This window comes from Winogradskyella litorisediminis (assembly GCF_042675765.1).
In the GTDB taxonomy this organism is placed as follows: Bacteria; Bacteroidota; Bacteroidia; order Flavobacteriales; family Flavobacteriaceae; genus Winogradskyella; species Winogradskyella litorisediminis.
This window is the reverse complement of record NZ_JBHTJL010000009.1, coordinates 58,232-115,902: the sequence shown is the minus strand read 5'-3', so window position 1 is coordinate 115,902 and position 57,671 is coordinate 58,232. Positions and strand designations below refer to the sequence as shown.

Genomic DNA, 57,671 nt, shown 5'->3' with positions numbered 1-57,671 from the left:
CCCAACTTACGGATAATGTATTAGTGCACATTACGTTTTCTACAGCTGCCGGATTATAAGCTTCAACCAAACTGTACATATAGTCTTCGTAATTTTCTGAAGCAATGAGATAATCTAAAAATCGTGCAATTGGTAAATTGGTAATGGCAAATAAATTGTGGAACTGTATGCCGAAATCCTCCATTAACGCGTTTTTGAAATCTTTTTCCATCGATGTTTGGTCTCCAGGTAAAAAAGCACCAGACGGATTGTAAACCAAGTCGAGTTTTAAGTCGCTTCCTGGCATACCATAACCAACGGCATTGAGTTCTTGTAAGGCTTTTATGGACATATCAAAGACGCCTTCGCCACGTTGTTTGTCAGTTTTACCACGCGTCCAATGTGGCATAGAACTGACGACGTGTACATTGTGTTTTTTAAAGAATTCTGGTAAATCGTAATATTTTTTATTCGCTCTAATAATGGTGAGGTTAGAACGAACTATAAAATCTTTTACTCCAATTTTGGATGCTTCCTCTACAAACCATCTAAAATGGGGATTCATTTCTGGTGCACCACCAGTCAAATCTAATGTGTGCGCACCTGTATTTTTTAGAACATCTAAAATTTGTTGCATGGTCTCACGCGTCATAATTTCTTTACGGTCTGGACCAGCATCTACGTGGCAATGCTCACAAACTTGGTTGCACATATAACCAACGTTAACTTGTAAGATTTCTAAAGGTTTTGCCTTTAAAGGAAATTGATTAGTTTCTGAAATCTTAGATTTAAATGTCGGTAACTCGCCATTGGCAAAAATGCCATTAGATAAAATTTCTAGTTGTTTGTTTGTATTTGCTAAATCGCTATGTCTTTTTTGTAGCGATTGTATTTTAAGTTTACCCATTAAAAAATTGTAATGTAATTATCTTTAAAAAATGCTAACATTTTACTTACGTAAAAACTAGCCATCCAGTTTGTTTACCTTATTCATCATTTGCACACCATGTACTAAAGTTGCACCACTTTTTATAGCTGCACCTACATGTATGGCTTCCATCATTTCCTCTTTAGTTACGCCACGTTGTAATCCATCTTTCGTATAAGCATCGATGCAATACGGGCATTGCTCGGTGTGTGCAACAGCTAACGCAATAAGTGATTTTTCTCTTGCGGTAAGTGCACCTTCTTCAAAAACTTTTCCGTAATATTCAAAAAATTTATTGCCAAGTTCTTCACTCCATTCCGTGATTTTTCCAAATTTTCTTAAATCTGACGGGTCGTAATATGTTTTAGACATAATGTTAATTTATAAATAAGGCTTCAAGATAAAGGTTTAGGTCGAAAATTGAATAATGCCTTACATTATTTTTAAATTATTTTCGCGAAATCAGTTAATATTAAATTCCATAGAATTATTTAGATTTTTAGACTTAAATTAGATTGCGAATTAAATCAAATCAATCAGATATGTTAGACATATTTCAAAAAGCAGCCGATTACGTCGAGAATTTTTATAAATCTCGCGGTGTCACAAATCTTACGTATCACAACTATCATCATACTTTAACCCTTTTAAAACGTGCTAATAGTGTTTTTGAAGCTGAAAATTTTTCGCCAAAAGATAGTGCTGTAGTAAAGTTAGCATTACTATTTAGTAATACGGGTTACGTTACTAATTATGAGAATCCGTTTGAAGGAAGTGCTCAATCGCTTGATGATTTTTCTAAAATTGAAGAAATAGACGTCGCTACTATAGATAAGGCAAAAGACTGTATTAAAGCGATTTGTTATAATTCTCCCGAAAATCAATTAGAAGAAATTACCTCTGATATTTATTATTCTGATTACGGAAAAAAAAGCTACAGCAAAAACAGTTTGCTTTTAAAAAATGAGATTTCTGCTGTAAGTGGTGAAACGCTCTCGCAAGAGAATTGGACAGACATGCAAATTGATAGTTTTACAAAGCATGCATACTATTCTAAATTTGCAAAATTAGAATGGGAAAGTAGAAAACGAAAAAATCTTGCAAGTCTTTTAAAAGACCAAGATAAACTTGTGGCCACTGGAAATAAAGAAAAACTTAAGGCAAAGTATAAGCAAAAATTTAAAAACGAAAGTCCGGAACGAGGTATACAAACCTTATATAGAGTTGCGCTCAGAAACCATATAAAACTAAGTGATATTGCAGACACAAAGGCTAATATTTTACTTTCTGTAAATGCAATTATTATTTCATTGGTTTTAGCTAATTTAATATCAAAACTTAACCAGCCCGAAAATAGATTTATGATTTTGCCAACTATTGTGTTTTTAGTTTGCTCGGTTGTTTCTATGATAATGTCTATAAAAGCAACACAACCAAATATTACCGAGGCTAATTTTTCTCAACAAGATTTAGAGGACAGAAAAGTAAATTTGGCATTTTTTGGTAATTTTCATCAAATGGAGCTAGAGAAGTACCAAAATGCTTTTAAACATTTAATAGAGAGTAGAGAAGATGTATACAATGTATTGACCAAGGATTTGTACTTTTTAGGTGCAGTTTTAAGTACAAAATATAAACTACTGCGCTATACGTATTACGTATTTATGGCAGGCATAGTATTGTCTATTGTAGCCTTTACACTATCATTTATTTATAGAGACACAATTACGCTTTAGCTAATGGGTTAATGAATTGTTTAATGCCATTAAAATCAACATAGACTCTAGGTTACTTTTGTAAAAAAAAGTAATTATGTCTATACTAACTATAATTTTAAATATTGTATTTCCACCTTTATCTGTAGGTCTAAAACATGGATTTGGAGGTACATTTTTAGTAAACGTTATTCTTACCTTATTAGCATGGTTACCAGGAGTTATACATGCATTTATGGTTAATGATTAATTAATTTTGAATGAATTTAAAGAACATATTATACAGTTTTCTGATATTGATAGGTGTAATTATTGTTCTCGTATATGCAAAATTAGCTACTGAAAATACTGACCAGAACGTTTGCGAAATTCAGAATATATCTGATTTAGAAAATATAAATTTTAAAGATTTTCAATTCGTAAAAATTAAGGCAAGCGATGCTTATCAAAGTGATGCTTTAAAAGATTTACTTCAAGGCGAAAACTATAGAAAGGCTTGGCAAACGGTTGTCGAAGTTCCTATTTTATTTTTAGATACACTTTACGGAGGTGTAGAAATTGAAAAAATTGGTGGTGGAAAACAAACACAATCTTTAAAATTACTAAGCAATAATGGACTTATGCTTACTTTGAGAAGCGTAAACAAAAATCCAGATGCTTTAGTTCCTGAAACTTTAAGAAAATTAAAACTAGATAACATAGTAAAGGATGGTGTTTCTGCACAACATCCTTACGCTGCATTACCTGTAGCTAAATTAGCTGATGCAGTTGGCGTAATACATACAAATCCTCAACTTGTTTTTCTTCCGAAGCAGAAAATCTTAGGTAACACATATAATTCTGAGTTTGGTAATAAACTATATTTACTAGAATACGAAAACAAGGGCACTATTAATTGGTCTAATTATCCCAACATAGAATTTGTTACAGATAATGATAATTTGCAAGAGCTTAAAGCAACTGGCGATTTAAAAATTGATATCGATAAAAGACAGCTTGTAAAGTCGCGTCTTTTTGATATTGTTATTGGAGATTGGGATAGACACGCTAAACAATGGGGTTGGCTTATGCAAAAACAAGATAGTAGCTATAACGCAATTCCGTTTCCAATGGATAGAGACAATGCTTTTTTTAACGTCCAAGGATTGATACCAACAATTATTTCGTCTGAAGAAATTACGCCACATTTACAATCATTTCATTCAGATATTGATATGGAAGGTTTAGTTTATGATTTTGATGTTTACTTTTTACAGAATACATCATTGGAGATGTTTCTAGAAGAAGCAAAGTACATTAAAAAACATCTTACAGATGATGTTTTAGAAAACGCTTTTAAAACTTGGAATGAGTCTTTATATAATCTAGATGCAAGAACTATCATTGCTACAATAAAAACGCGGCGAGATCGCTTAGTCAATATTGCAATAAATTTTAAAAAAACATTAGACAAACAACCTCTTTTAAATGAGTCATTGAAAGGATCTTTGTTAAAAGATACTCCAGGCTCGAGCTTAAAATGCTTTGAGTGTTAAACATTAGATGGCGTAAATGCTTTTATATTTTTATTTTGTTTAACACTTATACATAAAATATTCACTCTTCATATCTTAAAATAGTATATCTTCACTATGTTTTTTTATACGAGAAGTTATGCCATTACATTCTAAAATTAATGACGAAGAGCCAGGAAGTATTCTTAATTCAATGGCAAAAGCTTTAAACGCTAAGATTAAACAAAATCTTAATGAATGCGTTTTAGAAATACCTGAAAATCATGGTAAAGGTGAAATTCGTTTAATGTCTTTTTCTCAAGGCATTTCGATAATGTCTATACATTTAAATCTAAAAAATAGTTTTGAGCTTGTATATAATGACGGTATAGTTCACCCATTAAAAATTATTCTTTTAAAGAATGGAAGTATAAAACACGCTTTTAAAAACACAAATAAGGAGACTAAAATTAACAAGTTTGAGTGTGTCATCATTGCAAGTACTCCAGATAATAATCATTACTTTAAAATTTCAAGAAATAAGGATGTTACGATGTTAAGCATTCAAATAAACAGAAAGTTATTTGAAAATAAAATTGAAGATTTTATTCCGTCGATGCACAGAAATTTATCCAAAATATTTAGAGATGTTAATGGAATACAAGAGTTCTTCTACAAAAATTTTTACAACCAAGAGTCGTTAAAAATTATAGATGATATTTTGACTAATACAGGAAAAGATTTCATAGAATCCATCATTGTTGAAGGTCAAACATATCAGTTAATGATGCTACAATTAAAGCAGTATTTGGTAAATCAGAAATCGCCAGAAGTCTCAACAACTCTTGCTTCTAAATCGAGATTAAAATTATCTCAAGCTATAGATTTTATAGAGAATAATATTGAAGATTATACGACGGTAAAAGATTTAGCCAAACAAATTGATATTAATGAAAAAACGCTTCAGTCTGCATTTAAACAATTTTATAATTGTACTGTAAATACTTATGTAAGAAATTTTAGAGCGCATCATGCCAGAATGTTGGTAGAAACTACGGATTTATCAATTTCTGAAATTGCATATAAAGTTGGTTTAAGCTCACCAAACCACCTTACAAAACTCTTTAAGTTGTACTACGGTGTTTCACCAACAGAGCATAAACGTAAAACAAAGGAAGCTAAAAATATCTAAAAATGGATTTTTTAGATTGTTCTTTAGCGTTAGTGGATTGATTTTCGTCGCTTAAAGCACTAATCCAAGGTGCATTTCATCATTAATTTTGCTGGAAATTAATAACAAAAGATGACTGATATTATTATTGATGAAACCCAAGGTGGGTTTTTAATCAAGAAGCTGAAGGATATCTTTAAACCTTTAGTGATTTCTGAAGATATTGAAACCGATTTGGTATTTGATAATGACTTGGGTCAAGGAAAATTTAAAATACTTAAGTTAGATAGAGATATTTTAAGTCTTTATTTTACAGGAGTGATGCATCAAGAATTGAAGTTTAAATTTTTGAATACCAAATTACCCGTACTAAATCTTATTTATTTAAATAAAGGAAAATTAAGTATAGAGTTTAACGAAGCAGTTTATAAACTCAAAGAAAACGAAACGCAACAGTTTATCTACAATTCTGACATAAAAGAATACGAAATTCTAACTTGGCCAGCTAATACGCAAATTGAATTTAGTTTTACCAAATTGTTTGATTTTTCATATTTAAATTCCAAGGGATTGCAAGAGAGATTTAAAAATTCATTTGAAAATTCTAAATCTTTAAGAATCACGGCTCCAAAAAATATTTCAGTAAAATCAGACAGTAAACTTATCGACTCCAAAATGGTTGGAAAGCCACGAATGAAAGATTTAGAATGCCAGGTCTACAGTTTATTAAACATACAATTAGAAGAAATTCTAAGAAAGTAATAGCTAATCTATTCCCCCAAGATTAATAGCTATTGTATTATAATTTTAAAATATTATAATACACTTAAGAGAAAGCCCATAACTTAATGTTATGGGCTTTCCTACTAACTAAACTAACTTACTATACGTAAATTTAATATACTATGCTGTGGCAGCTAACTTATTTTGAGCTTTATACTGACTTGGTGAACAGTTATATTTTTCTTTAAAAATCTTAGAGAAATAACTTCTACTAGAAAATCCTAATGTGTATAAGATTTGAGAAATGTTCATATCCGTAGTTTTAATTAATTCTTCAGATTTTGTGACGCGCACGTCTCTGATATAATCGTTAACTGTTCTGCTATGCATTAGTTTAAACCCTTCTTGAAGTTTTGATGGTGTTAAACCAATTTTATGTGCAAGTTCTGTAACTGTTAAGTTTGTTTCTGGGAAGTTGTTGATATATTCCGATAAATCTTTTACAGCTGACATTTCTTTGCTTGTTAATGAGCCAGTATTTTGGTTTCTTTTTACTTTATCTATGCTGTGCTGCTCAATTTCTAAAGCTAGTATTACGTGTACTAAACCTTCTACTAAAAGTGTACGCACAACACCTTCTTGTTTTATTGCTTTTAGTTGTTTTATTTTTTCTGCAATTTTAAGATTGTAAGAACTTACGTAAGCTAAATCTTCCGTTCTGTCAGTAATAAACAATTGTCTCAATTGTTCATTAATCATGTTAATATCATTAGTGTCAGAAGCTGTATTTACACCAATTATAGATGCAGTAGTTGTCAGCTCTCTTGAAAAATATAAACAATTTGTCTCTTCATTTATATTTGAAAGTATACCAGTTTGAAATGTTTCTAGCTCTGTGCGATTTTCTCTATTATTAAAAGAGTGCTCAATTTTACCCTCTGAACAGTATGCAAAATTCACTAATGTTTGTTTTGGAGTCGTGAAAACTAATTTTACGTCAGTTGCAAAGGTCACATTAAACTGAATAAATGATATTGCACCTTTAAGTTTCATGCCTTTGATAGTACCATATCCTAAATCTGAATCGAATTTTAAGGTATGTTCTTTAAAATCTACACTGTACTCTGCTGCAAAAATATTTTGTAGTTGGTTAAAGGTTTCTTCTAAGTTTGGAGCTGTAATTTGTATAGTTTTCATAATGTGGCTGATTTATTTGTTAATTTGATATCACAAAGTTGCAACCAAACAGCTCATTTTCTGTTACACAATTTTCTTATTTTGTTGCATAATTTTACAAAAACTCTAAACAATTTGTTAAAATGAGGAAATTAGAAAATTTTACTAACTGTCTAAACACTTAATAATTAGGGGAATATTAATGATAATTAAATTGTAGGAAAATAAATTACAAATTCTGCACCTTCGTTTTTTACGCCTTTAGCAGAAATATGGCCATTATGTTTAGACACAATTTTTTCGCAAATGGCTAAACCAAGGCCTGTTCCTTTATAATCACTTTTAGAATGTAGTCTGTGGAAAAGCGTAAATATCTTTTTGCTTTCTTTTTGGTCAAAACCAATTCCGTTATCTATAATTTTAAACTGATAATAACTTTTATGATTTTTTTCAAAATCTTCAGAAATGTTTTGCGCCTTTATTTTTGAGCATTCAATTTTAATTATTGTTTTTCTATCTAAAGCTCTGTATTTAATGGCATTTCCTATAATATTTGTAAATAGCTGTTCTATTAAAAATGGGATGGCAAAAATAGTTGGCAAATCGTTTTTATTGATTTGAATATCAATATCGGTATCTGATTCTGACGTTGACTCTGCAAAAGTTTCTAAGACATTATCAAAAATTTCTTTTAAGTCTACATTTTCAAATTCATGCTCTTTATTGTCAATTCTTGAGAAAGCAAGCAGATTGTCAATAAGTACTCGCATGCGCGTTGCTGCACTTTCAATTTTATTAAAAAATACTAAACTTCGTTTGTCAAAAGTATTATCATTAGAGTCGTTGATACGAGATATAAACATTTGTATTTTACGAAGCGGCTCTTGTAAATCATGACTGGCAACTCTATTAAAGGAGTCTAGCTCTGAGTTACGTCTTTTTAGTTCTGCATTTTGCTGTTTAAGCTGTAATTCATTTTCAATTCTATTACTTACATCTTGTAAAACACCTACCATAATTATCTCACCATCACGTTCACTAAAATCACATTTAGAGAAAATATGCTTAACGCTTTTACCCTTTGTAATTACTCTAAATAAAATTTCTATAGGTTTGTCTTTTTTATAGGCGTTATTTAAACTAGCATCGTACATTTCTAAATCTTCTGGATGCGTAAATTCTCGAAATTTAGCTGCTGACATTGGAAACTCTTGCGGTTTATAGCCAAGAATTCTATAAATATTATCCGACATAATAGTTATGTCTTCTTGCATGTACCATACAAAGCTACCGAGTTGAGCAACTTCTTCAGCCTCGTGAAAAATTCTATTGGTTAATGATAATTCACTATTTATTTCTTCGAGTTGATGCTGTTTTGTAAAAAGGCTTGTCAGTTCTGTAATCATCACTTGTATACCATTTTTTACAGGAACATATCTTGCCTTATAATAATGTGTTTTACCATTTATTGGCGCTTCAATTGTTTTTTCGAAATATTGTTGACTATTAAATGCAGAAACCAATTGGCTAAAAATTGCAGATGTTTTTAAAAAAGGGTATGCGACGGTGGCACGTTCTCCTACGAGTTTTTCGTAAGGTAGATGTGTTAATGAAGCATTGGTTTTACTTGCATATGTTATTTCAAAATCCTCAATAGTATTGTTGGCATCGTAAATGGGTTCGTAGAAATTGGCAATATCATTAGTGTTTTCTAAAATTGAATCCAGGATACTAGATTTTTCGATAATTGTAATTCTTGCCTCTACAATTTTTAATAGCGCCAATCCTAAAATAATAAAGCCGATGATAGTTGAGGCAATAAATATTTGAGCAAAAAACGAATTATCTTCACTAAAGCGTTGAGTACTTTTTTCTACCTCTTGACTATACCAATCTAATAACTCCTTTTTTATTTGCTTTGTGCGTTTGGCTAACGGTAATGCTAATGTCGAGTTTAAACTATCTTTATCAAATAGGTTATACTCCATGACGTTGAAAAACTCCTCTTGATTTTTTTTGTAATTAACTAATTGCGATTTGTCAGATTCTAATCCATTGAATATTCGATTGTTTTCGTCTTTTATAGAATCTAAATATTTAGTATTTAGATTATTGTCGTCAAATTTTTCTTCAACCAAAAACAGATTTGATAGTAGCTTATTAATTTTTTTAGTTTCGTTGAGATTGGTTACAATCTCATTTCCAGAATTTTGAAGTTTCAAAATCTGAGATAAGACAAAAAGAAATAAAAATACTAATACTACTAAAGATATAATTAGAGATATCTTTACGTTGTTACTGCCACCAAATAAATAACGTTTATTTCTCATATTATATTCGGTATAAAAAAGTCTCGCGATTAAGGTTAGAAGTATGGTATTGCCAATTTAATTTTACCACTTTTGCTATTGCATTTTTTAAAGCGGCAAAATTAGTGGGTTTGTTAATGTAGATATTTGCACCATTTATAAATGTACGCTCAATGTCTTCTTCAGACGATGAGGTAGAGTAGATGGCTACGATAATATTTTTTAATCTTGGATTGGTTTTGATTTCCCTTAAACATTCCATTCCGTTTTTTATTGGCATATTTAAATCTAAAAAAATCAATTCTGGTAATGTGCTATCACTTTTATAAAGATAATCCATAACGTCTTGCCCATTATTATAAAGAGATAAGGTGACATCTACATTTACTTCTTCAATGGCTTCTTGAAAAAACAAACGATCGTCTTCATCGTCATCTACTAAAAATACGTTGAGCATAAATCGTCTTTTTTATATTAACTAAGCTTTTTTCTATGACTCATAATTCTTTGAAATGCGGAAGGTGTTAAGCCTGTTGTTTTTTTAAATTGTCTCGACAAATGTGCAACACTGCTATAATTTAGTTTGAAAGCAATTTCTGTAAGTGTCAACTGAGAATTAATAAGTAAATCTTTAACTATATCTACTTTACGTAAAATAACATAGCTCTCAATTGATGCATGTGTAGCCTCGGTAAAAGAAGTTGATAAATGCTTATAAGAATAATTTAATTTTTCTGCTAAATAGTCTGATGTATTATAGCGTAACACATCGTTACTTTCTAGAAAATTATCTATTGTTGCTTTTATTCTATAAACCAAATCTAGACTCTCATTACTTTTAATTGATATTCCATAGGGTTTTAAGACTGCGGAGATATCGTTTAGGTCTACATCAGCAAGTGCGTCTGTAATTGTAATTTCATTGGTGTTAGAAAAACTATAAGATACGTTTAACGCATTAAGTTTTTCTGTTACAATAGCTTGAAGCATCTTGTTATAATCTGATTTTAAAAATAGTTTCAAACTAATAAGTAATGGTTGTGAACAAATTTAATAAAATGAATTTACGTGAATTTGTTTTGTCTTACTTATAAATAAAAAAGCAGAAACTAAACGTTCTGCTTAAGGTTTTACTTTTTAGTAACTTCACTTTCTAATTTCAGCACTTTATCACCATCGTCTTGCTCGATGTATAATGCTTTATTACCGCTTTCGCCATCACGCGTTACGGTATTTCCTTTAATGGTTTTGGATACAGACTCAGTATAAGTTTCTATAACTTTCCCTGTTGCTGTTCCGTTTCCCCATTTCCATTGAACTTCTGTTCCTTCTCGTATCATATTAAAATATTTTTTTAGCCATTCTGTAAAGACCTAATTTGCCAAGTGTTTTTAATACCATTGGCACCCAATTTGCAACTGAAAAATCTTCTTTAAATTCTTGTTTAACCATTTTAAGTTCTTCAATAGAAATATCTCTTTGTAGTTTTAAAATTTGCAAATCTTTATTTATGTCTTCAATGTTGTTGTAAACTCTCATGACTTGGTTTCGTAAATTTTGGTTGATAGTTTTTTAACAATTAAATTTTCAATTGACTTTCTAAACACAAATATTAATAATCCTAAAAATATAAATATTCCAGCTGTTGCTAAGTAACCTTTAACTACGCTATCTAAAGCGTCTCCAATGGTATTTGCAATAGCTGCTGCTATAAATATAAAGGCTATTAAAAATAATGCGCCAAGTAAAGTAAACTTAATAATTAAACTAAGAGAAGACGAAAGCATTTGAAAAAGTTTTAGCTCATAATAAGCCTCAGAGCTTTTTAAAAATGCTTCAGTCCTATCTATTGCATGGTCTGTTGTTTCGTCTAACGAATCAAAAATTGCCATTATTTAGATTGTAAATTTTTATTTTTTGCTTTTAAAATCTTTAATCGACGCTCTAACGATGTAATGATGTCGTCTGCTTTATAAGATGCATCAGTTACAATAGTATCTAATTGAGAGTCTAAACTAGCTTTCTTTGTAGCGACTGTATCTGCAACTTTGTTTCTTAAGTTTTCTGCTCCTACAGCTACATTAGATTTTAATTTATCAGCTTCTGTTAAGATGGTATCTTTAGCTGCGTTTGCATTTTCTGCAATACGTTTTCTTGTTTCGCTACCTTTATCTGGTGCGAAAAGCATCCCGATTCCTACACCAACTGCTGTTCCTAATAATACTCCTAATATGTTGCTATTTTGGCTCATTTGTTATATTTTTTAAATGTTAATATTTATTTATTCAAATTTACATTTTAAGTACGCTAAGCCTTAACTAGATGGGATTTATCATTAACTCTAAAGCATAACAGAAATAACACAAAAAAAGGCACAATAAATTGTGCCCTTTCAATCAAATCAACCAAATAAACGGACTACTGAATTGCTTCTAAATAATCCGCTTTGTTGTAACTACTCTGTATAGTATTACGTTGTGTTCTTAATATATTTTCTGTAGTTGGAGGCAATTGATTATCTGCTAAAATATCATCATAATCATTTAATGCTGCTTTCTCGCCATTTCTTACTTCCTCTAAAATAGCTTCTTCATTTTCATTATAAAAAAGGGCTTTTGTGTCCATCCAAGTTCTATGTAAAGCACCTTTTATACTTCCACTATCTTCTTTAATATCACAGCCATTTGCTTTAAGTTCTTTTCTCAACTCGCTTCTAAAGGTTAAACGCTCTAAAGCTTTATTATTAAAAAACTCTTTAAGCTGACTGTTTTCAACATTCTCTGCCGCTTTTTTAAACCCTTTTTCAGAGTCGTATGTACGCTCTAATAATTCATTTAATTTGCTTTCTGTATTTTCTGAAAAAATTCCCATATTAATTTGTTTTAGTTATTTCACAATAATAGTTAATGCATACTGTGTTACATTGTTTTAATAATCAAATTTACATATCAAAATGCTATTCTATTAATGCTATCAATTGGGTTTTTAACTCTTTAACTAATTGATTTAAAATGATTTAAAAAATTAGTTTTTGCGTTAAATTATACTTTAAATGCATTAGCTTAATTAATTAAGTTTTGTTAAATAATATTATTTTTTGACGAGTTAAATGAATACGCATTTGAGTTAACTAAAAAAGAAACTTATCTATAATTTGCTCTAAAATTTTTAAATATGGGCTTTATATCTAAGGAAAATAAACAAATGATATACATTTTTTCTGACGACTCAAGATTAGGAAGAAAAGGATTAGAGATTGTAGAAGCTCTTGATTTACCAATACGTGTAGTAAATATAAATAAAGACAGTCTGTCTAATATCATTTGGTTAGAAATTGTTGCAATGCTTAATTGCGAACTAAAAACTATATTTAATATTGATAGTGAATTGAAAATTGAAGGATTGGATGCAGATAATTTTGTTAAGGCAGATTATCTGAATCTTGTAAAAGAAAATCCGTCAATTTTAAAAAATCCTATTGCAATTAAGGGTTCAGAGGTTTTAAGAATTTTTGATAAAAAAGAAATTTTTCAATTTTATAGCGAAATTAAATCTGAAGAAACTTTTTACAATGTATCTTTACAGCAAACTCAAAAAATAAATAAACCTTTAAGAGCTATTTAAATTTACCAAATATTATGAAACAAGGAAAAGAAGATTTTGATATCGTAAAAGACGATAATGACTCAAAAAGAAATTACATCTTTCAAAAAGACGGTCTTACAAAAAAGATTTTTGTTTTTGTTGCAATTGTTCTCGTTGTTTTAATTATTGCTGTTGCACTTACCTACGGTAATTTAGGTTAATTATAAAAGAGGATTTTTTTCGCTAAGATATTTCCAGTAGCGTTTAGGGACATGTTTTACATGAAGCTGAATATTTTTTCTTGATTTTATGTTAGTGCTATCAAAGTAGTCTTTCCAAAGTTTTTGAAATTCTTTTTCGCCTTCTGTAAAAAAGTCGGTTGATGTCTTTGTAAAATCAAAATCTTCACAAAACTCGAAGCTTATTATATCAAGCGTTTTTAAATCGTACTTAAGTCCATATTTCCTTTTTATATCATAAATAATCCATTTTTGGTCTGCATATCTATTTTTAAAATGTTTTGAGATGAGAGGCAGCACATCAAAATCAGGAGAAATACTTGCAAAGTAATATTCGTCTTTAGTAAGTCTAAATCTTACAAAGGCTTCCATCCGATGTTTCTCTCGTCCTACAGATTTAGCAGTTTTTGATAATTTTAAAACCGAAGGATTAGCAAAATCAGATTCGATATTTTTTGATGAAGAAAAGACTTGTTTTATATAATTTAAAATAACATTTTCAATTTGGGGTTGCTCGCTTAAAAAAGAATAATATATTGTACTTCGGCCTCTTGGAGAAAGCTTATTTTTAAGTCCTGTCCAAACTCTATTAGCTTGTGTCTCATCAGTAATTATTATAGTGTTGTCATTAAACAGAATTGACTGATTTTTTGATTGTTTCTGTATGTTGACATCAACAGCTTTTTCTTCATAAATTTTGAAAATACAGGTCAGTAAACCATCAAATGTTCCATCGTAAATAAAATTTTTCATCAGCCAAATAAATTGACTTGATTACTGGTTAATTTTCTAAATTTACTTTTAGAATTTTGAAGTATTAATCCTCTAATGCGTTCGGGTTCTAAGTCTCTTTTTTCAAACACATTACTATTACAAACCAAGAAATATTTAGCTCTATTTAGTGCTACACCGAGCTTTGCTAAATGCTCCCAATTAAGTTGTCGATGTTTTCGTGCATTTAAAATCTTATGTACAGATTTTAATCCTAAACCAGGTACACGTACTAACATTTGTTTTGATGCTAAATTTACATTTACAGGGAACTCATGCATGTTTCTAAGCGCCCAAGCTAGTTTTGGATCAATCTCTAGGTCTAACTGCGGAAAGTTTTCATTTACAATCTCATTAACATGAAATCCGTAAAACCGCATTAACCAGTCCGATTGGTACAATCTATTTTCTCTAAGCATTGGTACTTCTGTCCCGATTTTTGGTAACCGGTCATCAAAACTTATAGGCACATAACCAGAATAGTAAACACGCTTAAGATTAAATTTTTTGTAAAAAAAGTTTGAAGCCGTCATTATTTGATAATCGCTTTCATCACTTGCGCCAATAATCATTTGTGTGCTTTGTCCGCCAGGTGCATATTTGGGTGTGCTTTTTATAATTTTTTTCTCAGACTTATATTGTAAGATTTCATTTTTTACCTTTTTCATTGGTTTTATAAAATCCTCACGATTTTTATCTGGCGCTAATTTTTTTAATCCTTCTCGAGTAGGTATTTCAATATTTACACTTAACCTATCTGCATACAAACCAGCTTCGCGCATAAGTTCATCGGATGCGCCAGGTATGGATTTTAAATGTATGTAACCGTTAAAATTTTCTTCAAGTCTCAATTTTTTTGCAACAGCTACCAAACGTTCCATTGTATAGTCTGCATTTTTAAAAATTCCTGAACTTCAAAAAAGACCTTCTATATAATTTCGTCTGTAAAAATTAATGGTGAGTTTTACGACTTCATCAACCTTAAAAGCAGCACGCTTTATGTCATTACTTTTTCTAGTAACACAGTAGGCACAGTCAAAAATACAATGATTGGTTAGTAAGATTTTTAATAATGATACGCAGCGACCATCTTCGGTGTAACTATGGCAAATGCCCATACCGGTTGAGTTACCCAATCCATTATTTTTGTTTTTTCGAGTACTTCCACTAGAAGCACAGGAAACGTCGTATTTTGCGGCATCAGCTAAGATTTTTAGCTTTTCCTGAATACGTTCAAAAGACATAAAAATTTCCTCCTTAAATTTAAAAAATGAAGTTATGAGAGTTTTCAAATATACATTCAAAAACTGATTTTTATAGGTGGAAATCTGTTAATGTTTTGTCTTTTAAGAATTGCGTTTGAAACAAAAAATGGCGAAGAAAAATCTTCGCCATAAGTAATTTAAAAAATCAAATGTTTTTAAAGTGCAAACGAGAACCCGAATGAAAATCGTAAACCATCATCACTGTTGAAGAGGTTAAAAGTACCTGCAAGTGACTCTGCTGTAGATACCCAAAAACCGCCACCGTAAGAGTTATGCCATACATTAGAATCTTCGTTTGTTGCCCAAACTCGACCTACATCGTAACCTGCAAAAATTCCAATCTGAAGTGGTAGTGCTCTTGTTTTAAATTTATCAAAACTGTAACGCAAATCTGCATTACCCACTAATGAATTTTGACCTGTAAAACGTTGTAACCTATATCCACGCAAACCAGTTCTGCCACCAATGTTTGCTGCTTGGTAAAAAATAATATCTCCACCAAACCGTAATTGAGTTCTTAGGTCTGTTTTTAAAACTAATTTTTTGTTTTTAGAGATACTGTTGTAAAATCCTAGATGCGAATCTAAGAATCCAAAAGTTTGGTCAGCGTTTCCTAATTCTGTTTTAGCACCCAAATCTACATCAAACGTCATTCCACGAGATGGATTTACTTTATTGTCAAAACTTTCGTATTTAAAAATTGCCTCTAGACCAGCAAAAAATGTGCGGTCGTAAAATTCGCTATCTGTGTTTGGTTCTACTTGTGTAATAAATCTATTTGCAGTAGGGTCTAATTTTATGCCTTCAAATATTGCTCCGAACCCGTAATCGCTTCCAAAAGGCGCTTTTTTAAGAACACCTAATTTTAAGTCGTAAATACTAGTGCGTACACGATTAAAATCAAAGTCTAATTCGTCATCATTATTTACTGTTTCATTTCCAAAACCAAAGAAGTTTCTCGCAAAATTGTTTGAAGTATATCTTGCATTAACGTGTAAATTCCAGCTTTGAGCAACATTATACTCACCGTTATATTTTAAATCGAAACCACTTGTTGCAAAATAGTAGCCAAACTGAAAATTATGTCTAGTAGAAAACGGATTTCTTTCAAAACCATAAGTGGTATTTGTTACACTAACACCAGTTAAGATTCCGTCATCTGGATTAAATCCTAAAAGCGGTGTAAATGCACCAGCAGAAGAATTATATTTTTTATAATCGAAATTATTAAAATTGTAAAAATCGGTAAAATGTATATCGGCTCCATTCTTTGAAAGTACTGTGTTTGGTTTTGTCTTATGGTCATATACTTTAATTTTCCGACCTTCTTCAATGGAGTAAATATCGTTGTTTTGACCTCCAATTAATCTTATTTTTATTGGATTATTGGCTTTTTCTTTTACAAAAAACTGATCGTCATCATCTAGACTATAAACCCAAATTTCTTTTGTGATTGATTTGTCGAAAACTCGGTCCACAATGACTTCTCCACGTTTTCCGTCTTTATTTCTAGAAATTACAATTTTGGTTTTACCATTGTCAATTCTACTTATATCAATATAATCATCTTTATCCGTACCAGTTAAAATTACAAGTTCATTTAAAAACTTATAATAACGCTCAGCGATATCCGTTAAATTCTTTTTCCGTTCTACAAAATGCCCACGAATTTCTTGTAACGTTTTGTCTTGGACTTCTTCTGGTAAAGCTGAAAATGCTTTATCCATTATCTCTTGGTCAATATTTTTTTGAATGTATTCTGCTTGTACTATCCAATTTTCTAAAGTGGCATTTTGTATTAAGATGCGGTCTAATTTTACTCCGGCATTATTCATCCACTGTAAATCACCATCGTCAATATTGTCATCGTAAACTTGAAGTTGTTTAGAAGAACTCGATAAAAATCGCATAACATCTAAAAGTCCACCATCAAAATTTGAAAACACTTGGTCTCTATCTCTTGGTATTGGTCTATATAATTTATCACCGTTCGGTTGGTCAAATTGTGCCCAACGCCATTGGTCTTCGTGTCTGTCCCAGTCACCAATAAGCATATCGAAAAGGCGAGCCCTAATAAATGCATTTTCATCTATTTTATATTTCTCATCTTCTCTGATTTTTGCAATAATATCATGAGTGCTTTCAATATCGTCCGCGTAACCAAAAGTGCGTTCTTCGCTATAATTTTCTTCTGGGCGTTCTTCAATCATATATAATTCGCCGCCGTATTCATCATTATATTCACCTAATGCTTTATGTTTAGGTATGTAATACAACTTTGGTTTAGGATGAAGTAAATCTATAGCCTTAGAAAGCTCTGGTATGGCTAAAAAAGCATAAGGATGTGCAGATGTGTAAAAATCAAGTATTAGACCTTCAACATTAGTTTGTTCAAAATCGTCTTTTATTTGTTTATCTTTAAACAAAACAGTTTGTAAATACTGTGTGGCACTTTTTTTAAGCGCTCGCATGTTGTATTCATTTCCTTCTTTGGTTTTTAGCCTTAAAGAGCGAGTTTGGTGTCCACCACCTTTTCTTACAACTTCTAATCCACCATGCAATGTGTCTAATGTGGCAACAGGTACAGTTATTTTTTGGCTGTACATATCTCTGTAATGATCGCCCCAAATGGTTTCGAAAAAGTCAGTACGCTCAGTTTCTTCTTTAGTATAAACTGAAGCTTCGATAGTTTGAGGGAAACTTTCAGGTAAATTCGACACATCATATGTTTTGTATGGCGGAAATACTTCTTTCTGAAACATTAATTTTGGTGCATTATTTTCTAATATGAAAAATTGAACCCAAGCGCTACCGTCTTTATATATTGTTAGCTCAGCAAATCCTTGTTGACCTATGGAAAAAAGTCCGTTTTCGCTTAGTGCAGCTTCAGATTGTTTTGAAGCAGCTCCAGAAACTATCTGTTTTACAAATTCATCTTTTATGTATTGAAGAGAATGCTCGTGCCCACTAACAACAACTACATTATCGTAACCAATTAGTAAGGTTTCTAAGCGATTCATTAAATTATTATACCTTTCGTTATATCTATCTTGTATAGAAACGCCACCTTGAGAACGTATTTGTGTAATGAGAGATGCTAAACCTGGCATTGGTATTTTACCTTGAAATGGGTACAAATGTTTTTTAGCACTATAGAATCCTCCATGAATTCCGTTTGTAAACATTGGATGATGCATTGCAAAAAGAACTCTTTTATTTTGCGCTTTTTTAAGTGCACTTTCTATTTCGAGAAAAAATCTATCTCGTGTTTTTATTTCGCATTCATCGTTTATGGTTGGGTGATTATTCCAATCCTCTAGATACCATTGACTATCTATAATAATAATTTCGATGTTTTCTCCAATATCAATAGTTTCAAGCGGGCAACCATTTTCGGGCTGAAACGTGTTTTTTCCTAAAGCATCTTCAATGTATTTTTCTTGATTTTTTAATCCTCTTAAACCTTCAGCATACCAATCGTGGTTTCCTGGAATAAAAACCGTTTTACCATCATAATCTTTAACAGCATTAATTTGCATGTTTAAGCTCACTTCTGCCTGTTTTCTTCCTTCTTCTTTTTTATCTGGTAATCCATCAGGATATATATTATCACCTAAATATATAGTGTAATCTTTCTTTGTGTCTGGTTGACTTTGTAGGTATAGTTGAAACGCTTTTACACCATCTTCTGGTTGACCATTTTTGGCTCTTCCGCCGTCACCAACTAAAAATATTCTGTTTTCTACAGTTTTGTTTGGTAAGCTTGTAAATTGTGGAGTAGCATTATCCTCTTTGTATAATGGTTGTTTAGTTGCGCATGAAAATAACAAAGCAACACTTAATAAGTATAAATATTTTTTAGGAGTCATTTGGACTTTTTTAATTAAAATTTGGTTGAAAATTTTCGATGAGACTTAACAAGGCCAGTTCGTTAGGCTGCAATTCTGTTTCATCTTTTTTTTCTAGTTTATCTGCTTTGCTAAAATACGACTTAATACTACTATCTTCATAACTACTAAATATTTGCGGATGTATGTAATATTTTCTAGAAATATTGCGAGTATTATTTAATGCTTCTGCAGCTGCATCAACGGCTTTTAATATTTCTTTATTTTTAGTTTCACTTTTTATTTCTGGGTCATTTTGTTTTAAAGTTTCAAAAGCAATCAAGGAAGCTGACCAAGTTCTAAAATCTTTCGCAGAATATATCTCTCCGCATGTTTCGTGTATATAATCGTTAATCATTCCACTATCTATGGCTTGCTTTTTTCCGTCTTCATCGTAATATTGAAACAATTCCCAGCCAGGAATTTCTTCGCATTTATTTAGTAATCGTAATAATTTTTTATTTCGAAGAGTAACTTCGTGCTTTTTGCCTTTTTTTCCAATAAATTCAAGTTTAAATTTATTTTTAAAGAGGGTTAAATGTCGGGTGCGTAAGGTGGACAATCCATACGTTTTATTGCGTTTTTCGTAATAAGTATTTCCAATGCGAATATGAGATTCTTCGAGCAATCGGATAACGATAGCTAAAACTTTTTCTTTATTCCATGATGCGTTATCTATGTTTTCTAAAACACGCTTTCTTAATTTTGGTAATGCCTTGGCAAAACCTGCCATTTTGTAAAACTTGGTCTGGTTTTTAATTTTAGACCATTTAGGATGGTATCTGTATTGTTTTCTTTTTTTTGCATCATAACCCGTAGCTAAAAGGTGTGCGTTTTCGAGCTTTGCTATTTTTACATTTTCCCAAGCAGGTGGTATGGCGTAAGAGTCAATTCTTTTAGTGATCTTTTCATCATCTAACAAGGTTGAATTCATCTTATAAAGAAACTTTTTTGCTCTTTTTTCTCTAGATATACATAAAATTTTTGGCGTACTGTAAACGAGGTTATAATTGCTTATAACTGTTTTGGGATTGTTTTTTAATTTTTCAATTTGGAGTAATTTCATTTTGTTTTTCATCTACTTGTACAGCGCATCAGAATATACAAATTTACAGCAGTTTTAGACTTGGACTTTGCTCATTAGCTTGTGTTTTTAACTCATAAAATCGGTTTTAGAGTTAAAAGAGTTTTTGATGTAGCAACTACATTTTAATTACTTATGATTACTTTGTGGTCTATGTTGACAACATTAATAATAGTATATCTAGTTTTAGCGCTTTGGGCCATTTTCAGTATTTTTTTATACGGAAGTAGGCCTTCACGTTCTATAGCGTGGCTTTTTATAGTGGTGGCACTGCCTGTTTTTGGTGTATTCTTGTATGTGCTTTTTGGTATTAACAGAAAACGCTTTAAATTTTTTACGCTAAACCGATTATCTAAACGTCGTTTATATGATATAAATAATAAGGAAGAATTAATTGACGAATTTCAACATAATTTTAAAGGTAGTAAATACGAAGCATTAGGTAAGTTATTGCTTGAAAGTTCAGGGTTTCCTGCGGTCGATGGCAATGAAGTAGAATTATTACACGACGGAAAATCTGCTTTTGAAGCTATTTTTGAAGCTGTTAAAAATGCCAAATCCTTTATACATCTTCAATATTACATTATTGAAAAGGGTGAAGTTTTAGACGAGTTAGCCTCTTTGTTAGATGAAAAGTTGAAAGAAGGCGTTGAGGTAAGAATTATTTATGATGCCATAGGAAGCTACAGCTGGAAAAATGAAGCCATTTTTCAATTAAAAAAAAGTGGCGCAAAGGTATTTTCCATACTACCTATAAATATTAAGACCATCTTGTCAACCATCAATTATAGAAACCACAGAAAACTGGTGATTATTGATGGCGATGTTGCCTTTACTGGTGGTGTAAATATTACGGATAAATATATAAATGCTGATGAGTCAGCAATGGGTATTTGGGAAGATATCCATATGAAAATTGAAGGTCCGGCCGTAGATCATTTACACCGCATCTTTATAAAGGATTACTATTTTGCAAGCGATGAAAAATTGCTAGCAGATAAAAAGTTTTTACCACATCACAAAAATGAAGGTAATCATCTTGTACAAGTTGTAGCTGGTGGACCAGATTTAGAAAATTCTGCGATTTTACACCAATATGTTATGATGATTCATAGTGCTGAGAAAAAGATTCAAATACAAAATCCATACTTTATCCCTAACAAAAATCTTATAGAATCCTTAAAAATGGCAGCTCTAAGAGGTGTTGAGGTTTTTATAATGGTACCAAAGCAGAACGATAGTATTATTGCTAAATACAGTATGTATTCAAACTTTGAGGAGTTGCTCAAAGTTGGTGTTAAGATTTGTGTGGTAAGCGAGCATTTTTTTCATAGCAAACTTATAATTATAGATAATTGTATGGCTTCGGTAGGTTCAGGAAATTTTGACTATAGAAGTTTTGAGCATAATTATGAACTTAACGTGCTGTTGTATGATGAAAAAATATCTCAGGAACTATCCTCAAATTTTGAAGAACTGTGCGAAACTTCAAATCACCTTAAATATGAATCTTACAAAGATCGTCCTTTAAAGGATAAGATTCTTCAAGGAATGGCTAAAATCTTTAGTCCATTACTTTAGTTTGCTATAAAGTCAATCAATAAATCTTTTCAGCAAGCCATAAGTCTCAATACATTGTAGTTTTGTCAAGAACGCAAGATAATCTTGTGTTATTAATTAAAAATTCCAACTCATTATGAAAAAATTATTTATACCATTTGTAGCGCTTGCATTAGTATTTGCAACTAGCTGTAAAATGGACCAGACAAAAGAAGCAAAATTACCAGAAGTAGATGTAGATATTGATACAGAAGCAGGACAACTTCCTGCATTTGATGTAGATTGGGCAGATGTTAATGTCGGAACAAGAACTGAAATGGTCGAAATACCAAAAGTAGTTGTTGTTATGGAAGAGACTGAAATTGAAGTGCCATATTTAGATGTAGATATGCCAGACGAATATGGAGAAAAAATGGAACGCACCATCATGATTGAAGCTGAAGTAGATGAATTTGAGCATAATCTAGAAATTGAAAAAGTATATGCCAGCGGTAACAATTTAATTGTGGTCTCAAGATTAGAAAAAATGGAAACATCTTTAGGAGATAAAAAGGTAAGAATTTCTGACCAAATCAAATTAAATGCTCCAGACCTTAACGTAAAACATTACGTAGTAGGTGTAAAACCAAATAGAGTTTTTAATGATGCTTACATGTATGTAAATAACGAAAGTGACTTTAGTGATAAGGTTGCAGACTATAAAGTTATTTATTCAAAATAATAAACTAAAAATCGAAAAAGGTTTTAGCTTTTATAGCTAAAGCCTTTTTTTTAATTCAAGATTATGAAAATATTTGAAGCCATAAGAAAAGACCACGATATACAAAGACATTTACTAAATGTTTTAGTAGATACATCAGGCGATCACGTAAGAAGAAGAGATGTGTTTAAAAAGTTAAAACACGAACTATTAATCCATGAAGATGGCGAAGAACGTCATTTTTACAAACCATTAATAAGTAATGATATGATGCAAGAACATGCTAGACATGGTATTGCAGAACATCATGAAATTGACGAATTGGTTGAAAAGCTTGAAGAAACCGATATGGATTCGTCAGCATGGTTAAAATACGCCAAAGATTTAAAGCATAAGGTAGAGCATCATCTTGAAGACGAAGAGCATACTTTTTTTCAATTAGCCGGTAAAGTGCTTTCAGAAGACCAGAAAAACAGTTTAGCTACTAGCTACAATAATTATATTAACGAGGTTAGAAATCACTCCGTAGAAGAGGTTCTATCAACCAAATAAATAATAAATTACAATAAATGGATTCATTAAACGCATTAGAAAAAATAAGTGATAAACTACAAGGATGGCTAGATGCTATAATTAAAAATTTACCAAATTTTGGTGTTGCACTTTTAGTGCTCATTATAGCTTATATAGTGTCTCGTTATGTGTTTAAATTTAGTTTTAAAATAGCCCAGAAAAAAATTAGTCAAAGGTCAATTTCTTTGCTTGTTGCAAGATTTATGGCTGTTTTAGTAGTCCTTTTAGGGTTGTTCTTAGCTCTCGGCGCTTTAAACTTGGGTAAAACCCTTACAGGATTATTGACAGGAGCAGGAATATCTGGTTTGGTTATTGGTTTGGCGCTACAAGGCACACTTTCAAACACTATTTCGGGTATTGTTTTAGCTTTTAGAAAAAATATTCGAATTGGCGATTGGATAGAGACCAATAGTTTTGCAGGAGAAGTAATGGATATCAATCTCAATTACTTTGTTATGAAAGAAGCAGATAATAATTATGTAGTTATTCCTAACAAAGATATTTTAGAAAGTCCGTTTAAAAATTATTCGCTAACCACTAAAATGCGTATTACCATTGAATGTGGTGTGGCATATGACTCAGATTTAGAACGTGTAGAAGAAGTGACAGTTTCAACAATCCGTAAATTTTTTAACCAAAAAAATATTGGAGAAGAAGTCGAATTCTATTATACGGAATTTGGAGCGAGCTCAATAAACTTTATGTGTAGATTTTGGATTGATGCAGAACGAAGTTTAGAAAAACTACAAAGCAAGAGTAAAGCCATAAAAGAAATTAAGCGTGTGTTTGATGCGGAAGGCTTTAATATTCCTTTTCCAATTAGGACTCTTCAATTTGATAATAAATTATCTGTTGAAAATCACTCGGAAGATAATAACTCTTGATAATCATATTAAGTTATTGAGAATTTATTTAAAAAATATTAATTAAGATTTAGGTGAGTTTAAATCTTCAATTGGCGACATCGAGAGGTGTCGCTTTTTTAATTGGGGGTTTTAAAGTGATGTCTCAAGAAATTCTTAAAATCAAAATACAAACTTTGATTAATATTGTTAAATCAACTTCGCTTAAAAAACCCGAAGCTATATCAACATTGTATGCTTTTTGGAATAATAGATTAATTGAAAATTTAGAGATAACCACACAATTGCTAAAACAAGGTTTTATTACTGGAGTGCTAATAAGCGTTAGAAGTTTAAAGATACAGATATTACCAATGCAATGGATATTTTAAAACTAAATGATATTATACTTGATGGTTGGGGAAGTTACATTGGAAAATAGAAACAACTTAAAATTAGTGAAAAATGATTTTAAGCTAGAGGTAGTGAATTATAATAAATAATTGGGTTATAGTTTTAGAAGTAAAATAAGTGTTGGGAATTGTTGCGGACGGCACAAGTAGAAAAAATAAAAAGCAAGAAAATTCATTTCAATCAAGAACCAACTTACCAACGATGATTAGAGAGAAACAAGGTTAAAGGATATTTATTGAAATCAACTGATATTGTTTTATGTTGTAGAGAATAAGCTAAACCCACCTTGGAGTTTAGAAAACGGCAACTAATAATTTGTGACAAAAAGGATAGAAAAACAGATATATTTAAGATTTTAAAAAAAAAATTTTACCCTCGCATTTAGTACTGATTTTTTAAATCCATATAGCTTTGAAAAATGTACAAATCTATAGAGTGACAATTATTTTATATAATATTTCTGTTGTTCGCCTCTTCGATGGCACTTTCCCTGTCATGCACTTCTAGCTTATCATATATGTTTTTCACGTGGTATTTAATAGTATTAGGGCTGATTTTCATTTTTTGTGCAACACCTTTGTAGCTATTGCCTTTAGCCAAAAGTGTTAACACTTCTGTTTCTCTATCAGTTAGAACAGATGTCGGAGCTTTACGAAAAGAATCCACAACCATTTTTGCAATTTGTATGCTCATAGGTGCACCTCCATCGACTGCTTCTTTTAAGGCAAATTCAATTTTAGTTCCAGTTGCATTCTTAGTTAAATAACCACATGCACCTGCACAAAGTGCGTCAAAAACATATTTCGAATGCTCGAAAACTGTAACCATAATGATTAGCGTTTTTGGACGGATTTTTTTTATTTCTTTTGTTGCTTCAATGCCGTTCATATTTGGTAGCTCTATATCCATCAAAACAATATCAGGTTTATTGTTCTTGATATTTGTCAAAGCATCCTCAGCATTTAGATAACTTCCGCAAACTTTAAAACCGTCGATGTCATTCACTGTTCGGCTAAAGATATCGTTTAGGGTTTCGTTATCTTCTATAATTATTACACGTTTCATTAGAGGCTATTTCTTAGATAATTATAATTTAATATTTCACCTTCAAGCACGACAGTAGTCCCTTTTTTGGTTTCTGATTCTACACTTATTGAGCATCCAATTTTTCTTGCTCTCTGCTTCATGTGAGAAATGCCATTAATTTTATTAACCTTTGTAATGTCGAAGCCTCTTCCATTATCTACACATTTAACTAACAAAACATTTTCTCTACAATAAAAACTCAATTCGATTTTTTTTGCATGACTATGCTTAACAGCATTAGTAATTGCTTCTTTAAAGATTAATATTATTTGACGATTCCAATATTTAGGCAATAATTTTTCTTCTTCTAAATTGTGGTTTAACTCTAATTCAATATCGAAACTACTAACGTATTCTTGAGTAAAGTCCGCTAGATAGAAAAATGTAGACTCGGCAGCATCGCTATCAGATTTTAACGAAAACATGAAATCCCGTGTACCATTATATAAATCGTTTGCATCTCTTTTTATAATCTGGAAAGCATCTAACATATCTGTCTTGTTTTTTTCCTTATTTTTCTTTAATACATAATCCGAAAGAGTTGTAATTCGCGCTAGTTTATTACCTAAATCATCATGAAAATCTTTAGCAATATTGTCTCTAATAATGTCTAGCTCTTTCTGAAGTTTTACGGTTTGTTCTATTAATACTTTGAGCTTATAATTTTTGTTTTTGAACCTATATAATTGCCATAGTACCATCAACACTATTATGGACGCAGTAATAATAAAAAGTAATAATATTAGGTTGTTTTTTTTAGATATCGTTAAGTCTTTATTAAATGCTTCTGCTTTTAGTTCGGCATTTGCCTTCTCTTTTTTTTCAGTTTCATATTTTCTTTCTAGTTCAAGGATTTTTTCCTTTCTTCTTTCAAGATCAAAGCTATCTTTCAATTTAGTTACTTGTCGCTGTACATCTAGTGCAAGTTTGTAATTATTTTGCTTCTCAAAAATCTGACTCTTCAGATTAAGTGCGTCGAGTATGGCAGGGTCTTGTTTTTGAACGCTAGATAATGCAAGTGCTTTTTCAATTTCATTTAAAGCTCTACTAAAATTTCCTAACTCAAAATTTGCTTTTGCTTTATAGTAAATAGCATCATCTTTTTGATTTTCACGAAGATTATTCCACAACGAATCTTCGAGGATGTTAATTATTTCTATTGTACCTTTATAATTCTTTAGATCTAAATTGTTTTTAGCCATAAATTTTAAAATAGCTGCTTCTAATTCAACTAATTTTGAAATTCGACTCAGTTGCAAAGCTTTAGCTAACGCAACATTTGAGCTATCGATTTGTTTTAAAGTGCTGTAGGAAGACCCTAAATTTGAAAGTGTAGATATATAACCTACAGTATCTTCTTTAATACTTGACTCCTTTAATATCTCTTTGTAAGTCTTTTTTGCTTTTTCATATTCATCTAGTTTACTAAATATTGCACCAATATTATTCTGAAGATCAAAATACATTTTTCTATACCCAAGACTTTTAGCTATAGTTGATGCATCGTAAGCATATTTTACGGATTCATCATAATTACCTTCTAAAAAATGATAGAAAGCGAAACGCTCTAATACTATCATATTAAGAGAGTCTTTTTTGTTATTTTCAGTTTCTTTCTTTAAAAAATCTAATATTTGCTTTCCCTTTTCAGATTTATTATTTCTGATGTAATATGAAGCACTATCCAATAGCGTTGAATAATCAACTATTGTTTGTGCACCTCCAATAGATGTAGATAGACCAATAAAAACAATATAGAAAAGAAATGTTTTCATGCAAAAAAGATAAGCAATATTAAAAAAAAACCCACTCTGTAACGAGAGTAGGTTTTTTTACTATTAATTTTTAAATATAACCTAAAACTTATTATTAATTTTTTTGAGTAAGAGATTTTTTTATTTGTTATATATAGTTTTTTAAGCCTATAATTTTGAATTTGATTTAAATTAAAAATTGTTTAAATACTGATTACAAAATATGAATTTTTGGTCTAAAATAGCATTAATTATCACTTGTAATACTACCCAAAATGGGTAGTGTAGTAATGGCTCTTACCTACCTAAATTGGGTGGTTCTTTGAAAAGACCAATCGCTTAGATTTGATTAGTATTAAAATTATCAATCATGAAAAAAACTTCTCTAACCATTTTCTGTATTATCGCAACTTTGGGTTATATTAAAAACCTTGAAGCACAGGGCGTTTTAAAACGCTTAGAAAATAAGGTCACTAAATCGGTAAATGACAGTATTAAAAAGAAAGAAGAAAAATTAGAAAACAAGATTCTGGAAAAAGCGGATTATAAACAAAAACCGACCACGAAAGTACCCTTTCGTACCACAACTATAAACACTAAAGCAAATGGAGTAACAGATTGTGAAAATCCGGGCAATGAAACCATAGCTAAGGGTCACAAAGCCTACATGCAATATAGAAGTGTAGAAAAAAAATTGAAACTGCAGAACGCTACGCGAAAAGCAACAATTGGGATATGGTTAATAATCAGTTAGATATGGCTAAAAACTCAATGAAAGCTTTATTAAATAAAGCACCAAATGCAGATATTTCCAAACTTTGTGAAAGAATAGCAGGTTTAAAAGGCGAAAGTTACTCTGGTGCTTCAAAAACTCAAGATATTAATACGCTTATTAGCTTTTTTAATCGTTATCATGGGAAAAAAATGCCAGGTGGTCAGCATACTGCCAATCCAGACCGTTACAATTTTTTAAATAACGGCGGTGACTTTCTAAAAGTAGCTTCAAATTTTGATAGAAAAGCGCTTTTACAATCATTACAAAATTCTACCAACCCAAGAGCTAAACGCTTAGAGGAGATACTATTGGATTATCCAGATTTTATCAATCGAGAAAAAATACCTGCTTTTTTAATGAGCAAACTAGATAATGCCAATAACGATGCAGGTTTAGATTTATTAGCTACAGCAAAAAGTATTAAGGAAGTCGCAGAAGGCTTGCTTAATATTGCAGGAGCTAACCAAGCGCTTCAAGATGTTATAAATTTTAGTGACAAACAGTTAGCGAAGGCAGAGCTTTCTATGGCATCAATTTATACGTCAGACTTTCATAAAGAAAACCTTGGTAAAGTCATTTTTACAAAAAAAACATTCACTCCAGGTAATGAAAGTAGCGTTGAAATCAATCCACAATTTGTTGCCGGAGACCAAATTATCGGAACAATTTATTTACCCGTAAGTATAGAGGATGCTGTGGGCAGTTGGAACCTAAGTACGGGAAGTGGCAATCTTGAAATTGTTTTAGAAGACGAAGCTTATAATCGACTTCAAGGTTCTTACGATACTGGACTTATAGCGACTAATGCAGACTATACTGTAAAGGTCGCACCAGAAACTCCAAAGTCACAAAGCTGGGTTCAGTTCGTACTACTACCTAACATGACTTCAAACATTAAAAAGGATATTGACAATAAAAATATCACACCTATTTTTACAGCAGATTGGATGGCGTTGCAACCCGAGCGGAACAAGAAATGGAACGTAATTATAAAAGCCAAAGGACCAAAAACCAAAAGCCAGACTTATAAAGGGGAGTTTTATATAGATCTTAGCAAGAATGAAGGAGCAGATTACTATAAAAAAGCTGCCAACAAAATGATGGATAACTTTATTGCAGATACTCCACTTCCTAGTGTCGCATATCGTGATTCTGAATTAGAGTCGCAATTACTCAACATTATGAATGCAAAGAATTGGGAGGAAAAATTTAAAAAAGCGTATCTGCAAACCAAATGGCGCTGGGTAAGACCCGTTGGCGTCGAGCCTTGGCAGGAAATGGATGCCACGTTCACCTACAAAAAAGATGATGGCTCGTGTGGCTACCATACGTACACTTTTAGAAAATACGGCCTTAACCAGCCACAAAGTTGGGGTGCCGCCAAATCAAAAGTGCGCTTCAGCTGCAAAAAGATAGGATAGCCACCCATTTAAGGTAGTACAAATACTTATAAGCGCAACTACATTTGTATCAGTATTAATCAATAAAAATTATTTATTATGGTAGGAACAATTCTTTACGCACTTTATCTAATGATAGTAGGTGGTGCTTCAACAGTTGAGATGCATGACGCAGGTTTTAACGACCAACAAATTGAGGAGGTGCAAATGCAAGTTGATGTCGATAAAGGCATTAGAAGAGAACTCCAAGAGATTGGTAGTTAATAGCGGATTAATTAGTTTTTTTTAAAGTGTGCAGTGATTTTCACTGCACATTTTTTTTGTTAAAAACTGATAACCTACCCATTGTAGGTAGTCCAATTAGATTAAATAGATTGTTTATTTGAGAGGTACAATTTTAAAATTAGATGATTATGAAGGTTATTAAATTACTTATTTGTTTTTGTTTAGGCTTTTGTTCCATAATGGCTTATTCTCAGAAGTTTTATACTGGACTTCAGGGTGCAGTTATAGAGGATAACAACTCGCTTTTTTATGAGGGTTGGTTGAATTCTCAAGTACCTACAAACTATACCGTGCCTTTTCAAACCCCAGCAAATGCTTCCGGTATTAAGAAAGTAGCATTAGGTGCAGATTTTCACAATATCTTATATAACGATGGGACATTAATTTCAATAGGAAAAAATGATAAAGGACAACTAGGTTTAGGCTATACTACAAATAGCGGTGTTGCCATGACATCATATAGCGCACCTTTGTCACCTGTAAATTCAGGTGTATTAAATAATGTTATAGACATATCAAGCGATTATTATGGCAGTTTGGCGCTAACATCGAATGGCCATGTATTAATGTGGGGCGAAAAAAACGGAATGCCCTTAACATTACTGTCGCCAACTTTTGTAAAAATTGACAACACAACAAAACTTAGTGGAATCCAGAAAATTTACAATCCATTTGGGTCATATACGTTTTATGCCATTGATAATAACCAAGATGTTTGGGTTTGGGGAAATAACAGTAATGGTCAATTTGGTAATGGCACTACCACTGGTGTTAGTTATGTGGCTAGAAAAATTCCCAATTTAAGCGGTGTTGTGGATATCGCCGGAACACAGGTATCCACTCATTTTTTATTGTCAAACGGAATCGTTAAGTCATTGGGAAGTAATTTTAATGGTTTATTGGGCAACAATTCTACGGTAAATTCAAGCACATCGCCCGTTAATGTGTTACTGAAGGATGGTAATAAGACAGTTACGCTGTCTGATGTAATTGAGATTGAGGCTACCAATTATTCTGTCCAAGCACTTTTGCAGAATGGAAAAGTTGTTTCTTGGGGCTCGAATGCGTTTGGCGATTTGGGCATTGGAAATATGTCTCAAGCAAATTCTTCGGTAGGGCTAGAAGTTAGAAATCCAAACAATACTGGTCTTTTGACGGGTATTAGCGAATTGTACAGCTCAGGTTTTGGAATGATTTATGCAAAGCGTGGCGATTGCGACTATTTAGTTTGGGGTAGAAGTTTTGAACCTGCTAATTCTGTTTTTGATGATTTGCCAAGAACGAAAGACTACTCGATGTTGCCTTCATGTAACGTATCCTACAGCGCTTCCTCAACACGTATTTGCCCAAATACCTGTATAGACATTGAGGCCAGCTTAGGCAGTGGACTGTCGGGTGCTACAATTTCATGGTCATTCCCTGGAGCGGACACTACGACTGGAAGCGCAGTCACGGAAAATGTTTGTTACTCCAATCCTGGTACTTATGATATTTTAGCCAGTATCAATGGCGCACCACTGAACAATACAGGAATTTCAATTGAAGTATTACCACCAAATAATAGAGTCTGCCAAACCAACGGCAATACAGGTGGCGGTATTGGGAGTGCCAATAGAACGATAATCTATCCAAATCCTACAAAAACCAATTTTAAAATTAAAACAGAAAGAAATAAAAACATTAAAAACGTTAAAATCAAAGATCTACATGGTAAGGTTTTACGGGAATTTGATGGCCAAACTAAAGATTATTTTACAAAGGGACTTATTTCCGGTGTTTTTATGGTTGAAATAAGCTATGACAATAATGAAAAAGAACAATTAAGACTTCTAATAAAGTGAGTTTGTACTATAAATTGAGTAGGTTAAATGCTAATCATTATTTTAAAACATTGATTAGAATTTTATTGCCTAACTAAATAATTATCATATATGTTCTCTATTTAAATAAGATATTTTTTTGTTAATGGCGCGTACTCTGATTACAAGCTTTAGACTAAAAAATTCAAAAAATAATAGCTTTAGTATATAAATATTTCAACATTTCTAACTTTCATTTATTAACATATGAAATTATTAATTCCAGTATTAATCCTTTTTAACTTTTTAAAATGTCATGCTCAATATCAGCCAGAAAGTTTCGGCTTTAGACACTTTCAATATGTTATGGAAAATGACACGCTCGATGTTATAATCAAATCTAAGAAAGGTGAGGAGCATATCAAAAAACCATTATTGTTTTCTGTTCAGGGATCTAGGGCTGTTCCACTCATCATACACAATGGCACACAGCGCATATATGCGATTGCGATGGAAGAAGGCTTTTTTGAAGATGATTATCACATTGCCATCGTCAACAAGCCTGGAGTACCTTTAGTAAGTCATAGAGATAGTCTAGATAGAAGGAAAGAATATTTTGTTAATAAGGAAACTAAAACATATTCACGGGCATATATCGAGAATAATAATCTTGAATATTATGTAAAGACCAATAAATTTATTGTTGAGAAACTATTAAAAGAGTCATGGGTGGATTCAAATAAATTGGTTGTTTCCGGCCATTCACAAGGGAGTAGTATAGCCTTGGGTATGGCGAATGAAATCCCTGAAATTACTCACTTGATCTATTCAAGCGGATTGCCCTACTTTTCCACTATTCTATCCATTATTGCACGAAAGCGGATTCATGGAGAAAGCAACGAGGAAATTGAAAAAGACTTTGATTATTGGGAAGCTATTGTTAATGACCCTGTAAGTATTTCTAATAAAGGAAGGGATTCTTATCGCATGATGAGTTCGTTTTCTAAAAACGAAAATGAAATTTTAAAAAGTCTCAATATACCTGTTTTAATTTCTTATGGTACAAAGGATGAATCCAGCCCCTATCAAGATATGTTTAGGGTTGAATGTATAAAAGATAGCATTTCCCACATTACTTGGAAGGTATATCAAGATTTGGGACACAGTTACCGATTACAGAGAGAAACTACTTCAGAAAATGAAAAAAAAGATTATTTGGCAGAGGTAGTCAGCGATTGGATATCATGGTTGAAGGAAAATTAAAAAAGACTTTTTGCAAAAGGTTTGTTATTCTTCCTAGTCTAAGATTTAATAATACCTCTCCCTACCCATCTCGGGTAGTTCATCATTTTTGATATAGGCATAAATTTGTGTTTTAATTATAAACCCTTTATATCATGAAAAAAATTATTATGTTTTGCTGCTTTTTAATTACAGTTGCAGCTATTTCACAAAATTCCAAAACGGCTCGACTATTATTCGATTTTCATCCAGGAACTGCAAATGGTTCTCCGAGAAATTTTAAGGTTGCAAATGGTAGAGCTCTATTCAATGCAACAGAATTTTCTACGAGTAATTATCATCCTGTTTGTGTAACTGATGGTACCGTTTCAGGTACAGCTTACGTAGGTACTGGAAGCCGTGCATTCCCTGATACAGATCCAAACTTAAATCCCAATATTTTTGCAGTAACTGATACCAACATTCTTATTACCCCAAGAAGGTTCCCAACTACGACTGACATAATTGACTTTTTTGATTTGGGAACTAACACGTTCTTAAATAATACATCAACAGCAGGTTCAGGAAATTCTAATGAAGCGGGTGGTTTTATTGAGGTTGGTGGCCAAGTTATATTTCATTCCAAAGATAGTTCAGGCGATATGGAACTTTATATTTCTGATGGAACTACTGCTGGTACAGAATTGTTTCAAGATATTAATCCAAACGGTTCATCTAACCCAGGTTGGGAAATAAAACATACTAATGATACAGGTGGTGAGTTATATGTATTTACCGCTGCTACTGATAACAATAATACAAGACAAGTATTCGCTGCATTAGAAATTTTCTCAATAAAACTTTTGATACCTACAACAAACTTCTCCGCAGGAGCAGCACCTCAAAATTTAAAGCAGGTTGGTGACTTTGTATACTTTTCAGCAGTAACACCAACAGAAGGAAGAGAATTATGGCGTGTTGATTTATCAGATATTAATAACATACCGCCCGCAGAATTAGTTGCCGATGTTAATCCTGGTGCAGCATCAAGCAATCCAATTGATGTTGTAGAATATAATGGTGACATTTATTTTTCAGCTATTGGTGCAACTGGAGGCAGATCTCTTTTTCGTCATAATTTATCCTCTAGTTCTACGCAACAAATCCTAACAAATAATCCTACTGTAGAGGTACTGGGTGAGCCACAAAGTTTCTTGGTCGTAAATGGAAATTTATATTTTACAGCAATAACTTTTGGAGGAAGTTTTGGTGCTAGAAGACAACTTTGGGAAATCGACAACTTCGGCACTACCAATAAGTTGACCAACCTATCTGGTGAAGTGTTGGGTGAAAACTTTAGCCAGATGGTGGTAAAGAATGATGATATCTATTTTGTGGGTAGACGCTTATCCAATGCTGGGGCGGTTTTCGTATACGATACAACAAATAATAGCTTAGAAAGAGTTATATCTAATAACGATGCGGATGCATTTCCACTCAATTTACAAATAGTTAACAATAATGTAATTGCATCTTTGGATAGAGTTGATGTTGGTCAAGAACTTTTCGTTATTGAAGAATCTAACTGTATCAACCCCACTTTAAGTGGCTCAAATATTACATTTACACCGTCAGAAAACAGTGTTGATATTTCTTGGACTCCACCAAACGCTATGGTAAATAGTTATAAATGCTATGTGTTTACAGACAACGCTAATCCTGAAACAGATACACCAGTAGATAGTTTTATACTTTCTGTTGGAAATAATTTAGTTAATGGTCTTGATGCAAATACACCTTATGATGTTTATGTAAGATCTGTTTGTAACAACACCGAATCCACTTTCAGCAAAGTGTCTAATAAATTGGAATTTACCACAGATTCAGTTCTGAATTTGGAGGATATCACGCAATTAAATTCAGCGACTCTTCACCCAAATCCTGTAAAAGACAATTTCACAATCAGAGGCAATGATCTAAACATAGAAGCCATAAAAGTTTTTGGAATACTTGGAAATCGCGTGCTGACTTTGATGCCAAATGATTCAAATGTCTACAACGTTTACAACTTAGAAAAAGGCATCTATTTTGTAAGACTGCAAACCGCAGATGGTAAAACCTTTACAAAAAAGATTGTAAAAGAATAACCCACGATGTTAAATACTATCAGTCACACGAGAAAGGGTTTATGGTAGTATCTAGACCTCATGGTCGTTTGGTCATGAGGTTTTTTCATTCATTAAACTTATAATCATGAAGCAAAAAATATCACAACAGGAACAATTTATTTATCTCATTCTCTTATTCGTTTTAGTACTATTTCTATCATGGGTGACTGCATGCACCACGGACAAGGAGAAATTTGTTTTAACAGGCAAAACAAAGGGTATTGATGATGGAGATAAAATGTATCTTAGATATAATAATAAAACAATAGATTCTGCAATCATTGAAGATAATAATTTTATGTTTTCTACCAAACTGGACACAACGCCAGTACAGCTATTGGTCCACGACAAAACTTTGAAAAATTACAGGTTTTTTTGGGCAACGGACAATAGCATGACATTTGATGCATCTAAAACAGATTTTAAAACGGCTCCTATTACTGGCTCAGCGCCTGAGACTCTAACTATGTTTTTAAGGCAAAAAATTAAAGGATTAGAAAGGGAAGAACGTCTCGAAGTTGAAAAAGAATTTGTTAAAAACAACCCCAATAGTATTGTAAGTATCTCTATACTTGATGTCTATACTACTACTTGGGGAAAGCAACAAACACAAAAGTTGTTTGAGCCAATGTCCACGCAAAACAAAGAATCAGAGTTTGGGCGAAATGTGGCAAATTACTTGTCCTTAAACAAACAACCTAAAATTGGAGATAGCTATGTTGATTTTACCTCAAAAGATACAGATGGGAATGAAAAGAGCCTGTCTGATTTTGAGGGGAAAACAGTGCTGTTGGAGTTTTGGGCATCTTGGTGTTCACCTTGCCGTAAAGAAAACCCGAACTTGGTAAAAACTTACAAGAAGTATAAACCTCTCGGTTTTGAAATCTTTGCCGTCTCACAAGACGGTAAAAAGGATAGTTGGTTAAAGGCTATTGAACAAGATAGTCTTCCATGGTATCACGTATCAGATTTCAAAGGAGGAAAAGATGATGCCTCTATGATTTATGGTATCAATGGCATTCCTGATAATTTCTTGATTTCTAAGGATGGCAAAATCATAGGACGAAACCTGAGAGGAGAAGAATTGGATAAGAGACTTGAAGACATTTTAAATTGAGAAATGTAAATCCTATTAAGCTATGAGTTCAAGAAATAAAAGCTATCCTTCTGGATAGCTTTTATTTTATATTAATTAATCGTTCTAATTATTAATTAATAAATCAACATCCTGCGCACTTAGAGTTCTGTTGTAGATAAAAATGTCGTCGATAGCGCCGTCCAAGTAATTAGCAGATCCCCAGCCACCTATATGTAGTATTGTGTTTGTCCAAAGATTATCCTCATTCATGGTTGTCTCGTTGACAACAACACCGTTGACATAAGTCGTCCATTTTAGATTGGGATCTTTTGTGATGGTTACATGAGACCATTGATTTTTTGGTAATAATATTTCATCATACACTTGTAGAGTAGTTGTAGTCGTACTGCTATAAAATAGTTTTAATTCAACATTATTTGCATCAAATGAGGTGGTTTCAAGAAACAGATTTTGCGCGGCCGCTGTACCTTTTCCGATAATAAATCCATCATTCTTTGGATTTACCCAAAGGCCAATGCTAAAAGCACTGTTATTTTGAATTCCGTTCGAAGGGAAATTGATGTTGCTAATTGTATTTTCAAAATCATATGCGTTTCCAAATACACCAGTAATTATATTTGGTAAATCACCGTTTTGAAATGTGGCATCTATTCCATTTATAGACGAGTCTGAGCAAATATCGTTTATTGTGTTATCATTGCGGTAGTGGGCTACAAGTTCTTGTTCAGACGGTCTAATGTCGGTAAGGTTTACAGTTATCTGTACAGTACTGGACTGAGAACCATTACTTATTGTAACATCTGACGTTATCGTTGTGTTCAGTTCATAATCAAATGCACTGACATTATTAACAAATAGCTCACCAGATGCTTCACTAATTCGTATAGCGTTTACATTGCTTTGGTTGTTTAAAATAAAGGTAAGGTCTAAGTTTTGGGTATCTGTAGCCAAAACGGAACCTATACTTTGATTAGGTAGCGGATTCTCGACAATAGTGAACATTTGGTTTTCGGCGATAGGTGGATCAATTGGAATTAGGGTGTCGTCATCATTGCTACAGCCAATCAATAGTGCATAAATTAAAATCAATGCAATGCTGTGCTCAAGGTTAAGCTCATTTGAAAAATTAATAATTTTCATAATAAATATAATTTAGATTTAAGAGTTTAATATTAAAATTATATTTAAGTATTTGTACTACCTGAAATAGGTGGGATTCAATTAATCAAAGGTCAAAGTATTTATTAATTTTCAATTAATAGTTAGTTTTCATCTTTAATGGGCATCTATTGAAGTAATGTTTTCTGTAAATGAATTTTTTTTTTTTTCATGGATAGTAGGTTTTAGGTTTATATAATTCTTCATCTAGTTAAAAAGTATTTATAGGCAATAGTTCCGTAAATAATTCTATGGTCCTAAAGTATTTGTGTTATTTTAATTGGGGCATATCGAAGCTGTGAAAAACATGAGAAACTTGATTCTTATCGCTTGCATAAATTTCAAATCCAAATTGTAGTGATTTTATAATTTGAATATTTTAGTGTCTCTATAACTGTCTCTTAAAAACTAAAAAACCCTGTAAATCAAATGTTTACAGGGTTTAAAAGTGGTGCCTCCAGGAATCGAACCAGGGACACAAGGATTTTCAGTCCTTTGCTCTACCAACTGAGCTAAGGCACCAGTTTACTTCATTACTGAAGCGGGTGCAAATATAAATTCATTTTTAGTTTTACCAAAAAGATTTTTGTAAAATTTACTTTTATAAATTTGTGTTTTCCTAAATGCCTATGAATCTTATAATAGACGTTGGTAATACACGTGTAAAATTTGCTGTTTTCAGTGAGAATAATCTTATTTGGAAGCATAATTTTAGTTTAAATGACTTTAAAAAAGAATTTAAAACAACTAGAAAGCAATTTCCAGAATTAAAACAAGCCATTGTATCTTCCGTAGGTCGATTGCAAGAACAAGAGATATCCTCAGTTAAAAAGCACTTAAAGCTTTTACAATTAAACGCTTCAACCAAAATACCGTTTCAAAATAATTACGAAACACCTACTACATTAGGTGTAGACAGAATTGCACTTGTTAGTGCTTCAATATTAGGTTTTAGCAACTCAGATGTTTTAATCATAGATGCAGGTACTTGTATAACTTATGACTTTATAACTTCAAAGAATATCTATTTAGGTGGTGCTATATCTCCTGGTATTCGTCTAAGATATATGGCACTAAATAATTTAACAGCAAATTTACCGTTATTAGAAACTGAAGTTCCTACAGAAATTATAGGTACTTCTACAAAAGCATCAATTCACTCGGGTGTAATCTTTGGAACAGTCAATGAGATTGATGGTGTAATTGAAAAATACAGGGAAAAATATTCAGATTTAACAGTTATTTTAACAGGTGGAGATGCTAAAATGTTGTCTAAACAATTAAAAAGTAGCATATTTGCCAACTCGGATTTTCTGCTTGAAGGTCTAAATTATATTCTGGAATTTAATTCATTATAATGATTAAAAAATCTGTTGTAGTTCTTATAGCAATAGCTAGCTCATTTTCATATGCTCAGCAAGGAACAGCTTCCCCTTATTCTTTTTATGGAATAGGAAGTTTAAAATTTAAAGGCACAGTAGAGAGCCGCGGAATGGGAAGTATTGGTTCTTATATTGATAGTTTACACATTAACCTAAGAAATCCTGCATCTTACGCAGGCAAAAATTTAGAAGCTACACCTTATGATGGTGAGAGTAGACCAGTTAAATTTTCTGTTGCTGGAACATTTACAGACCTTACTTTAAAAAGTAATACAGAATCTCAAAGCACAAGTAGCTCAGGTTTTGATTATCTAGCAGTTTCTATTCCTTTAGGAAAATTTGGAGCAGGTTTTGGCTTAATACCTTTTACTTCTGTAGGCTACAAACTTCAAGACACAAACCCATTAGAAAATGATAGAGTAGATTATAGATATGAAGGTGAAGGTGGACTTAACAAAGCTTTTTTTAGTTTAGGTTATTTAGTTACCGACGAATTATCTGTTGGTATCGACGCCAATTATAATTTTGGTAACACGCAAAATGATGCTATTCAGTTTGTTTATGATACAAATGGTAATCTTGTGCAATTTGCAACGAGAGAAAATAACCGTTCAGATTTAAGTGGTCTAAATTTTAATTTTGGTGCAGCTTACAGAACTAAAATCACGAATAAATTAGAATTATCTGCAACAGCGACCTATGCACCAGAAAGTAAACTTAATTCTATTAACGAAAGGTCTATTTCTACAGTAATCGTTTCTGCACTAGGAGATGAGTTTGAACAAAATACAATTGATGTCGATTTAGGAAACCGAGAAGAAACAGAATTATCGTTACCCAACAGATTATCTTTAGGTCTTGGTTTAGGGCAAACATCAAAATGGTTTATTGGTGCAGAATATGTTTCTCAAAATACAAGTGTTTTTCAAAATCCATTATTAGATTCAACAATTAATAATACAACCTTTGAAAATGCATCTTCATTTGCAATTGGTGGTTTTTATTTACCTAACCATCGTTCGCTCTCAAGTTACTTCAAAAGAGTGGTTTATCGTGCTGGAGTCCGTTTCGAAAACACAGGTCTCGTAGTTAATAACGAGTCTATAAACGAGTTTGGCATATCTTTTGGACTAGGATTACCAATCGGACCACAAACAGGATTGTTTTCGGAAGTAAATCTTGGTTTTGAGTATGGACAAAGAGGCACAAAAGACCAAAATTTAATTCAAGAAGACTTTTTCAATTTCAACGTAAGTTTATCCTTAAGTGATAGATGGTTCAAAAAAAGAAAATATAACTAACAAAATTTAAAATGATGAAGACGAAAATTACATTACTACTTTTAGCTTTAGTTGTTGGCTTTAACACCAGTTACAGTCAGCAAAATGAGGAGTGTATGAACAATCTGTCTATATTTAGTTCTTACGCTAAAAACAAAAAGTTTGATGAAGCTTATGATGCTTGGAAAATAGTACGCACAAAATGTCCAGGTTTTAACCAATTGGTTTACGCTGATAGCAAAAAGAATGGTGGCGGACAGAATATTTTAGAGCATAAAATAGATAATTCTACGGGTGCAGAAAAAGTAGCATTTATTAAAGACTTATTGAAATTATACGAAGAGTATAATCAATATTACGCATCTAAATTTCCAAAGGGTGAAATGTTATCAGAAATGGGTAAGCTATCTTATAAATATAAAAAAGATTTAGGTGTATCTACTGCTGAAGTTTATAATATTTTCGACCGAGCATATAAGGAAGATTTAAAAAACTTCGATGACCCTAATGCATTATATACATACTTTACTTTAAAAGTTGAAATGTACGATGCAGGTGCTAAATCTATAGAAGATACACAATCACTTTTTGACAAGTATGATGATATCAATGAGAAAATTGAAGCTGAAGTAAATAAAGCAACTGAAAAGCTAAACAGCTATGTTAAAAAAGAGGAAGCTGGTACAGAATTGACTAAAAAAGAAGGTCAGTATAAAAGATATTATACTCAAATATTAAATGCTTTTGATACGGTTTCAGAAAGTTTAGACGGTATTGTAAACGAAAGAGGAACATGTGAAGTCTTAATTCCTATCTATCAAAAGAATTTTGAAGAGAACAAAAACGATGCACAGTGGTTACAACGTGCAATGAACAAAATGGGGCAAAAAGATTGTACTGATGACCCAATGTTTGAAAAATTGGTTGCTCAAAAAAATACAGTTGAGCCAGATGCAACTACAGCATACTATTTAGGTGTATTAAATGAGAAAAAAGGAGACAATGCTGCTGCAGAAAAATATTATGCGCAAGCTGAGCAATTAGAAACTGACCCATTAAAAAAGTGGAAGTTTGTTTTCGCTAGAGCAGAAAAAAATAAAAAGAAAGGCGCTTATGCTAAAGCTAGAAGTTTATATAGAGAAGCCTTAAACTTAAACCCTTCAAAAGGCACACCGCACTTACGCATTGCAGCGATGTACGCATCTAGTGCAAATAACTGCGGAAATTCAGTTTACGAAAAAAGAGCGACCTATTGGGCAGCAGCTGATGAAGCAGCAAAAGCAGGTCGTGTAGATGGTAGATTAAAAAGTGCTGCAGCAAGAACTGTAGCAAGCTACGAAGCTACAGCTCCAGATAAAACAATGAATTTCTCCGAAGGTAAAAATGCTGGCGACCCAATTAAAATTGGATGTTGGATTGGTGTTACCACAAGAGTGAGATAATTAGTGTTGAAAACTAAAAAATTACATATCATTTTAAATACAGTCACAGCTTTAGTTGTGACTGTATTTTTTTCATGTAAAAACAACTTTAAAGATGTACAGCAAGTTGGCGTGTTGCAAAACGAACCTATTGGCATAGCAGATACTATCAATTTAAAGTACACAGATTCTTTTCAGCTTAGGGCAAATTTGCTCAGCCCAAAAATGTTAGATTTTTCTAATCGTAGTTTTTCATTTTCTGAGTTTCCTGATGGTATAGAACTACGCGTTTACGATGAGGCTCAAAACGAAAGCAAAATATTTGCAGACTACGCCATCATTTATAACGAAACAGATTTAATAGACCTTCGTGGTAATGTTATTTTAGCGACTTACAAAAATGACTCATTATTTACACCTCAAATGTATTTTAATCAAAAAACCAATTGGGTGTTTACCAATGAAGCCTGCCGATTAGTATCCGATGGTGCTGATTTAACAGGTCGTGGTTTTGACTCCGATAGAAATTTTGATAATCCATCACTGCTAGAGATTTCTGGCGATATAGATGTCAATACAGACTAAAGCTTCAATACTCATATTTACTTAATTTTGACCTGCAGTTGAGAAATCTTTTAACGATAATTATCGTTTGTATTTAGATTAAGTTCAATTTGATAAATCAACTTTTAAAAGTATTTCAATTAAAATTTGATGTACTTTTGTGCTATAATTATTTAACTTATGATTAAAGCGCTTAAAATTTTTCAGTATGTTTATATAATATTTGGAGTCCTTTTTATTTACGACGCCATAAGCAATTGGAACATCAACAGAAGCCGTAGCTATATATCTTTATTATTTGCTGCTTTGGCAGTTTTTATGTTTTTTTTTAGAAAACATTTTCGTAAAAAATTTGAAGACCGAAACAAAAAATAATATATGTCTACCGACGCTATAATTATTGTTGCTTCACTTTTACTCTCTGCCTTTTTTTCAGGTATGGAAATTGCCTATGTTTCTGCCAATAAAATACATATTGAATTAGAGAAAAAACAAGGAGATTTTTTAGGTAATCTTTTAACCAGACTTACTGCAAGACCATCAAAATATATTACCACAATGCTTATTGGTAATAATATTGCTTTGGTTATTTATGGTTTTAAAATGGGTGAGGTTTTGGTGCGTTGGTTTCAAGGATTTTTACCTTCAGATTATACCATCGTCAACTACTTGTTTAATGATTTACAATTGCTCTCGCAAACCATTATTTCAACAGTTGTAATTCTTTTAACGGCAGAATTTTTACCAAAAGTTTTTTTTCAAATTTATTCAAACCGATTATTAAAACTCTTCGCATTACCTGCGTATTTATTTTATTTGTTGTTTTCTCTAGTTTCTGAGTTTGTAATTCGTATTTCAGATTTTATTCTTAAAATATTCTTTAAAACTGAAGGCGATGCTATGGAATTAGCACTTACTAAAGTTGAACTTGGCAACTTTATTACAGAACAAATGGAATCGGTTGAAGAGCATGATGAGGTTGATAGCGAAATTCAAATTTTTCAGAATGCTTTAGAGTTTACTGAAGTAAAAGCGCGCGAAGTTATGGTGCCACGAACCGAGATTATGGCAATCGAAATTTCGGACTCAATTGAAAATCTTAGACAATTATTTGTAGATACAGGTTATACCAAAATTTTAGTGTATAAAAATTCGTTAGATGACATCTTGGGCTATGTGCACGCGTTTGAATTGTTTAAAAGGCCAAAGACCATAAAATCTATTTTAATAAAAGCTGTTTTTGTTCCTGAAACCATACTTATTAAAGACGTTTTAAGCCTTCTTACAAAAAAACGAAAAAGTATAGCTGTAGTTATTGACGAATATGGAGGAACATCTGGAGTAATGACTGTTGAAGATATTATTGAAGAATTGTTTGGCGAAATTGAAGATGAGCATGATAGTGTTGAGCTTACAGAAGAAAAGTTAGATGACAGCTCTTATAATTTTTCTGCAAGATTAGAGGTCGATTACATCAATGAAGTTTATAAAATAAATCTTCCAGAAAGTGAAGCTTACGAAACTTTAGGTGGATTAATTGTTAACCATACACAAGATATTCCTAAACTAGACGATACTATTATTATCGAAAATTTTAGATTTAAAATTACCGAGGTGTCTTCAACAAAAATAGATAGCGTTAACCTTAAAATACTTACCGAAGATTAATACCTCAAAACCGAACTAAAAAAGAAGCTTCTAGCTTTTATTATTTGGTTTAAAATGTTATTTTCGCACACTAATTTTTAACAAAATACATACCATAAAATGGCAGTTTTAAATAAAATAAGACAACGTTCGCTAGTATTAATCCTAGTAATTGCATTAGCATTATTTGCTTTTGTAATCGGTGACGTTTTTAGAAACTTAGACGGAAACGGTGCAACAGGAGATGTTGTTGCAACTGTAAATGGGCAGGACATTAAAAGAGAGCCTTTTATGTTAGCAGTGCAAAACCAACAACAACGTGTTGGTCCAAATGCATCAGATACGCAAATTAAAAATCAGGTTTATAACCAAGAGTTAGAGCGTATTATTATGTCTACAGAGTATGATAAACTAGGTCTTTCGGTTGAGCAAGATAAAATGCGCGAATTATTAAAAAATAATTTTAATTCGTACCCAGAGTTTCAAAATCAGGATAGCATTTTTGATGTCAATAGAATGAATGCGTTTATTGCAAACCTTAAAGACATTGCGCCACAACCTGCGCCATTGAGTACATTTTCAATTAACTACGCACAATGGACAAATAATGAGCAAGCTTTAGCTAGTAATGCACTAAGACAACAATATTACAATTTAATTAAAGCAGGTGTTAATTCTACTTTAGCAGAAGCTGAACGTGAGTACCTTAAAGATGCAGAGTCTGTAGATGTTAAGTATGTGCAAATTCCATTTTCTTCAATACCAGATAGTACAATAACCGTATCAGAATCTGATATTAAAGCTTACATGAAGAAAAATAAAAAAGCTTATACAGTAGACCAGACTCGCGAAGTATTGTTTGTGGAATTTAGAGAAGATGCATCAACGGAAGATGAAGATGCTTTAAAAGCAGAATTATTAGCATTGAGAAGCGATAAAGTAGAGTATAACGAAGTGTCAAAATCTACCGATACTGTTTTAGGTTTTGATAATGCAAAAAATATTGAAACGTTTGTAAACTCTAATTCAGATTTGAAATACGTAGAGGCGTATTCAAGATTATCTCAATTAGGTGACGCAAAAGATGGTTTGGCAGAAACCGAAGTTGGTGGCTATTTTGGTCCTTACAAAGACAACGGTTATTACAAATACTCTAAAGTTTTAGATAAAGCAGTAAAACCAGATTCTGTTAAGGTTCGTCATATTTTAATTCCATATGCTGGCGCAACAAGTGCAGCAGCTGATGTTACAAAAACAACTGAAGAAGCAAAGAAAACAGCTGATAGTATTTTAGGTGTGGTTAAAAACAATCGTTCAAAGTTTGTGGATTTATTAGATTTATCTTCTGATAAAGTTAGTAATGAAAAAGAAGGTGTCATCGAGTTTACATACAACCAAGGATTTGCTCCAGAATTTAAGAGCTATTCGTTTGATAATTCTAAAGGAGATATTGACGTTGTAGAAACAAGTTTTGGATATCACATTATTGAAATTTTAGACCAGTCTGGTTTTAACGAAACTTTAAAACTAGCAACAGTGGCACGTAAAATTGAGCCATCAGAAAAAACAATTGACGATGTGTTTAATGCAAAACAAAAATTTGAAATTGCAGTAGAGTCAGGTGATTTTACAGCATTAGCCGAAGAACGTAACTTAGCTGTAAAGCCAGTAACATTTAAGGAATTAGATGAAAACATTCCTGGTGTCGGTAGCCAAAGACAAGTAGTACGTTGGGCATTTAATGACGATACAGAAGTTGGAGATTATAAAAGCTTCCCTGTTGCAGGTTTAGGATTTATAGTTGTACAATTAGTAGATATCAATGAGGAAGGTTTAATGGACATGGAAAATGCAAAGGTTCCAGTTTCTATTGCCGTTAGAAAAGAGAAGAAAGCCGAAATGATAAAAAACAAAATTTCTGGCTCTACTTTAGCCGATATTGCAAGTAATCAAGGCCAGACTGTAAAAACAGCAAATGGCGTAAAAACGGCTAATACTACATTAACAGGAGCAGGAGCAGAGCCAAAAGTTGTTGGTGCCGCTGTAGGTTTACAACAGGGTCAAGTTTCTAAGCCAATTGTTGGTAACTCTGGTGTTTATGTAATTGAGGTAACTAAGCGAAACGAAGCTACAAAATTAGAAAATTACGCAGCAATTTTAGCGCGTCTTAATAACGCACGTAAAAATACGGTACAATCAAAAGTGTATACGGCGTTACAAGAATCTGCAGAGATTGAAGATAACAGAGCAAAAACAGTTTACTAAAAAGAAGTAAATATTTAGATAAAAAAAAAGACTTCGTTTAGCGAAGTCTTTTTTTTTATGCCTTTATCATTTGAGAATAAGGAATTATCGTTTTGTAACCTTTACTCTTAAAATAGACCTCAGGATTTTTTTCAGAAGTAACCATTACAAAATCTCCGCCCCAAGCGCCAAGACTTTTTATGGCACCTTTAAAGTCGCTAAACAATAAGTTTTTTATAGGTTTTTGACCTATAATTTTTGCAATAATCTCTTCGTGGGCAGTAATTAAACGGTCAAAAGATTCTATGTCATTGCAAGTAATTAAAGCTTCTGTTATAGCATTTATATCTTTTATTGGTTGTGTTAAGTCACCTTTAAAAGCTTTATACGTTTTTATGCCATCTCTACTATTTTGTTTCTGATTAAGATATACAAAATAAATATGGTCTCTAAAATAAGGTTTGAATTTTACTTCGGTAACATTTGGTTTATTTTCTGTTAATTGATAGATAATGGCGCTATCGGATTGAGCGCAAGCAATATCATATCCACTGCCTCCAAAAGTGAGTTCTAGTAATTCATAAGCATCGACATTTGCCCAACTTGCTAAATTATTAATTAAGGTTGAAGAGGTGCCCAATCCCCAAGTACGATTAAAATCTTGAGTAGTTTTAATATTATAACCAATATCAGAATCCAGAAAATTAGGATTCAATTGTTTAATGCTTTTAAAAATCTGAATTAAGCGTTCAGAAACTTGATTATCTGATTTAATACTATCCGAAAAAATCGCAGAAATAGAAAATACATCTTGAAACCAAATGGCGTGTGTTTCATTGTAACTTTCCCAAGAAATTATAGGTTTGTCGATTTTTTCAACAATCAAGGATTGTCCAAATTGTGTCGGCAACGCTAAAGCTTTAGCACCATCGAGAACCAAATATTCGCCAGTTAAAAGAAGTTTACCGTTGCTTTTAAATTCCATTAAGCTCTCAATTTTTCAATAGCCTCAACAACAGCACTGTGCGTTACCGTGTTACTTTTAAAATGATTTACTAAGTGTTTTCTTTCGGTCTCTGTAGCTTCAAATTGATTGAGAATATTCATCAAATGCATTTTCATATGACCTTGCTGTATACCTGTAGTCGTCAGAGATTTTAAAGCTGCAAAATTTTGCGCCAATCCGGCAACAGCTACAATTTTCATTAAATCTTTAGCAGATGGTTTTCCTAACATTTGCAAAGCAAACTTCACCAATGGGTGTAAACTTGTTAAACCGCCAACAGTTCCAAGTGCTAATGGAATTTCTAGCCAAAAACAAAACTCATCATTATCAATTTTACAATGTGTTAAGCTTGTATAATGTTGCCCTTTTGAAGCATAAGCATGTACGCCTGCTTCAATAGCTCTAAAGTCATTTCCTGTGGCCAAAACAACTGCGTCAATACCATTCATAATGCCTTTGTTATGTGTTACGGCACGATGAGGTTCTACTTCTGCAATAGCGACAGCTTGTTTAAATTTTTCTGCAAAAGCTTCAGGATTTGGGATGTCTTTATCTTTTAAATCTTCAATTTTGCATCGCACTTCTGCACGTACCAAACATTGTGGCACGTAATTAGATAAGATGCTCATCACAATATTTAAATTTTGAATATTATGAGTTTCAGCTTCAGCTTTAAAAGTTTCTGCAAATTGCTCCAAACAAGAATTGATGAAGTTTGCACCCATCGCGTCAAGTGTTTCAAAAGTGGCGTGAAGCTGATAATAATTAGCAAGTACATTTGTTTTGTCTCGTAGTTCAATATCTAAAATTCCGCCACCACGACGTTCCATATTTTTCGTAATTGGCGAGGCATCTGCAATTAATTTCGGTTTTAAAGCTTCAAAATAACGCTGTAAATCTTCTTTGTTTCCAGAATAAGTAAAATGCACCTGACCGATTTTTTCGGTAGAAATGACTTCAGCTTTAAATCCACCACGGTTATACCAATATTTTGCTGCTTTACTCGCCGCAGCAACTACTGAGCTTTCTTCAATTGCCATTGGTATAGTGTAAAGGCTGTCATTGATTAAAAAATTTGGAGCAACACCAAGCGGCAAATAGAAATTACTAATGGTGTTTTCAATAAATTCGTCATGTAATTTCTGGAGTTTATAGTCAGAATTAAAATACTGCGTCACAGTTTTTCGAGATGCTTCATCGTTATTGAAATAGGTGTCTAAAATCCAATCGATTTTTTCGGCTTTGGTAAGTTTAGAAAATCCAGAAATGGTGTTATGCATAACAATTTTTTAATTTGAAACACAAAGATACTAGGATTGGTACAATATGTGTTGCATCATCGATAATATTGCCGATTTACTGTTAATAATTCGTGTTTTTTGCATAATTTTTAGTAAACTTGGCCTTGTTCTATTAAAAACAAAATGTTAATGAAAATCTCCCGCATCTTTGCCATTGTTGGTTTTTTAGTTACAAGCTTGGTAACTGCTCAAAATAAAGAAATTACATTAGAAGAAATTTGGAATGGCACCTTTAGAACCGAAGGCATGCAAGCCTTACACTCCATGAATAATGGAAAACAATATTCGGTTTTAAATTTTGACAGGTCAACACGTACAAGCTCTATTGATATTTACGATTACAAAACTTTAAAAAAGGTTGAAACTTTAGTCAATTCTTCTAATCTTAATGATGTACAAGCTTTTTTTGATTATAGTTTTAGTAAAGACGAATCAAAAATTTTATTAACGACACAGTCGCGCCCAATTTTTAGACGCTCAACCTTAGGCGAATATTTTGTTTACGATAGAAAAACAAATACAGCAACAAAACTTTCTGATAGGTTAGTTCAAGAACCAACGTTTTCTCCAGATGGAAATAAAGTGGCTTACGGTTTTGAAAATAATTTATACGTGAAGGATTTAATTAAAGGCGAAACAAAACAAATCACGTTTGATGGTAACAAGAATAGTATCATCAATGGTATTACAGATTGGGTTTATGAAGAAGAATTTTCATTTGTGCGCGCCTTTGATTGGAATGCAAATAGTAATAAAATAGCGTTTATACGTTTTGATGAATCTGAAGTCCCAGAATTTTCAATGGACGTTTACGGTTCAGATTTATACCAAACACAACAAGTATTTAAATACCCAAAAGCTGGTGAAACAAATTCTAAAGTATCTCTGCATTTGTATGATTTAGAAACTGAAAAATTATCTGAAATAAAAGTCGGTAAAACTTATAACGATTTTTATATCGCAAGGTTAAACTGGTCTAACGATGCTGATATTTTAAGTGCGCAATACATGAATCGTCATCAAAACGAATTGGATTTATGGATGATAAATACTCAAAATAACACTTCAGATTTGGTATTAGCCGAGAAAGATAAGGCATACGTTGATGTGACTTTCAATTTAACGTTTCTCGAAGACAATAGCTTTATTTGGACGAGTGAGAAAGATGGTTACAACCATATTTATCACTACGACAAAAGCGGAAAGTTAATTAATCAAGTGACCAACGGTAACTGGGAAGTTACCGATTATTATGGTTTTGATGAAGACTCAAATACCATTTTCTATCAATCTGTAGAGAACGGTTCTATAAATAGAGATGTGTATTCCATCAAATTAAACGGAAAAAATAAAAAGCGATTAACGCAAAAAGACGGAACAAACAATGCGTCTTTTAGTGCGGACTTTACGTATTTTATCAATACACATTCAAGCGCAAATTCCCCACAAGAATATACACTTCATGATGCTAAATCTGGTAAATTGATAAAATCAATAAAAGATAATAGTGACTTAGTAGAAATGCTAAAAGATTATAAATTATCAAAAAAAGAATTTAGTACACTTTCAGTTAATGGTAATGAACTAAACATGTGGATGATTAAACCAGAGGATTTTGACCCTAATAAAACATATCCATTATTTATGTATCAATATTCTGGTCCAGGTTCACAACAAGTAGCAAACCGTTGGAATGGTGCTAACGATTATTGGTACCAGTATTTGGCGCAACAAGGCTACATCGTGGCTTGTGTGGACGGAAGAGGAACTGGTTACAAAGGTGCTGATTTTAAAAAAGTAACTCAAAATGAATTAGGTAAGTACGAAGTTGAAGACCAAATTGAAGCGGCTAAAAAATTAGGAAATCTACCATATATCGATGAAGAACGTATCGGAATTTGGGGTTGGAGCTACGGTGGTTTTATGAGCAGTAATGCATTGTTTAAAGGTAACGATGTGTTTACAATGGCAATCGCGGTTGCACCAGTCACAAGCTGGCGTTTTTACGATAGTATTTACACGGAGCGTTATATGACGACTCCTCAAGAAAATTCTAGTGGTTACGACGAGAATTCGCCAATAAATCATGTAGATAAGCTAAAAGGCGATTTTTTATTAATTCACGGAACAGGCGATGATAATGTCCATGTGCAAAATACAATGCGTATGGTTGAAGCTTTAGTACAAGCTAATAAGCAATTTGAATGGATGATTTATCCAGATAAAAATCATGGCATCTACGGCGGAAATACCCGTTTGCATTTATATACAAAAATGACAAACTTTATCAACAAAACTTTGGGTGATAAAAAATAATTAAATAAAACACTAACTAAATACAATTATATATGGAATTTAAATTTGGAGGCTCGGAAATTAATCAGAAGACAGTATTAGGTCATCCATCAGGCTTATTTGTACTGTTTTTTACAGAAATGTGGGAACGTTTTTCTTACTACGGAATGCGTGCACTTTTGGTGTTATTCTTAACAGCTGCTATCCTTGGTGAAGGTGGTTGGGGTTGGGAACGTTCTGAAGCATTACTCCTCTATGGATGGTACACAGGATTGGTTTACATAACACCAATTATAGGTGGTTTTATAGCAGATAAATTTACAGGTTATAGAAAAGCTGTTGTACTCGGTGCGTTGTTGATGACTTTAGGTCATGCATCAATGGCACTAGAAGTTTCAGCAGATATGTTTTTCTACATAGGTTTAGGGTTATTAATTATTGGAAATGGTTTATTTAAACCAAATATTTCTTCAATTGTTGGTCAATTGTACAAATCTCAAGGAAAAGAGAAAGATGCTGGTTATACAATTTTTTATATGGGAATTAATGCAGGAGCATTTTTAGGTATTCTTTTATGTGGTTATATAGGAGAGTCAGTAGGTTGGCATTATGGTTTTGGATTAGCAGGTATTTTTATGTTCTTTGGGATGTTGCAATTTTATTTCGCTCAGAAAATATTTGGAAATATAGGTTTATCTCCAAAAGATGCTGAAGATTTTGATGATGCAATTGAGGATTCTCTAGAAGATACAAAAGATGCAATTGAGGCTGTCGCAGAACATGCTTCTAAATCTAAAATAACAGCAGACCGATTAAAAGTTATTGGTGTATTTTCATTTTTTACTATTTTCTTCTGGTGGGCATTTGAGCAAGCTGGTGGTTCCATGACTATTTTCGCAGCTGATTATACAGACCGTGTTTTAACAGGTGATGGCGCAACGACTTTTAAAGTATTCAATACTGTTTTAACTGTCGTTCCAATGTTGATTATTACATGGGTTTTAGCGATGTTGTTTAAGCAAACATTTGCTAAATATGCTGTTTCTAACATATTATTAGGAACAAGTTTTGTAATTATTTGGGGAATTGTAATTTGGATGTTAGTAAGAGAATTCAGTGCTGAAGTTGCAGAAGTAAAAGCTTCATGGTTTGGGATTTTAAATTCATTCTTTATTATTGCATTTGCTCCTTTATTTTCTAAAGTTTGGGAAAGTAAGTACAATCCTTCTGGTCCAGTAAAATTTGCTATCGGACTGATTCTTCTGGGTCTAGGTTTTGGTATTTTAGCTTACGGTTCTATGGGAATTCCATTAGGAGCTAAAACAGCATCTGTAAGTATGATTTTCTTAGTGTTAGCATATTTATTACATACGCTTGGAGAATTGTGTGTATCTCCAGTGGGCTTGTCCTACGTAAGTAAGTTAGCGCCGTTAAAATTAGTAGGTATGATGTTCGGTATTTGGTTTGTAGCAAACTTTATTGCAAACCTAACAGCTGGCTGGACAGGTAGCTATATTGACCCAATAGTTGAAGAATACGGTATGGCAACGTTCTTCTTAATATTTACAGCTATTCCTGTAGCAGCAGGTATAATAATGCTAATTTTAAATAGAACTTTAATTAAAATGATGCATGGCATTAGATAATCATTTACAAAATTCAAAACGCTCCTTTTGGAGCGTTTTGAATTTTGTAAGTTTGGCAAACTAATTGCTACATATAAATTATGAAAAAACTAATATTTGGAGCGTTTGTTTTATTATTATCGCTCAACGTATCGGCACAAAAAATTAATTGGGTAACTATGGAAAAAGCCCAAGAACTTCAGAAAAAAGAACCGCGTAAAATTATTATGGATGTATACACTGTTTGGTGTGGTCCGTGTAAAATGTTAGATAAAAATACGTTTGGAAATCCAGACGTAGCAAACTACATTAATAAAAATTACTACGCCGTTAAATTTAATGGAGAAGGAAATGAAGAAGTTACTTTTAAGGGCAATACTTTCACAAACCCTAATTATGACCCTGCAAAAGCAAATCGTAGAAATGCACCCCATCAATTTGCATCTTATTTGCAAGTTAGAGCTTATCCTACTATGGTGTTCTTTGACGAAGACTTAAATGTTATTGCTCCAATTTCGGGGTATTTAGTGCCAAAACAAATCGAAATTTATTTAAAGCTTTTTGCAACAAACAAGCATAAAGAAGTGGTTACAAAGGAAGATTGGACTAAGTATCAAACAGAGTTTAAACATACGTTTAAAACAAAGTAATTAGTCAGATTTTAATACAAATGCTCCCTTTTCAAATGTACTATGAAAAGGGATATTTTTATGCTCGCAAGTTGCTTTCCAACGTTTAACATAAGATTTGTAATTGCTAGCATCAGCAATTATAAGTTGAGGTTTTATACTATCAATTAATCGATTGAGATTTATTTTTGGCGAATCTTTCAATAGTATATAACTAGGTTGAAAGCTTTTAATTTCATAAACTCCTAAACTATCTACTATTAAAAATATCTCATCATCAAATTTATAGACAGTACTTAATTTTTTGTTAGATACTTCAGATGTAAAATTAGCAACCGCATAATTTTTAATTGATTTATTCTTGTTTATTTCATCAGTATCAAGATTGTGAAATAACAATAAAGATGAATTTGATTTTTCACTAATAATAGTAGCACGGGTTTTATTAAAAATTACAAACTCGCTATAATTGTTTTTATTCTTTGTGTATATTAAAACAACTGAAAACGCTAAAATGCTTATTAAAGAAAATTGTAACGCTTTCAATGATTTTTGTTTCCATAAGTAAATTAAGCTTGTTATAAATAGATAACTAGCAAAAATGTGGTATATACTAAACGAAATATCTCTAAGTAGAAAGTTTTCAAATTGAGCAACCCAAGCTATAAACCCGTTTAAACTTTCAATAACAGTATTAAAAGCTTTCGCAAGAAATTCTGGGAGTAAATCTAGAAGCGAAAGAAAAATAATTAAAATTCCAAAGCCTAAAATCAAACCTAAAAATGGTATGATTACTAAATTTGAAAGAAAAAATAATCCCGGAAACTGATGAAAGTAGAATAAGCTAATTGGTGCTACACCAGCTTGCGCAGCCAATGTAACTGTGAAAATTTGCCAAAACTTATCAATAAGCCAAAAGCGTGGTTGCCAGAGTTTATAAATTAAAGGTTGTATTGTAACAATTGCCAAAACCGCCAAATAACTCATCTGAAAACCTACATCAAATAAATATATAGGTTTAATGAGTAGAAGTATAAAAGCTGAAATTACAAGGGTGTTTATGATATTTTTAGGTCTTTTGTAAAAATCTGCAAATGCTATAATACTGAACATCGTTACCGCACGAGTCACAGAAGGTGACAACCCTGCAATAAAAGCAAAAGCCCAAAGAATTAATATAATTAAGATAGGCTTTATAAAAAATTTACCATGCCTTAAACGATGCAAAGGTTTTAATAAAAAACTTAGAATTAAGTAAATAATACCGACATGCAATCCAGAAACAGCAAGTATATGTATCGTACCTGCGTTGACATAATTATTATAGGTTTCTTCACTGATATCTTGTCGTTGTCCAAGTAAAAGTGCATTGATAATTGATAATGTTTCTGAAGAAAAGTTTTGTTGCTTTAATTTAATGTTGACCTTGTTTCTAAACGCATCTGCATAACCATATACAGATGTTGGTGTAGATTTAAGCAAAATAATTTCAGAAGAATTTAAATAAGCTTGGTGGTAAATATTTCGCTCTTTTAAATAACCATTGTAATCAAATTGATTGGGGTTTTTAGGCTTTACGACTTCCAATAATTGAGTATTTGCAAACAGAATGTCATCTATTTTAATAGTTTCAAAAATTGAATCTTTTTTAAAATTGATTAATAATTTCCCTGAAACCGATTTATTATTTAAGCTTTCAATTACTGCAATGAATTTGTAATTGTAGTTGTCGGGTTTTAAGCGTTCTTTTATTCTTAATGTAAAATCTTGGTAAACTTCATAATTAATATCTGAGTTTGTGTAGTGAGATTTTTGATGGGTGTCATCATAAAGTTTAGACCTTATAAATCCGATACTTATAAAAATTAATAGCGCAAAAACTCCAAATGTGCGAGATGCGTATGTTCTCTTTAAAATGTGAACGGTTAGTAACCCAACCAAAAGAATACCAAAGACTGATAGTAGTATAGTTAATGAGATTTCAAAATAGAACCCTAGACAAATGCCGATTATAAGGCAAATTGTAAGTATAATAATATTGAAATTGAGCAACTTCATTACAGAAAGTTACTACAAAATTTTTATTTACAAATATCTACGTGCTTGTACGTAAGCCAAATACCAATATCTATTAGAAAGTTTTGAAATCATAACACCACGACTTGATGATGAGTGAATAAAGGAAAAATCATCATTTCTTACTTCAGTAACAATACCTACATGATTTACTTTTCTGCTATTTTTTTTGGTAGCAAAAAACACCAAATCACCCACTTCAATTTCTTTAATATCTACCCAACTTCCAGTTTTAGAAAGCGCTGAAGTAGTTCTAGGCATTATAATATCATGAGCTCCAAAAGAAGTGTAAATTAAGCCAGAGCAATCCATCCCTTTTTTAGTCGAGCCGCCATACTTGTATTTGGTACCTTCAAAACGTTTTGCGTATTCTACAATAGCTTCTGCTTCTTTTGAAACAGTTTTACTTGTATTTGTGGTTCGAGTTTTTGTGGTTCTAACAGGTTGTGGTTTATTGCGCTTTGTAGTTTTTTTTGATGCACCACAACTGCTTAATAATGCTAAAATAGAAAAGATGAGTAGGATTTTTTTCATAAATGTATTACAAATAAACGCAGTTCTAATTCAATTATTTTTTAACAGCTTCAACGATGAGCTTTGCGGCATTTTCACTGGCGCCTTTGCCGCCCAGCTTTTGCTCTAATTCAAAATAATCTATAAATAGTTGTTCGCGTTTTTCTGGATTAAGAATTAATGCCAATTCTTTTTTTAAGCGTCTGGTGTTTAAATCGTCTTGAATTAATTCGATCACTACTTCGCGGTCCATTATTAAATTTACTAATGAAATAAATTTTAAAGTTATAATGCGCTTTGCAATCTGATAAGAAATATTTCCAGCCTTGTAACATACCACTTGCGGTACTTTAAATAAAGCTGTTTCTAGAGTTGCTGTACCAGAAGTGACCAATGCTGCAAAAGAAATACTTAACAAATCGTATGTTTTATTATCTACAAAAGCGATGTCTCTATTTTGAATAATTGATTTGTAAAAGCTGAAATCCTGACTCGGTGCACCAGCAATGACAAACTGATAATCTTCAAAATCGTCAACTACGCTGAGCATGACATTTAGCATTTTTTTAATTTCCTGCTTTCGACTTCCAGGTAAAAGTGCGATTATGGGTTTTGTGTTTAAACTATGCGCTTTTCTAAATTTTGTTTCATTGACCAATTCCCGATTTGAAACCGCATCAATTAATGGATGCCCGACAAAATTTACTTTGTAATCATAACCATCATAGAACTCTTTTTCAAAAGGTAAAATGGTGTACATCGCATCTATATCGCGCTTTATCTTTTTTATACGACCAGCACGAGATGCCCAAACTTGTGGCGAAATATAGTAATGCGTTTTAAAACCTTCGGATTTTGCCCATTTGGCAATACGTAAATTAAAACCAGAGTTATCAATAAAAATGATAACATCTGGATTAAATTCTGCTATGTCTTTTTTACAAGATTTTATAAAGCCCAATACTTTTCTAAGGTTACCAATCACTTCAGCAAAACCCATAAAAGAACGCTCCTTATAATGCGTTACCAATGTGCCGCCAACCGCCAGCATAAGGTCGCCACCCCAAAATCTAATATCTGCTTTTGGGTCTTCTTTATATAAAGCTTTCATGAGATTTGAACCGTGCAAATCACCAGAAGCTTCGCCTGCTACTATGTAATATTTCATGAGTTAAATTCCCAAGTATTTAGTTGTTGTATAGCATGGTGCGCCGTCAAATCAAACTGAACCGGTACCACAGAAATGTAATGGTTAGCCAATGCGTATTCATCAGTGTCTTCACCTTTATCCATATTTACAAATTCGCCAGTAAGCCAAAAATAATCACGCCCCATTGGGTTAGTACGCTTGTCAAATTTTTCTTCCCAATTAGCTCTTGCTTGTCTACAAACCTTAATGCCTTTTATTTCGTTTTTAGTGATATTCGGAATGTTTACATTCAAAACCACATCTTTTGGTAATCCATTCTTTATAACATTTTCTGCAATGGTTTTTACAAAAGATTTACAATGCTCAAAATTTGCGTTCCAGTTATAGTCTAATAAAGAAAAACCAATGGCCGGAATACTTTCAATTCCAGCCTCTAAAGCGGCACTCATTGTGCCTGAATAAATAACATTAACAGAGGAATTAGAGCCATGATTTATGCCAGAAACACAAAGGTCTGGCTTGCGGTCTAAAATTTCTCTAACACCTAATTTAACGCAATCCGCTGGTGTGCCAGAACAACTGTATTCGGTTTGTGGACCATCATCGATGGTTACTTTTTCAACATGTAAAATTGCGTTAATCGTTATGGCATGACCCATGGCGCTTTGCGGACTGTCGGGTGCTACAACAACTACATCGCCAATGGTATTCATTATTGAAATTAAGGTGCGTATTCCTGGTGCAGTAATTCCGTCGTCGTTAGTTACCAATATAAGCGGTCTTTTTGCCATGTTTTTGTTTTAATTTAATCTTGCTAAAATACTAAAATACCGCCGAAAAGTAAGATATACTTGGTTTAACAAAAAATTATCAATACTATGGTTTCTTGGCACGATTTTTTCCTCTACTTTAGTGAATTAATGAAAGAATTATTTTTCAATTTAAAAAATGAAATAAAGAATGAAAGGGAAGTATAAGTTTTTACTACTAGCAATAGCCATAGCATTTGCTTCGTGTAGTTTTACAAATAAAGTAGAAGGCGATGGTGATAAAGATAAATTACTGGTAAGATTAATTACCTACTTATTAGACCAAGGTCATTTTGCGCCGCAAGACATTAATGATGATTTTTCTGAACGTGTTTTTGACGATTACATTAAACAATTAGATCCATTTAAGCGTTATTTCTATGAGTCAGATATTGAAGAATTTGAAGCATACAAAACACAATTAGATGATCAATTAAAAGCATACGATGTATCTTTTTTCGATTTAACATACAATCGTTTAATTCAGCGTATTGAAGAATCAAAAGAAATTTATACTAAAATATTAGATAAGCCTTTTGATTATGAGGAGGATGAAGAGTTTAATAGTGA

52 protein-coding genes, 1 tRNA gene and 1 pseudogene (2 of these 54 running past the window's edge) are annotated in these 57,671 nt (G+C 32.2%); 29 read left to right on the top strand and 25 right to left on the bottom strand.

Annotated features, from left to right (window positions below; all coding sequences use genetic code 11):
- Together arsS and ACFQ1Q_RS02935 are read right to left on the bottom strand one after the other, a co-directional pair.
- On the bottom strand, nt 1–886 hold the 5' portion of the coding sequence (gene arsS, locus ACFQ1Q_RS02940; protein ID WP_386127821.1) for an arsenosugar biosynthesis radical SAM (seleno)protein ArsS. The gene continues 179 nt to the left of window position 1, outside the view; 886 of the gene's 1,065 nt are visible here — the first part of the coding sequence; it begins with the start codon at nt 884–886; the stop codon falls past the left edge of the window.
- Nucleotides 887–943: 57 nt separating this feature from the next.
- Nucleotides 944–1,279: an arsenosugar biosynthesis-associated peroxidase-like protein gene (locus ACFQ1Q_RS02935; RefSeq protein WP_386127819.1), complete on the bottom strand. Its 336-nt coding sequence runs from the start codon at nt 1,277–1,279 to the stop codon at nt 944–946.
- A 170-nt stretch (nt 1,280–1,449) separates the two neighbouring features.
- Here ACFQ1Q_RS02935 and ACFQ1Q_RS02930 point away from each other — a divergent pair, with 170 nt between their 5' ends.
- The 5 genes from ACFQ1Q_RS02930 to ACFQ1Q_RS02910 all read left to right on the top strand — a co-directional run bounded on the left by ACFQ1Q_RS02930 (nt 1,450) and on the right by ACFQ1Q_RS02910 (nt 6,048).
- The gene (locus tag ACFQ1Q_RS02930) at nt 1,450–2,643 is read left to right on the top strand and encodes a Pycsar system effector family protein (protein WP_386127817.1); all 1,194 of its coding nucleotides are present in this window, start codon (nt 1,450–1,452) and stop codon (nt 2,641–2,643) included.
- A gap of 76 nt (nt 2,644–2,719) precedes the next feature.
- The gene (locus tag ACFQ1Q_RS02925) at nt 2,720–2,872 is read left to right on the top strand and encodes a YqaE/Pmp3 family membrane protein (protein ID WP_386127815.1); all 153 of its coding nucleotides are present in this window, start codon (nt 2,720–2,722) and stop codon (nt 2,870–2,872) included.
- A 10-nt stretch (nt 2,873–2,882) separates the two neighbouring features.
- On the top strand, nt 2,883–4,157 hold the full coding sequence (locus ACFQ1Q_RS02920) for a hypothetical protein (RefSeq protein ID WP_386127813.1): 1,275 nt from the start codon (nt 2,883–2,885) through the stop codon (nt 4,155–4,157).
- 118 nt (nt 4,158–4,275) lie between these two features.
- Complete coding sequence (locus ACFQ1Q_RS02915) at nt 4,276–5,307, top strand: helix-turn-helix transcriptional regulator (RefSeq protein WP_386127811.1); 1,032 nt, start codon at nt 4,276–4,278, stop codon at nt 5,305–5,307.
- A 111-nt stretch (nt 5,308–5,418) separates the two neighbouring features.
- Nucleotides 5,419–6,048 (top strand): hypothetical protein, encoded by a 630-nt coding sequence (locus ACFQ1Q_RS02910; protein WP_386127809.1) that lies wholly within the window; start codon nt 5,419–5,421, stop codon nt 6,046–6,048.
- A 141-nt stretch (nt 6,049–6,189) separates the two neighbouring features.
- Here the strand turns inward: ACFQ1Q_RS02910 and ACFQ1Q_RS02905 are convergent, their stop codons facing one another.
- The 9 genes from ACFQ1Q_RS02905 to ACFQ1Q_RS02865 all read right to left on the bottom strand — a co-directional run bounded on the left by ACFQ1Q_RS02905 (nt 6,190) and on the right by ACFQ1Q_RS02865 (nt 12,365).
- The gene (locus ACFQ1Q_RS02905) at nt 6,190–7,206 is read right to left on the bottom strand and encodes a helix-turn-helix domain-containing protein (RefSeq protein WP_386127807.1); all 1,017 of its coding nucleotides are present in this window, start codon (nt 7,204–7,206) and stop codon (nt 6,190–6,192) included.
- Nucleotides 7,207–7,394: 188 nt separating this feature from the next.
- Nucleotides 7,395–9,515, bottom strand: coding sequence for a sensor histidine kinase (locus ACFQ1Q_RS02900; RefSeq protein WP_386127805.1), 2,121 nt, complete (start codon nt 9,513–9,515; stop codon nt 7,395–7,397).
- 1 nt (nt 9,516) lies between these two features.
- Nucleotides 9,517–9,951, bottom strand: coding sequence for a response regulator (locus ACFQ1Q_RS02895; protein ID WP_386127803.1), 435 nt, complete (start codon nt 9,949–9,951; stop codon nt 9,517–9,519).
- 17 nt (nt 9,952–9,968) lie between these two features.
- A complete protein-coding gene (locus ACFQ1Q_RS02890) occupies nt 9,969–10,517 on the bottom strand; it encodes a helix-turn-helix domain-containing protein (protein ID WP_386127801.1) in 549 nt (182 codons plus the stop codon).
- A gap of 107 nt (nt 10,518–10,624) precedes the next feature.
- Nucleotides 10,625–10,834, bottom strand: coding sequence for a hypervirulence associated TUDOR domain-containing protein (locus tag ACFQ1Q_RS02885; RefSeq protein WP_386127799.1), 210 nt, complete (start codon nt 10,832–10,834; stop codon nt 10,625–10,627).
- A 1-nt stretch (nt 10,835) separates the two neighbouring features.
- Nucleotides 10,836–11,033: a hypothetical protein gene (locus ACFQ1Q_RS02880; RefSeq protein WP_386127797.1), complete on the bottom strand. Its 198-nt coding sequence runs from the start codon at nt 11,031–11,033 to the stop codon at nt 10,836–10,838.
- Nucleotides 11,030–11,386, bottom strand: a complete 357-nt coding sequence (locus tag ACFQ1Q_RS02875; protein ID WP_386127795.1) for a hypothetical protein — start codon at nt 11,384–11,386, stop codon at nt 11,030–11,032. The genes ACFQ1Q_RS02880 and ACFQ1Q_RS02875 overlap by 4 nt, the downstream gene beginning before the upstream one ends.
- Complete coding sequence (locus ACFQ1Q_RS02870; RefSeq protein WP_386127793.1) at nt 11,386–11,745, bottom strand: YtxH domain-containing protein; 360 nt, start codon at nt 11,743–11,745, stop codon at nt 11,386–11,388. Before ACFQ1Q_RS02870 ends, ACFQ1Q_RS02875 begins: the two co-directional genes overlap by 1 nt.
- Nucleotides 11,746–11,912: 167 nt before the next feature.
- Nucleotides 11,913–12,365, bottom strand: coding sequence for a ferritin-like domain-containing protein (locus tag ACFQ1Q_RS02865; protein ID WP_386127791.1), 453 nt, complete (start codon nt 12,363–12,365; stop codon nt 11,913–11,915).
- Between the two features lie 333 nt (nt 12,366–12,698).
- Here ACFQ1Q_RS02865 and ACFQ1Q_RS02860 point away from each other — a divergent pair, with 333 nt between their 5' ends.
- A complete protein-coding gene (locus ACFQ1Q_RS02860) occupies nt 12,699–13,118 on the top strand; it encodes an arsenate reductase family protein (RefSeq protein ID WP_386127789.1) in 420 nt (139 codons plus the stop codon).
- Nucleotides 13,119–13,132: 14 nt separating this feature from the next.
- Nucleotides 13,133–13,300 carry a hypothetical protein gene (locus ACFQ1Q_RS02855; RefSeq protein WP_386127787.1) on the top strand — a complete coding sequence of 56 codons (168 nt, stop codon included), beginning with the start codon at nt 13,133–13,135 and terminating at the stop codon, nt 13,298–13,300.
- On the opposite strand, the gene ACFQ1Q_RS02850 is transcribed toward ACFQ1Q_RS02855, so the two are convergent.
- The 4 genes and pseudogenes from ACFQ1Q_RS02850 to ACFQ1Q_RS02835 all read right to left on the bottom strand — a co-directional run bounded on the left by ACFQ1Q_RS02850 (nt 13,301) and on the right by ACFQ1Q_RS02835 (nt 20,307).
- On the bottom strand, nt 13,301–14,071 hold the full coding sequence (locus ACFQ1Q_RS02850) for a TIGR03915 family putative DNA repair protein (RefSeq protein WP_386127785.1): 771 nt from the start codon (nt 14,069–14,071) through the stop codon (nt 13,301–13,303).
- A pseudogene (locus ACFQ1Q_RS02845) lies at nt 14,071–15,333 on the bottom strand (putative DNA modification/repair radical SAM protein). Before ACFQ1Q_RS02845 ends, ACFQ1Q_RS02850 begins: the two are co-directional and overlap by 1 nt.
- 176 nt (nt 15,334–15,509) lie before the next feature.
- Entirely contained in the window at nt 15,510–19,223 is a 3,714-nt protein-coding gene (locus ACFQ1Q_RS02840; RefSeq protein WP_386127783.1) for a metallophosphoesterase, read from the bottom strand.
- Nucleotides 19,224–19,233: 10 nt separating this feature from the next.
- Complete coding sequence (locus ACFQ1Q_RS02835; protein ID WP_386127781.1) at nt 19,234–20,307, bottom strand: DNA topoisomerase IB; 1,074 nt, start codon at nt 20,305–20,307, stop codon at nt 19,234–19,236.
- Nucleotides 20,308–20,478: 171 nt separating this feature from the next.
- Between ACFQ1Q_RS02835 and cls the strand changes: the two genes are divergently transcribed.
- From cls to ACFQ1Q_RS02810, 5 genes are all read left to right on the top strand, one after another.
- Nucleotides 20,479–21,906, top strand: a complete 1,428-nt coding sequence (gene cls / locus ACFQ1Q_RS02830) for a cardiolipin synthase (RefSeq protein WP_386127779.1) — start codon at nt 20,479–20,481, stop codon at nt 21,904–21,906.
- Nucleotides 21,907–22,021: 115 nt separating this feature from the next.
- On the top strand, nt 22,022–22,606 hold the full coding sequence (locus tag ACFQ1Q_RS02825) for a hypothetical protein (protein ID WP_386127777.1): 585 nt from the start codon (nt 22,022–22,024) through the stop codon (nt 22,604–22,606).
- 63 nt (nt 22,607–22,669) lie between these two features.
- Nucleotides 22,670–23,137, top strand: coding sequence for a hemerythrin domain-containing protein (locus ACFQ1Q_RS02820; protein WP_386127775.1), 468 nt, complete (start codon nt 22,670–22,672; stop codon nt 23,135–23,137).
- A gap of 17 nt (nt 23,138–23,154) precedes the next feature.
- Nucleotides 23,155–24,042, top strand: a complete 888-nt coding sequence (locus tag ACFQ1Q_RS02815) for a mechanosensitive ion channel family protein (RefSeq protein WP_386127773.1) — start codon at nt 23,155–23,157, stop codon at nt 24,040–24,042.
- Between the two features lie 53 nt (nt 24,043–24,095).
- Entirely contained in the window at nt 24,096–24,392 is a 297-nt protein-coding gene (locus tag ACFQ1Q_RS02810) for a hypothetical protein (protein ID WP_386127771.1), read from the top strand.
- 469 nt (nt 24,393–24,861) lie between these two features.
- Here the strand turns inward: ACFQ1Q_RS02810 and ACFQ1Q_RS02805 are convergent, their stop codons facing one another.
- Both ACFQ1Q_RS02805 and ACFQ1Q_RS02800 read right to left on the bottom strand, forming a co-directional pair.
- Entirely contained in the window at nt 24,862–25,479 is a 618-nt protein-coding gene (locus ACFQ1Q_RS02805; RefSeq protein WP_386127769.1) for a response regulator, read from the bottom strand.
- Complete coding sequence (locus ACFQ1Q_RS02800; RefSeq protein ID WP_386127767.1) at nt 25,479–27,275, bottom strand: tetratricopeptide repeat-containing sensor histidine kinase; 1,797 nt, start codon at nt 27,273–27,275, stop codon at nt 25,479–25,481. The genes ACFQ1Q_RS02805 and ACFQ1Q_RS02800 overlap by 1 nt, the downstream gene beginning before the upstream one ends.
- A 349-nt stretch (nt 27,276–27,624) precedes the next feature.
- Between ACFQ1Q_RS02800 and ACFQ1Q_RS02795 the strand changes: the two genes are divergently transcribed.
- The 7 genes from ACFQ1Q_RS02795 (at nt 27,625) to ACFQ1Q_RS02765 (ending at nt 36,019) form a co-directional block, all read left to right on the top strand.
- A complete protein-coding gene (locus tag ACFQ1Q_RS02795; RefSeq protein WP_386127765.1) occupies nt 27,625–28,008 on the top strand; it encodes a hypothetical protein in 384 nt (127 codons plus the stop codon).
- A 2-nt stretch (nt 28,009–28,010) separates the two neighbouring features.
- Complete coding sequence (locus tag ACFQ1Q_RS02790) at nt 28,011–29,450, top strand: hypothetical protein (RefSeq protein ID WP_386127763.1); 1,440 nt, start codon at nt 28,011–28,013, stop codon at nt 29,448–29,450.
- 78 nt (nt 29,451–29,528) lie between these two features.
- Nucleotides 29,529–29,693 (top strand): hypothetical protein, encoded by a 165-nt coding sequence (locus tag ACFQ1Q_RS02785; protein ID WP_386127761.1) that lies wholly within the window; start codon nt 29,529–29,531, stop codon nt 29,691–29,693.
- Between the two features lie 149 nt (nt 29,694–29,842).
- A complete protein-coding gene (locus ACFQ1Q_RS02780) occupies nt 29,843–31,555 on the top strand; it encodes a T9SS type A sorting domain-containing protein (RefSeq protein ID WP_386127759.1) in 1,713 nt (570 codons plus the stop codon).
- A 225-nt stretch (nt 31,556–31,780) separates the two neighbouring features.
- A complete protein-coding gene (locus tag ACFQ1Q_RS02775) occupies nt 31,781–32,776 on the top strand; it encodes a hypothetical protein (RefSeq protein WP_386127757.1) in 996 nt (331 codons plus the stop codon).
- A gap of 134 nt (nt 32,777–32,910) precedes the next feature.
- The gene (locus ACFQ1Q_RS02770; protein WP_386127755.1) at nt 32,911–34,881 is read left to right on the top strand and encodes a T9SS type A sorting domain-containing protein; all 1,971 of its coding nucleotides are present in this window, start codon (nt 32,911–32,913) and stop codon (nt 34,879–34,881) included.
- Nucleotides 34,882–34,987: 106 nt separating this feature from the next.
- On the top strand, nt 34,988–36,019 hold the full coding sequence (locus ACFQ1Q_RS02765; RefSeq protein WP_386127753.1) for a redoxin domain-containing protein: 1,032 nt from the start codon (nt 34,988–34,990) through the stop codon (nt 36,017–36,019).
- An 84-nt stretch (nt 36,020–36,103) separates the two neighbouring features.
- Here ACFQ1Q_RS02765 and ACFQ1Q_RS02760 read toward each other — a convergent pair whose 3' ends face one another.
- Nucleotides 36,104–37,141, bottom strand: coding sequence for a LamG domain-containing protein (locus tag ACFQ1Q_RS02760; RefSeq protein ID WP_386127751.1), 1,038 nt, complete (start codon nt 37,139–37,141; stop codon nt 36,104–36,106).
- 467 nt (nt 37,142–37,608) lie between these two features.
- Nucleotides 37,609–37,681: transfer RNA gene (locus ACFQ1Q_RS02755), tRNA-Phe, on the bottom strand.
- Between the two features lie 107 nt (nt 37,682–37,788).
- Between ACFQ1Q_RS02755 and ACFQ1Q_RS02750 the strand changes: the two genes are divergently transcribed.
- From ACFQ1Q_RS02750 to ACFQ1Q_RS02725, 6 genes are all read left to right on the top strand, one after another.
- Entirely contained in the window at nt 37,789–38,517 is a 729-nt protein-coding gene (locus ACFQ1Q_RS02750; protein WP_386127749.1) for a type III pantothenate kinase, read from the top strand.
- Complete coding sequence (locus tag ACFQ1Q_RS02745; RefSeq protein ID WP_386127747.1) at nt 38,517–39,842, top strand: hypothetical protein; 1,326 nt, start codon at nt 38,517–38,519, stop codon at nt 39,840–39,842. The genes ACFQ1Q_RS02750 and ACFQ1Q_RS02745 overlap by 1 nt, the downstream gene beginning before the upstream one ends.
- Nucleotides 39,843–39,856: 14 nt before the next feature.
- Nucleotides 39,857–41,263, top strand: a complete 1,407-nt coding sequence (locus ACFQ1Q_RS02740) for a hypothetical protein (protein ID WP_386127745.1) — start codon at nt 39,857–39,859, stop codon at nt 41,261–41,263.
- A 6-nt stretch (nt 41,264–41,269) separates the two neighbouring features.
- Complete coding sequence (lptC, locus tag ACFQ1Q_RS02735) at nt 41,270–41,827, top strand: LPS export ABC transporter periplasmic protein LptC (RefSeq protein WP_386127743.1); 558 nt, start codon at nt 41,270–41,272, stop codon at nt 41,825–41,827.
- A 357-nt stretch (nt 41,828–42,184) separates the two neighbouring features.
- Nucleotides 42,185–43,474: a hemolysin family protein gene (locus tag ACFQ1Q_RS02730; protein WP_386127741.1), complete on the top strand. Its 1,290-nt coding sequence runs from the start codon at nt 42,185–42,187 to the stop codon at nt 43,472–43,474.
- 99 nt (nt 43,475–43,573) lie between these two features.
- The gene (locus ACFQ1Q_RS02725) at nt 43,574–45,718 is read left to right on the top strand and encodes a SurA N-terminal domain-containing protein (RefSeq protein WP_386127739.1); all 2,145 of its coding nucleotides are present in this window, start codon (nt 43,574–43,576) and stop codon (nt 45,716–45,718) included.
- A 55-nt stretch (nt 45,719–45,773) separates the two neighbouring features.
- On the opposite strand, the gene ACFQ1Q_RS02720 is transcribed toward ACFQ1Q_RS02725, so the two are convergent.
- On the bottom strand, nt 45,774–46,682 hold the full coding sequence (locus tag ACFQ1Q_RS02720) for a GYDIA family GHMP kinase (RefSeq protein ID WP_386127737.1): 909 nt from the start codon (nt 46,680–46,682) through the stop codon (nt 45,774–45,776).
- On the bottom strand, nt 46,682–47,983 hold the full coding sequence (locus tag ACFQ1Q_RS02715; protein ID WP_386127735.1) for a hydroxymethylglutaryl-CoA reductase, degradative: 1,302 nt from the start codon (nt 47,981–47,983) through the stop codon (nt 46,682–46,684). The genes ACFQ1Q_RS02720 and ACFQ1Q_RS02715 overlap by 1 nt, the downstream gene beginning before the upstream one ends.
- A gap of 150 nt (nt 47,984–48,133) precedes the next feature.
- Between ACFQ1Q_RS02715 and ACFQ1Q_RS02710 the strand changes: the two genes are divergently transcribed.
- From ACFQ1Q_RS02710 to ACFQ1Q_RS02700, 3 genes are all read left to right on the top strand, one after another.
- Nucleotides 48,134–50,320, top strand: coding sequence for a S9 family peptidase (locus tag ACFQ1Q_RS02710; protein ID WP_386127733.1), 2,187 nt, complete (start codon nt 48,134–48,136; stop codon nt 50,318–50,320).
- 32 nt (nt 50,321–50,352) lie between these two features.
- A complete protein-coding gene (locus tag ACFQ1Q_RS02705; RefSeq protein WP_386127731.1) occupies nt 50,353–51,945 on the top strand; it encodes a peptide MFS transporter in 1,593 nt (530 codons plus the stop codon).
- An 80-nt stretch (nt 51,946–52,025) separates the two neighbouring features.
- Nucleotides 52,026–52,574: a thioredoxin family protein gene (locus ACFQ1Q_RS02700; protein ID WP_386127729.1), complete on the top strand. Its 549-nt coding sequence runs from the start codon at nt 52,026–52,028 to the stop codon at nt 52,572–52,574.
- On the opposite strand, the gene ACFQ1Q_RS02695 is transcribed toward ACFQ1Q_RS02700, so the two are convergent.
- From ACFQ1Q_RS02695 to surE, 4 genes are read right to left on the bottom strand one after another with little or no spacing between them, the layout of a single operon-like run.
- The gene (locus ACFQ1Q_RS02695; RefSeq protein ID WP_386127727.1) at nt 52,575–54,611 is read right to left on the bottom strand and encodes a ComEC/Rec2 family competence protein; all 2,037 of its coding nucleotides are present in this window, start codon (nt 54,609–54,611) and stop codon (nt 52,575–52,577) included.
- Between the two features lie 27 nt (nt 54,612–54,638).
- Complete coding sequence (locus ACFQ1Q_RS02690; protein WP_386127725.1) at nt 54,639–55,163, bottom strand: C40 family peptidase; 525 nt, start codon at nt 55,161–55,163, stop codon at nt 54,639–54,641.
- A gap of 34 nt (nt 55,164–55,197) precedes the next feature.
- Entirely contained in the window at nt 55,198–56,310 is a 1,113-nt protein-coding gene (gene lpxB, locus ACFQ1Q_RS02685; RefSeq protein WP_386127723.1) for a lipid-A-disaccharide synthase, read from the bottom strand.
- Nucleotides 56,307–57,083, bottom strand: coding sequence for a 5'/3'-nucleotidase SurE (surE, locus tag ACFQ1Q_RS02680; protein ID WP_386127721.1), 777 nt, complete (start codon nt 57,081–57,083; stop codon nt 56,307–56,309). Before surE ends, lpxB begins: the two co-directional genes overlap by 4 nt.
- 169 nt (nt 57,084–57,252) lie before the next feature.
- Between surE and ACFQ1Q_RS02675 the strand changes: the two genes are divergently transcribed.
- A protein-coding gene (locus ACFQ1Q_RS02675) for a carboxy terminal-processing peptidase (RefSeq protein WP_386127719.1) crosses the window boundary here: on the top strand, nt 57,253–57,671 show its start. 1,714 nt of this gene lie beyond the right edge of the window; only the first 419 of its 2,133 coding nucleotides appear in the window; its start codon is at nt 57,253–57,255; its stop codon lies beyond the right edge, outside the window.

Bases quoted from the DNA above. Each gene is read 5' to 3' on its own strand.
- ACFQ1Q_RS02935 (WP_386127819.1), bottom strand. From the start codon at position 1,279: ATGTCTAAAACATATTACGACCCGTCAGATTTAAGAAAATTTGGAAAA.
- ACFQ1Q_RS02930 (WP_386127817.1), top strand. From the start codon at position 1,450: ATGTTAGACATATTTCAAAAAGCAGCCGATTACGTCGAGAATTTTTAT.
- ACFQ1Q_RS02925 (WP_386127815.1), top strand. From the start codon at position 2,720: ATGTCTATACTAACTATAATTTTAAATATTGTATTTCCACCTTTATCT.
- ACFQ1Q_RS02920 (WP_386127813.1), top strand. From the start codon at position 2,883: ATGAATTTAAAGAACATATTATACAGTTTTCTGATATTGATAGGTGTA.
- ACFQ1Q_RS02915 (WP_386127811.1), top strand. From the start codon at position 4,276: ATGCCATTACATTCTAAAATTAATGACGAAGAGCCAGGAAGTATTCTT.
- ACFQ1Q_RS02910 (WP_386127809.1), top strand. From the start codon at position 5,419: ATGACTGATATTATTATTGATGAAACCCAAGGTGGGTTTTTAATCAAG.
- ACFQ1Q_RS02905 (WP_386127807.1), bottom strand. From the start codon at position 7,206: ATGAAAACTATACAAATTACAGCTCCAAACTTAGAAGAAACCTTTAAC.
- ACFQ1Q_RS02900 (WP_386127805.1), bottom strand. From the start codon at position 9,515: ATGAGAAATAAACGTTATTTATTTGGTGGCAGTAACAACGTAAAGATA.
- ACFQ1Q_RS02895 (WP_386127803.1), bottom strand. From the start codon at position 9,951: ATGCTCAACGTATTTTTAGTAGATGACGATGAAGACGATCGTTTGTTT.
- ACFQ1Q_RS02885 (WP_386127799.1), bottom strand. From the start codon at position 10,834: ATGATACGAGAAGGAACAGAAGTTCAATGGAAATGGGGAAACGGAACA.
- ACFQ1Q_RS02880 (WP_386127797.1), bottom strand. From the start codon at position 11,033: ATGAGAGTTTACAACAACATTGAAGACATAAATAAAGATTTGCAAATT.
- ACFQ1Q_RS02875 (WP_386127795.1), bottom strand. From the start codon at position 11,386: ATGGCAATTTTTGATTCGTTAGACGAAACAACAGACCATGCAATAGAT.
- ACFQ1Q_RS02870 (WP_386127793.1), bottom strand. From the start codon at position 11,745: ATGAGCCAAAATAGCAACATATTAGGAGTATTATTAGGAACAGCAGTT.
- ACFQ1Q_RS02865 (WP_386127791.1), bottom strand. From the start codon at position 12,365: ATGGGAATTTTTTCAGAAAATACAGAAAGCAAATTAAATGAATTATTA.
- ACFQ1Q_RS02860 (WP_386127789.1), top strand. From the start codon at position 12,699: ATGATATACATTTTTTCTGACGACTCAAGATTAGGAAGAAAAGGATTA.
- ACFQ1Q_RS02855 (WP_386127787.1), top strand. From the start codon at position 13,133: ATGAAACAAGGAAAAGAAGATTTTGATATCGTAAAAGACGATAATGAC.
- ACFQ1Q_RS02850 (WP_386127785.1), bottom strand. From the start codon at position 14,071: ATGAAAAATTTTATTTACGATGGAACATTTGATGGTTTACTGACCTGT.
- ACFQ1Q_RS02840 (WP_386127783.1), bottom strand. From the start codon at position 19,223: ATGACTCCTAAAAAATATTTATACTTATTAAGTGTTGCTTTGTTATTT.
- ACFQ1Q_RS02835 (WP_386127781.1), bottom strand. From the start codon at position 20,307: ATGAAATTACTCCAAATTGAAAAATTAAAAAACAATCCCAAAACAGTT.
- cls (WP_386127779.1), top strand. From the start codon at position 20,479: ATGTTGACAACATTAATAATAGTATATCTAGTTTTAGCGCTTTGGGCC.
- ACFQ1Q_RS02825 (WP_386127777.1), top strand. From the start codon at position 22,022: ATGAAAAAATTATTTATACCATTTGTAGCGCTTGCATTAGTATTTGCA.
- ACFQ1Q_RS02820 (WP_386127775.1), top strand. From the start codon at position 22,670: ATGAAAATATTTGAAGCCATAAGAAAAGACCACGATATACAAAGACAT.
- ACFQ1Q_RS02815 (WP_386127773.1), top strand. From the start codon at position 23,155: ATGGATTCATTAAACGCATTAGAAAAAATAAGTGATAAACTACAAGGA.
- ACFQ1Q_RS02805 (WP_386127769.1), bottom strand. From the start codon at position 25,479: ATGAAACGTGTAATAATTATAGAAGATAACGAAACCCTAAACGATATC.
- ACFQ1Q_RS02800 (WP_386127767.1), bottom strand. From the start codon at position 27,275: ATGAAAACATTTCTTTTCTATATTGTTTTTATTGGTCTATCTACATCT.
- ACFQ1Q_RS02795 (WP_386127765.1), top strand. From the start codon at position 27,625: ATGAAAAAAACTTCTCTAACCATTTTCTGTATTATCGCAACTTTGGGT.
- ACFQ1Q_RS02790 (WP_386127763.1), top strand. From the start codon at position 28,011: ATGGCTAAAAACTCAATGAAAGCTTTATTAAATAAAGCACCAAATGCA.
- ACFQ1Q_RS02785 (WP_386127761.1), top strand. From the start codon at position 29,529: ATGGTAGGAACAATTCTTTACGCACTTTATCTAATGATAGTAGGTGGT.
- ACFQ1Q_RS02780 (WP_386127759.1), top strand. From the start codon at position 29,843: ATGAAGGTTATTAAATTACTTATTTGTTTTTGTTTAGGCTTTTGTTCC.
- ACFQ1Q_RS02775 (WP_386127757.1), top strand. From the start codon at position 31,781: ATGAAATTATTAATTCCAGTATTAATCCTTTTTAACTTTTTAAAATGT.
- ACFQ1Q_RS02770 (WP_386127755.1), top strand. From the start codon at position 32,911: ATGAAAAAAATTATTATGTTTTGCTGCTTTTTAATTACAGTTGCAGCT.
- ACFQ1Q_RS02765 (WP_386127753.1), top strand. From the start codon at position 34,988: ATGAAGCAAAAAATATCACAACAGGAACAATTTATTTATCTCATTCTC.
- ACFQ1Q_RS02760 (WP_386127751.1), bottom strand. From the start codon at position 37,141: ATGAAAATTATTAATTTTTCAAATGAGCTTAACCTTGAGCACAGCATT.
- ACFQ1Q_RS02750 (WP_386127749.1), top strand. From the start codon at position 37,789: ATGAATCTTATAATAGACGTTGGTAATACACGTGTAAAATTTGCTGTT.
- ACFQ1Q_RS02745 (WP_386127747.1), top strand. From the start codon at position 38,517: ATGATTAAAAAATCTGTTGTAGTTCTTATAGCAATAGCTAGCTCATTT.
- ACFQ1Q_RS02740 (WP_386127745.1), top strand. From the start codon at position 39,857: ATGAAGACGAAAATTACATTACTACTTTTAGCTTTAGTTGTTGGCTTT.
- ACFQ1Q_RS02730 (WP_386127741.1), top strand. From the start codon at position 42,185: ATGTCTACCGACGCTATAATTATTGTTGCTTCACTTTTACTCTCTGCC.
- ACFQ1Q_RS02725 (WP_386127739.1), top strand. From the start codon at position 43,574: ATGGCAGTTTTAAATAAAATAAGACAACGTTCGCTAGTATTAATCCTA.
- ACFQ1Q_RS02720 (WP_386127737.1), bottom strand. From the start codon at position 46,682: ATGGAATTTAAAAGCAACGGTAAACTTCTTTTAACTGGCGAATATTTG.
- ACFQ1Q_RS02715 (WP_386127735.1), bottom strand. From the start codon at position 47,983: ATGCATAACACCATTTCTGGATTTTCTAAACTTACCAAAGCCGAAAAA.
- ACFQ1Q_RS02710 (WP_386127733.1), top strand. From the start codon at position 48,134: ATGAAAATCTCCCGCATCTTTGCCATTGTTGGTTTTTTAGTTACAAGC.
- ACFQ1Q_RS02705 (WP_386127731.1), top strand. From the start codon at position 50,353: ATGGAATTTAAATTTGGAGGCTCGGAAATTAATCAGAAGACAGTATTA.
- ACFQ1Q_RS02700 (WP_386127729.1), top strand. From the start codon at position 52,026: ATGAAAAAACTAATATTTGGAGCGTTTGTTTTATTATTATCGCTCAAC.
- ACFQ1Q_RS02695 (WP_386127727.1), bottom strand. From the start codon at position 54,611: ATGAAGTTGCTCAATTTCAATATTATTATACTTACAATTTGCCTTATA.
- ACFQ1Q_RS02690 (WP_386127725.1), bottom strand. From the start codon at position 55,163: ATGAAAAAAATCCTACTCATCTTTTCTATTTTAGCATTATTAAGCAGT.
- lpxB (WP_386127723.1), bottom strand. From the start codon at position 56,310: ATGAAATATTACATAGTAGCAGGCGAAGCTTCTGGTGATTTGCACGGT.
- surE (WP_386127721.1), bottom strand. From the start codon at position 57,083: ATGGCAAAAAGACCGCTTATATTGGTAACTAACGACGACGGAATTACT.